Annotated in this window: 43 protein-coding genes and 1 pseudogene (2 of these 44 only partly in view); 14 read left to right on the top strand and 30 right to left on the bottom strand. The window is 61.7% G+C overall.

What is annotated here, in order from left to right:
- The 9 genes from PD282_RS05605 to PD282_RS05565 all read right to left on the bottom strand — a co-directional run.
- Nucleotides 1-1084: the 5' portion of an ArsA family ATPase gene (locus tag PD282_RS05605; RefSeq protein WP_274649354.1), read on the bottom strand. It extends 92 nt beyond the left edge of the window; the window shows 1084 of its 1176 coding nt (coding positions 1-1084); it begins with the start codon at nucleotides 1082-1084; the stop codon falls past the left edge of the window.
- A 67-nt stretch (nucleotides 1085-1151) separates the two neighbouring features.
- Nucleotides 1152-1637, bottom strand: a complete 486-nt coding sequence (locus PD282_RS05600) for a MarR family winged helix-turn-helix transcriptional regulator (protein ID WP_274649353.1) — start codon at nucleotides 1635-1637, stop codon at nucleotides 1152-1154.
- Between the two features lie 257 nt (nucleotides 1638-1894).
- Nucleotides 1895-4339 (bottom strand): cell division protein ZapA, encoded by a 2445-nt coding sequence (locus PD282_RS05595; protein WP_274649352.1) that lies wholly within the window; start codon nucleotides 4337-4339, stop codon nucleotides 1895-1897.
- Nucleotides 4340-4610: 271 nt separating this feature from the next.
- A complete protein-coding gene (pheT, locus tag PD282_RS05590; RefSeq protein ID WP_274649351.1) occupies nucleotides 4611-7052 on the bottom strand; it encodes a phenylalanine--tRNA ligase subunit beta in 2442 nt (813 codons plus the stop codon).
- A gap of 351 nt (nucleotides 7053-7403) precedes the next feature.
- The gene (pheS, locus tag PD282_RS05585) at nucleotides 7404-8441 is read right to left on the bottom strand and encodes a phenylalanine--tRNA ligase subunit alpha (protein ID WP_274649350.1); all 1038 of its coding nucleotides are present in this window, start codon (nucleotides 8439-8441) and stop codon (nucleotides 7404-7406) included.
- Between the two features lie 555 nt (nucleotides 8442-8996).
- On the bottom strand, nucleotides 8997-9614 hold the full coding sequence (locus PD282_RS05580; protein WP_274649349.1) for a YcnI family copper-binding membrane protein: 618 nt from the start codon (nucleotides 9612-9614) through the stop codon (nucleotides 8997-8999).
- A 115-nt stretch (nucleotides 9615-9729) separates the two neighbouring features.
- Nucleotides 9730-10470 carry a response regulator gene (locus PD282_RS05575; RefSeq protein WP_274655061.1) on the bottom strand — a complete coding sequence of 247 codons (741 nt, stop codon included), beginning with the start codon at nucleotides 10468-10470 and terminating at the stop codon, nucleotides 9730-9732.
- Between the two features lie 53 nt (nucleotides 10471-10523).
- Nucleotides 10524-11372 carry a sensor histidine kinase gene (locus PD282_RS05570; protein WP_274649348.1) on the bottom strand — a complete coding sequence of 283 codons (849 nt, stop codon included), beginning with the start codon at nucleotides 11370-11372 and terminating at the stop codon, nucleotides 10524-10526.
- A 44-nt stretch (nucleotides 11373-11416) separates the two neighbouring features.
- A complete protein-coding gene (locus PD282_RS05565; RefSeq protein WP_274649347.1) occupies nucleotides 11417-13072 on the bottom strand; it encodes a copper resistance CopC/CopD family protein in 1656 nt (551 codons plus the stop codon).
- A gap of 336 nt (nucleotides 13073-13408) precedes the next feature.
- On the opposite strand from PD282_RS05565, the gene PD282_RS05560 reads away from it, so the two are divergent.
- The 3 genes from PD282_RS05560 to PD282_RS05550 all read left to right on the top strand — a co-directional run bounded on the left by PD282_RS05560 (nucleotide 13409) and on the right by PD282_RS05550 (nucleotide 17749).
- Nucleotides 13409-15634 (top strand): ribonucleoside-diphosphate reductase subunit alpha, encoded by a 2226-nt coding sequence (locus PD282_RS05560; RefSeq protein ID WP_274649346.1) that lies wholly within the window; start codon nucleotides 13409-13411, stop codon nucleotides 15632-15634.
- 57 nt (nucleotides 15635-15691) lie between these two features.
- Nucleotides 15692-16729 carry a ribonucleotide-diphosphate reductase subunit beta gene (locus tag PD282_RS05555; protein WP_274649345.1) on the top strand — a complete coding sequence of 346 codons (1038 nt, stop codon included), beginning with the start codon at nucleotides 15692-15694 and terminating at the stop codon, nucleotides 16727-16729.
- 192 nt (nucleotides 16730-16921) lie between these two features.
- Nucleotides 16922-17749, top strand: coding sequence for a hypothetical protein (locus tag PD282_RS05550; protein WP_274649344.1), 828 nt, complete (start codon nucleotides 16922-16924; stop codon nucleotides 17747-17749).
- A 71-nt stretch (nucleotides 17750-17820) separates the two neighbouring features.
- Here PD282_RS05550 and PD282_RS05545 read toward each other — a convergent pair whose 3' ends face one another.
- The gene (locus PD282_RS05545; protein ID WP_274649343.1) at nucleotides 17821-18228 is read right to left on the bottom strand and encodes a gamma-glutamylcyclotransferase family protein; all 408 of its coding nucleotides are present in this window, start codon (nucleotides 18226-18228) and stop codon (nucleotides 17821-17823) included.
- Nucleotides 18229-18256: 28 nt separating this feature from the next.
- Nucleotides 18257-20380: a putative bifunctional diguanylate cyclase/phosphodiesterase gene (locus tag PD282_RS05540; protein WP_274649342.1), complete on the bottom strand. Its 2124-nt coding sequence runs from the start codon at nucleotides 20378-20380 to the stop codon at nucleotides 18257-18259.
- A 415-nt stretch (nucleotides 20381-20795) separates the two neighbouring features.
- Between PD282_RS05540 and PD282_RS05535 the strand changes: the two genes are divergently transcribed.
- The 6 genes from PD282_RS05535 to PD282_RS05510 all read left to right on the top strand — a co-directional run bounded on the left by PD282_RS05535 (nucleotide 20796) and on the right by PD282_RS05510 (nucleotide 26836).
- Nucleotides 20796-21680 (top strand): ATP-binding cassette domain-containing protein, encoded by an 885-nt coding sequence (locus tag PD282_RS05535; RefSeq protein ID WP_274649341.1) that lies wholly within the window; start codon nucleotides 20796-20798, stop codon nucleotides 21678-21680.
- Nucleotides 21677-23887: a hypothetical protein gene (locus PD282_RS05530; RefSeq protein WP_274649340.1), complete on the top strand. Its 2211-nt coding sequence runs from the start codon at nucleotides 21677-21679 to the stop codon at nucleotides 23885-23887. Before PD282_RS05535 ends, PD282_RS05530 begins: the two co-directional genes overlap by 4 nt.
- Nucleotides 23884-24492 (top strand): RNA polymerase sigma factor, encoded by a 609-nt coding sequence (locus PD282_RS05525; protein ID WP_274649339.1) that lies wholly within the window; start codon nucleotides 23884-23886, stop codon nucleotides 24490-24492. Before PD282_RS05530 ends, PD282_RS05525 begins: the two co-directional genes overlap by 4 nt.
- A complete protein-coding gene (locus PD282_RS05520) occupies nucleotides 24464-25291 on the top strand; it encodes a hypothetical protein (protein WP_274649338.1) in 828 nt (275 codons plus the stop codon). Before PD282_RS05525 ends, PD282_RS05520 begins: the two co-directional genes overlap by 29 nt.
- A gap of 32 nt (nucleotides 25292-25323) precedes the next feature.
- Nucleotides 25324-26205 (top strand): ATP-binding cassette domain-containing protein, encoded by an 882-nt coding sequence (locus tag PD282_RS05515; protein ID WP_274649337.1) that lies wholly within the window; start codon nucleotides 25324-25326, stop codon nucleotides 26203-26205.
- Nucleotides 26206-26527: 322 nt separating this feature from the next.
- Nucleotides 26528-26836, top strand: a complete 309-nt coding sequence (locus tag PD282_RS05510) for a hypothetical protein (RefSeq protein WP_274649336.1) — start codon at nucleotides 26528-26530, stop codon at nucleotides 26834-26836.
- Nucleotides 26837-27052: 216 nt separating this feature from the next.
- Here PD282_RS05510 and PD282_RS05505 read toward each other — a convergent pair whose 3' ends face one another.
- Nucleotides 27053-27637 carry a TetR/AcrR family transcriptional regulator gene (locus PD282_RS05505; protein WP_274649335.1) on the bottom strand — a complete coding sequence of 195 codons (585 nt, stop codon included), beginning with the start codon at nucleotides 27635-27637 and terminating at the stop codon, nucleotides 27053-27055.
- Between the two features lie 291 nt (nucleotides 27638-27928).
- On the opposite strand from PD282_RS05505, the gene PD282_RS05500 reads away from it, so the two are divergent.
- The 3 genes from PD282_RS05500 to PD282_RS05490 all read left to right on the top strand — a co-directional run bounded on the left by PD282_RS05500 (nucleotide 27929) and on the right by PD282_RS05490 (nucleotide 33280).
- Complete coding sequence (locus tag PD282_RS05500; protein ID WP_274649334.1) at nucleotides 27929-30862, top strand: MMPL family transporter; 2934 nt, start codon at nucleotides 27929-27931, stop codon at nucleotides 30860-30862.
- 416 nt (nucleotides 30863-31278) lie between these two features.
- Entirely contained in the window at nucleotides 31279-31590 is a 312-nt protein-coding gene (locus PD282_RS05495) for a phasin family protein (RefSeq protein WP_338045162.1), read from the top strand.
- A gap of 13 nt (nucleotides 31591-31603) precedes the next feature.
- Complete coding sequence (locus PD282_RS05490; RefSeq protein ID WP_274649333.1) at nucleotides 31604-33280, top strand: ABC1 kinase family protein; 1677 nt, start codon at nucleotides 31604-31606, stop codon at nucleotides 33278-33280.
- 279 nt (nucleotides 33281-33559) lie between these two features.
- Here the strand turns inward: PD282_RS05490 and PD282_RS05485 are convergent, their stop codons facing one another.
- The 4 genes from PD282_RS05485 to PD282_RS05470 are packed head-to-tail and all read right to left on the bottom strand — an operon-like array spanning nucleotide 33560 to nucleotide 37252.
- The gene (locus PD282_RS05485) at nucleotides 33560-34165 is read right to left on the bottom strand and encodes a hypothetical protein (protein ID WP_274649332.1); all 606 of its coding nucleotides are present in this window, start codon (nucleotides 34163-34165) and stop codon (nucleotides 33560-33562) included.
- A 25-nt stretch (nucleotides 34166-34190) separates the two neighbouring features.
- Nucleotides 34191-34973 (bottom strand): LutC/YkgG family protein, encoded by a 783-nt coding sequence (locus tag PD282_RS05480; protein WP_274649331.1) that lies wholly within the window; start codon nucleotides 34971-34973, stop codon nucleotides 34191-34193.
- Complete coding sequence (locus tag PD282_RS05475; RefSeq protein ID WP_274655057.1) at nucleotides 34970-36487, bottom strand: LutB/LldF family L-lactate oxidation iron-sulfur protein; 1518 nt, start codon at nucleotides 36485-36487, stop codon at nucleotides 34970-34972. Before PD282_RS05475 ends, PD282_RS05480 begins: the two co-directional genes overlap by 4 nt.
- A gap of 36 nt (nucleotides 36488-36523) precedes the next feature.
- Complete coding sequence (locus tag PD282_RS05470) at nucleotides 36524-37252, bottom strand: (Fe-S)-binding protein (protein ID WP_274649330.1); 729 nt, start codon at nucleotides 37250-37252, stop codon at nucleotides 36524-36526.
- 427 nt (nucleotides 37253-37679) lie between these two features.
- On the opposite strand from PD282_RS05470, the gene PD282_RS05465 reads away from it, so the two are divergent.
- Nucleotides 37680-38933, top strand: coding sequence for a cytochrome P450 (locus PD282_RS05465; RefSeq protein ID WP_274649329.1), 1254 nt, complete (start codon nucleotides 37680-37682; stop codon nucleotides 38931-38933).
- A gap of 84 nt (nucleotides 38934-39017) precedes the next feature.
- On the opposite strand, the gene PD282_RS05460 is transcribed toward PD282_RS05465, so the two are convergent.
- The 3 genes from PD282_RS05460 to fumC all read right to left on the bottom strand — a co-directional run bounded on the left by PD282_RS05460 (nucleotide 39018) and on the right by fumC (nucleotide 42422).
- A complete protein-coding gene (locus PD282_RS05460) occupies nucleotides 39018-39728 on the bottom strand; it encodes a FadR/GntR family transcriptional regulator (protein WP_274649328.1) in 711 nt (236 codons plus the stop codon).
- Between the two features lie 116 nt (nucleotides 39729-39844).
- Entirely contained in the window at nucleotides 39845-40807 is a 963-nt protein-coding gene (locus tag PD282_RS05455) for an aldolase catalytic domain-containing protein (RefSeq protein WP_274649327.1), read from the bottom strand.
- Nucleotides 40808-41027: 220 nt separating this feature from the next.
- Nucleotides 41028-42422, bottom strand: a complete 1395-nt coding sequence (gene fumC / locus PD282_RS05450) for a class II fumarate hydratase (protein ID WP_274649326.1) — start codon at nucleotides 42420-42422, stop codon at nucleotides 41028-41030.
- 174 nt (nucleotides 42423-42596) lie between these two features.
- Here fumC and PD282_RS05445 point away from each other — a divergent pair.
- Nucleotides 42597-42758, top strand: a pseudogene (locus PD282_RS05445) (DUF2188 domain-containing protein); the annotation flags it as partial.
- Between the two features lie 123 nt (nucleotides 42759-42881).
- Here PD282_RS05445 and PD282_RS05440 read toward each other — a convergent pair.
- The 11 genes from PD282_RS05440 to PD282_RS05390 all read right to left on the bottom strand — a co-directional run.
- A complete protein-coding gene (locus PD282_RS05440; protein WP_274649324.1) occupies nucleotides 42882-44714 on the bottom strand; it encodes a cache domain-containing sensor histidine kinase in 1833 nt (610 codons plus the stop codon).
- Nucleotides 44715-44721: 7 nt separating this feature from the next.
- Nucleotides 44722-46377 (bottom strand): response regulator, encoded by a 1656-nt coding sequence (locus tag PD282_RS05435; protein WP_274649323.1) that lies wholly within the window; start codon nucleotides 46375-46377, stop codon nucleotides 44722-44724.
- 100 nt (nucleotides 46378-46477) lie between these two features.
- Nucleotides 46478-48079, bottom strand: coding sequence for an FAD-dependent oxidoreductase (locus tag PD282_RS05430; protein ID WP_274649322.1), 1602 nt, complete (start codon nucleotides 48077-48079; stop codon nucleotides 46478-46480).
- Between the two features lie 16 nt (nucleotides 48080-48095).
- Nucleotides 48096-49637: an extracellular solute-binding protein gene (locus PD282_RS05425; RefSeq protein ID WP_274649321.1), complete on the bottom strand. Its 1542-nt coding sequence runs from the start codon at nucleotides 49635-49637 to the stop codon at nucleotides 48096-48098.
- Between the two features lie 56 nt (nucleotides 49638-49693).
- Nucleotides 49694-50572 (bottom strand): carbohydrate ABC transporter permease, encoded by an 879-nt coding sequence (locus PD282_RS05420; protein ID WP_274649320.1) that lies wholly within the window; start codon nucleotides 50570-50572, stop codon nucleotides 49694-49696.
- 12 nt (nucleotides 50573-50584) lie between these two features.
- Entirely contained in the window at nucleotides 50585-51508 is a 924-nt protein-coding gene (locus PD282_RS05415; protein ID WP_274655056.1) for an ABC transporter permease, read from the bottom strand.
- A gap of 148 nt (nucleotides 51509-51656) precedes the next feature.
- On the bottom strand, nucleotides 51657-53201 hold the full coding sequence (locus tag PD282_RS05410; protein ID WP_274649319.1) for an FAD-dependent oxidoreductase: 1545 nt from the start codon (nucleotides 53199-53201) through the stop codon (nucleotides 51657-51659).
- Nucleotides 53202-53561: 360 nt separating this feature from the next.
- Nucleotides 53562-53981, bottom strand: a complete 420-nt coding sequence (locus tag PD282_RS05405) for an acyl-CoA thioesterase (RefSeq protein WP_274649318.1) — start codon at nucleotides 53979-53981, stop codon at nucleotides 53562-53564.
- Nucleotides 53982-54033: 52 nt separating this feature from the next.
- The gene (locus tag PD282_RS05400) at nucleotides 54034-55377 is read right to left on the bottom strand and encodes an MFS transporter (RefSeq protein WP_274649317.1); all 1344 of its coding nucleotides are present in this window, start codon (nucleotides 55375-55377) and stop codon (nucleotides 54034-54036) included.
- A 174-nt stretch (nucleotides 55378-55551) separates the two neighbouring features.
- Nucleotides 55552-57099: an L-glutamate gamma-semialdehyde dehydrogenase gene (pruA, locus tag PD282_RS05395; RefSeq protein ID WP_274649316.1), complete on the bottom strand. Its 1548-nt coding sequence runs from the start codon at nucleotides 57097-57099 to the stop codon at nucleotides 55552-55554.
- A gap of 350 nt (nucleotides 57100-57449) precedes the next feature.
- Nucleotides 57450-57671, bottom strand: partial view of a Cof-type HAD-IIB family hydrolase gene (locus tag PD282_RS05390; RefSeq protein WP_274649315.1) — the final stretch only. Its footprint extends 552 nt past the window's final position; the window shows 222 of its 774 coding nt (coding positions 553-774); the start codon falls outside the window, past its right edge; it ends in the stop codon at nucleotides 57450-57452.

Below are 57671 nucleotides of genomic sequence, written 5' to 3'. Positions count from 1 at the left end.
GCACCTTGTTTTTATAAGGGCCCGCCTGGATCGTCAGCTCGTCGCCTTTTTCGCTCAGCTGGAGCTGATCCTTCCGGACAAAGGGCAATTCGAGATCCAGAAAATAATCGTCCCCCTCCTTGCGAACCTCCTGTATTCTTCCCCGGTACAGCACCGCGGAGGCGTCGCAATCGGAGAAAGCGGCCTGCCCGATTCTTTTCAGCATAGGCAGCCCGTGCACCTCCCGCTCCATCATCGGAACGCTGAGTATCGGCAGCGGGCTGAAGCAGCCGCGGATCTCCTCTTCATACTTGGCATGAATCTCCCGCCACGTCGACCAGTAACCGCTACCGGCCCCTTCGGGAAGCACCCGGTTGACGATAACCGCATCTGTGTTGAAGCCGAACAAATTCAGATACGTGAACGCCCGCCTCGCTTCAGCGATCACCATTTTCTCCGGATTGATGACCAGACGCATGGTCGCAACCGCATGATCCGCAATGATGGCCTGCAGATCCTCCAGCTCGCGCACGAATGCCTCGATGCTGTCCATGACTTGATCGTTCGGCAGCTCCAGGCCGCCGGTGACCGCCTTGGCGATCGGCCTCGCCCATTTGATCAGACGGCGTTCATGCGGAAAAATTTTCTCCATCCACCACTTAAGCAGATTCGGATAGCTGAGCAGCCTGAGCGTTTGCCCCGTGGGTGCACAGTCGACTATGATGACGTCATAGGTCCCGCTTGCAGCATGGCGCTTTATCTGCATCAGGTTGAACAGTTCCTCCATGCCGGGAAAAACAAGCGTCTCCTCGGTCGTGATATCGTTCAGCTTTGCCCAGCTCATCAAGCCGGACAGCCAGCTCTGCACCGCCCCCCAATGCTTCTCGGTCTCCCGCAGACTGTCTACCTCCTGGCCCCATAATCGCTCGGCGATCTTGACCGGTTCGCCCCCGAGAGTCAGCTGGAAGGAATCGGACAAGCTGTGCGCCGAATCCGTGCTCATGACCAAGGTGCGATGCCCCTCCGCAGCGAGCCGGACTGCGGTTGCCGCCGCAATGCTTGTTTTCCCGACCCCGCCTTTGCCCGTATAGATGATAATTCTCATCTGTGGCCCTCCTGAAATTATTACGATTTCGTACTAAGTGGGTAAAATCGAGCCTTCACGCCTGCCGCTAATCGTCAATCTCAATTCTGCGTAATGAAGCATTCGTTGACGTTCCCTTCGTCTCATCACTCCCCTTGCTCTGCACCGCCCTCAGAGCCTTTACGGCCAGGGACAGGAGCTGCTCCAGCTCCTCTTGGCTCAGCGCGCTCTGAATACGGGCGAGCATTCCGTCCATAACCGCCTTGACCTGCATGGCGAGCTCCAGGCCTTCTCCGGTAAGCTCGACAAGCATCACGCGCTGATCCTTTGCCGATTGCCTGCGGTCGACAAGCTCCTTGCGCACAAGCCTCTTAACCAGGCTGGTCGCCGTGCTTAGCGGAACACCGAGATGCGAGGCAAGCGCGGACATCGTCAGCTGTCCTCGAAAATGCAGAACCAGCAGCGCCGTAAGCTCGGAACGGTTCACTTTCCGGTCAAGCTCGGCCGTCTCCGACAAAAAGCTCAAAGGCCGAAGACCGTTTTGCAAGAAGAGCTCTCTCATCCGATCAAACATCGTCTACTCCCCTTACTGATTTTAAAAAATTTCCTTTTGTTCATAATACTACGATTTCGTAGTATTGGCAAGGATTGGATTGAAACGCACGCGACTAACCGGCGCTTGCTCCGGGCGCGGCCCGGAAGAAGCCCGCCATGTACGGTGAATTTCAAACAACAAGCACACGATAAAACGGCCTCTGTCCGCAACGAGGCCGTTTTTTCGTTTTATTCATTTAAGCAGAGGGATAAGTTCTGTTCAACATATTTTTTCGTTTAGATTTTGTCGATCAGCTCGATCCACTCGTTATATTCGGTCTGCAGCTTCGCGTACTCGGATTGCAGCTTCGCATGCTCCGTCCGCAGCTCCTCGTGCGCCCGGGTCAGCTCGACGGTCGTCAGCTGCGCCTTATTCAGCGCAGCTTCCGCGGCGCCCAGCCGGTCGAGCAGCTGCTGCGCCTTCGCCTGCGCTTCAGCCGCTTCGCCTTCGCTCTGCAGCAGCTGCTCGCGCATGCCGGCTTCGGCTTCGGCATAGGCGGCGGCCTGCCGGTGGGCAAGCTCGATTTCGGCCGATGCGTGCGCCTCCCGGGCGGCCATTTCCGCAGCGGCCTCCGCGATTTTCCGGTCCATTTCCTCGGCCAAACGCTCCGCTTCCCCGGCCGCTTCGGCCGCCCGCGCTTCCGCCGCCTCCAGCCTGCCGCGAAGCTCGCGCTCGCGCGCCACCCGCTGCTCCGCTTCCGCCTTCAGCCCGCTGAGCTGCTCCAGCGCTTGATGCAGCTGCCGGCCGGACTGGTCGGCCGCTTTCTGGGCCTCGGCAAGCTGGTTCCGCAGCTTGCCGAGCTGCTCCTCCTGCTGCTGCAGCTGCCCGCTGCGTCGAGTATCCCGCTGCCTCAGCTCGTGCAGCGTGTTCTGCAGCTCGTCGGCCTGCCGGCTGCGCTCCCGCAGCTCCTCCTCGAGCCGGGCCAGCGACGAGCGAAGCGCTTCCTCCTGCTCGGCCGCCTCCATCGCCAGCAGCTCGGCGTCGTCCTGCGCCGCCGCGGCGGCTTCCTGCACGGCCGCGAGCTCCCGCCGCGTCTCCTCCAGCCGGAGCGCCAGCTGCGTCCGCTCCTGCTCCCACGCATCGCGCTCCCGCTCGCGTTCCTCGCTCAGCCGCTTCGTTTCGCTGCGCGCCGCAGCCTCAAGCGCCGCCCGCTCGGCGGCGAATTCGGCCTTCAGCGCGGCCGCTTCCTCTTCGGCCTCGCGCAGCGCCTGGCCCAGCATCGCCTGCGCCGTCTCCCGCTCCGCGCCGAGCGTCGCCGCATGGCGTTCGCGCTCGCGTTCGAGCGCCTCGGCGGCTTCCGACGCCGCCTGCTCCAGCGCGTTGGCCGCCTCCGAGCGGACGCGCTCCAGCTCCGTCTGCGCCGCTTCGCGCACCTCGGCGAGCTGCCTTGCGGCCTCCGCCCCCGCCTGGGCCGCAGCCTGCGCGGCTTCCGACCGGACGCGCTCCATCCGCTCGCGCGCCGCCTGCCGCACGCGCTCGAGCTCCGTCTGCGCCTGCTCGCGCGCCTCGGCAAGCTGCTGCTGCAGCTCGGCGCGGGTCCGCTCCAGCTCCTCGCGCGCCGCGTCGCGCTCCAGCTCCAGCTCCAGCTGCGCTTCTTCCTGCACCTCCGCCAGCCGGCTGTCCGCCTCGGCGCGCAGGGCGGAGAGCGCCGCCTCCGCGTCAGCTTTCGCCTGCGCCAGCTCGGCCTCCGCCTTCTCGCGCAGCTGCGACATCGCCGCCTCCGCTTCCTGCCGCGCACCGGCGAGCTTTGCCTCCGCCTCCGCGCGGACCTGCGCGTGCCGGGCCTCCGAGCGCTCGCGCAGCTGCACCTTCTCCGCTTCGGCGGCCGCAGCCGCCTGCTTCAGCTGCGCTTCCGCCTCCGCGTGCGCCTGCCGCAGCCCGCTTTCCGCCTCGGCGCGCACGCGCTCCAGCTCCGCCGTCAGCGAATCGCGCGTTTCGGCGAGCTCCGCCTGCGCTTTGGCTTCCTCCGCCGCATGCCGCTCCCGTTCTTCGTCAAGACGGCCGGCCGCGTCGGCCGCTTCCGCCTCGCGCCGCTCCCGCTCCTGCTCGTAGCGGCCCGTCAGCTCCATGCTGACGCGCTCCAGCTCCTCGCGCGCGATTTCGCGCTCGAGCTCCAGCTCTTCGAGCGCCTCGGCCCGCGTACGCTCGAGCTCCTCCGCAGCCTGCCGCAGCGCTTCTTGAAGCTCGGCCTGCGCCGCCTCCAGCTTCGCTTCGGCCTCCAGCTGAGCCGTCTCCAGCTTCTCCTGCGCCTCTGTCTTCGCCGCACGAAGCTCGTCCGCAGCTTCCGCACGCGCCTGCGCCAGCTCCGCGCGCGCCGTTTCGCGCGACTGCTTCAGTTCCTCCTGCAAGGCGGCTTCCAGCGACAAATACGTCTCGTTCAGCTCCTCAACCTGCCGCTGCGCCTGCTCCAGCTTCGCCGACGCTTCGCGGAGGCGCCGTTCCGTCTCGTGCATCCGCTCGTTTTCGGCGGTCAGCCGGAAAACGTCCTCCGCCATATGGACGGCCGCCAGCATGGAAATTCGCGGCACGTCGAGTTGGGGATACCCTTTGGCGAGCTTATGCATGTTCTCGTCCACCAAAGCGGCGATCCGCCGAATATATTCGGGATTCGAGCTCCCCGTCATTGTAAACTGATTGCCATATATATCGACCGTCACCCGTGTCCGACCGGCACCATCCATGTAAAGCACTTCCTCCTTAGCGTTATACAAAACCAAACGATTCAAGCCGCCTTTTTGTTTGCGGCTTCTGCAGCCGGCTGATGCCGTTTATTGCGGCAGAACGTGCAGCTGTACAGTACATCGTCTATATCGTTCATTTATAGGATTCGAATCAACACGATGCCGTAACCATGCGTACGCGGCAATCCAAATACGGACCCGAAAAACGCAAAACAGCCGCATCGATCGGTTCGCTAGGAACTAATTCGATGCGGCGCGGGACATCTCCTGCCTATTTGCGCAATTCCGCTCCAAAAGATTGTTCTAATTTTTGCACCACGCGGCCGTGCAGCTCCGCCGCCTCCTCGTCGGTCAGCGTCCGCTCCGGATGCCGGTAGACGAGCGACAGCGCCACGCTTTTCTTGTCCGTGCCCAGCCGCTCGCCCGTGAACACGTCGAACACCCGGACCGACTCCAGCAGGCCGCCTGCCGCGCTTCCTGCCGCTTCCAGCAGCTTGCCCGCTTCCGCCTGCCGGTCGACGACGACGGCAATATCCCGCTGGATGGCCGGATAACGCGGCAGCGGCCGGTACGCGATGCTGAAATCGGCGGCGTCGTACAGCGGCTCGAGCTCAACCTCCAGCACGAACACGTCCCCGAGATCGTGCGCCAGCTGCACGTCCGGATGCAGCTGACCCAAATACCCGATCGTCTCCCGGCCTCGCTCGGTTTCCAGCACGACCGCAGCCGTCCGCCCGGGATGCATATCCGCCGGCTGTGCCGCCTCATAAGAGATGAGCCGCTCGACGCCCAGCTTCTCGGCGAGCGATTCGAACATGCCTTTTACAACGTAAAAATCGGCGGCCTCCGCTTTCCGGTTCCACGCCGCGGAGATCCGGTTCCCCGTCAGCAGGACGGCCAGCCGGTGCTTCTCGTGCGGCAGCCGGGTCAGCTTCTCCTCGTCGGTATGGAAGACGCTGCCGATTTCGAAAATCGCCGCGTCGTCGTTTTTGCGGTTGCGGTTATACGCCGCCGTTTCGAGCAGCTGCGGCAGCAGGCTCGTGCGCAGCACGCTGCGGTCCTCGCTCATCGGCATCGCCAGCCGCACCGGCTGCGAGCCGCCGGACAGCGCCGGGAACAGCACGGTCCGGCCCGGATGCGTGAACGAATAGGATACCACTTCGTTCAATCCTGCCGACGTCAGCTGCCGGCGCAGCTCGCGGCGAACGGCCTGCGGCTTCGTCAGCGCGCCGGGCGTCGTTTCCCCTTCGATCGGCGTCGTCGGAATTTCATCGTAGCCATGAAGCCGCGCGACCTCCTCGATCAAATCGACGTCGCGCGTAATATCGCCGCGGCGGGACGGCACCTGCACCGTAAACACCCCGTCCGGCGAAAGTTCGAACGAGAACTGGAGCCGGCCGAAAATCGTTTCCGTCTCCAGCTTTGACAAATCGGTCCCGAGATAGCGGTTGATTTTTTGCAGCGAGACCTGCACGGCCGTCTGATGCGGAAGCGGCGCGCCCGCTTGAACGATGCCGTCCAGCACGTGGCCGTCCGCGTATTGCGCCATCAGCGCGGCCGCGCGGTCCAGCGCCGGTATGACGCGCGCCGGATCGACGCCCTTCTCGAAGCGCAGGCTCGATTCCGAGCGAAGGCCGAGCCGGCGCGACGTTTTGCGGACGGTGCCGCCTTCGAAGCGGGCCGATTCGAGCAAAATATCCACCGTATCCGCCGTCACCTCCGAATTGGCCCCTCCCATCACGCCGGCGAGCGCGATCGGCTGCTGGCCGTCGGTAATGACGAGCATGTTCGGCTCGAGCTTGCGCTCCTGGCCGTCCAGCGTCAGCATCGTTTCCCCTTCGCGGGCGAGCCGGACGACAATGCGGCCGCCGCTTACTTTGCCGGCGTCGAACGCATGCAGCGGCTGGCCGTATTCGAGCATGACGAAGTTCGTAATATCGACGACGTTGCTGATCGGCCGCACGCCGGCGGCGATAAGCCGGTTCTGTATCCATTGCGGCGACGGGCCGATTTTCACGCCCTTGATATAGCGCGCCGCATAGTGGGAACACAGCTCCGGCGCCTCGATCTCGATGGACAGGCGGCCCTCCGCATGCTCGGCGGCACCGTTAATGCGCGTCTCCGGCAGCTTGACGGGACGTCCGGTCAGGGCGCCGACCTCGTAAGCGGCCCCAAGCATGCTGAGGCAATCCGAGCGGTTCGGCGTCAAATCGAGCTCGAGCACCTCGTCGTCCAGTGCCAGCACATCCTGGATCGGCTTGCCGACCGGCGTTCCTTCCGGCAGCACGAGGATACCCTCCTGCTGCTCCTTCGGCAGCAGCTTGTCGTTCAGGCCGAGTTCTTTGGCCGAGCAGATCATGCCCTGCGATTCGACGCCGCGCAGCTTTGCCTTCTTGATCGCGAAGTCGCCCGGCAGCTTAGCGCCGACGGTGGCGACCGGTACGAGCTGGCCCGCCGCGACGTTTTTCGCCCCGCAGACGATCTGCAGCGGCTGGCCGCCGCCGACATCCACCGTGCAGACGCTCAGCTTGTCGGCGTCCGGATGCTTCTCGCGCGTCAGCACATGGCCGGTCACGACGCCGGATACGCCCTTGTTCCGATTCTCGACGACGTCGATTTCGATACCGCCGGCCGTCATCAGCTCCGCAAGCCGCTGCCCGTCATAGCCGTCCAAATCGATATATTCGTTAAGCCATTTATAGGAAACCTTCATCGTTTGCACCCTCCTAAAAGTTTTCTGCGGAGCAGAAAACTTGCATCGCAAGCATAGGCTAAAAGTTTTCTGCGGAGCAGAAAACTAACTTCGTAAGCATAAGCTAAAGTTTTCTGCAGAGAAGAAACTAACTTCGTAAGCATAAGCTAAAGTTTTCTGCGGAGCAGAAAACTTGCATCGCAAGCATAGGCTAAAAGTTTTCTGCGGAGCAGAAAACTCGCCTCGCAAGCTTTTACTTTAAGTTTTCTGCAAAGCAGAAAGCCCGCTTCTATACGCTTTAAATTTTCTGCGTTCGCTCCTTGAGCCACTGCAAGCCGAAAATTCGCTTCGCAAGCATAAGTTTTCCGCGCGTCAGGACATTCGGACAAACTGGCCCAGAAAACGCAGATCGTTCGTGTAAAAATGGCGAATATCATCGATGCCGTACTTCAGCAGCGCGATTCGCTCCACGCCCATGCCGAAGGCGAAGCCGCTCACTTTCTCCGGATCGTAGCCGCCGTATTCCAGCACCCGCGGATGGACCATGCCGCAGCCGAGTATTTCCAGCCAGCCGGTATGCTTGCACATCCGGCAGCCGTGACCGCCGCACTGCACGCAGGTGACGTCAACCTCGGCGCTCGGCTCGGTGAACGGGAAGAAGCTCGGCCGCAGCCGGATTTGCGCCTGCCTGCCGAACATCAGCTGCACGAACTGGAGCAGCGTTCCCTTCAGATCGCTCATGCGGATGTTCGGTCCGACGACCAGCCCTTCGATCTGGTTGAACTGGAAGGAATGCGTCGCGTCGTCGTCGTCGCGTCGGTATACTTTGCCCGGGCAAATAACTTTGACCGGCGTCTTGCCGTCCATCGCCCTCATCGTCCGGATCTGCACCGGCGACGTATGGGTGCGCATCAGGATTTCGTCCGTAATATAAAACGAATCCTGCATGTCGCGCGCCGGATGATCCTTCGGCAGATTGAGCGCCTCAAAGTTGTAGAAGTCCGTCTCCACCTCGGGGCCTTCCGCGATCGTATAGCCGAGGCCGATGAAAATGTCTTCGATCTCCTGCGCCACCTTGTTCAGCGGATGCACCGCACCCGAAGGCGGCCGCTTTCCCGGGAGCGTCACGTCGATCGTCTCGGCGCGCAGCCGGTTTTCCGTCTCGGCCTGCTGGAACGCCGCCTGCTTCGCTTCGATCACCTGCTCGATCGCCGCCCGGACGTCGTTGGCGACTTGGCCGATTACCGGCCGCTCCTCGGCGCTTAAGGCTCCCATGCCGCGCAAAATCTCGGTCAGCGCGCCCTTTTTGCCCAAATACTTGACCCGCAGGTCGCTCAAGCGCTGCGGGCTGTCGACGCGCTCCAGCTCCTGCAGCGCTTCCGTCCGCAATGCTTCCAATCGTTCCTTCATCGTTCCCATCCTTTCCGCCATAAAAAATAAAAAAAGGCTCCTTCTCCCCAAAAGGGACGAAAGAACCGTGGTACCACCCTAATTCGGACTTGCGCGCCGATCGAATCTCCGTCTCATCCGGACGGCCCATGCGAGGCTGCGAAAATCCCTTCTGCCGGCTGTAACGGGCCGAACCCGGACTTCCCTACTGCGGCGCCGTCCGAACCGGACGAAGAACGCCGTTCAAGAGTCTGCTCGGGAGCGAACTTCAGCTGCGGCCGTATCCGCAAAGACGCTCTCAATCTCCGGCGTCTTCTCCCTGTGCGCGAACCGCTGCCTACTTTTCTCCGTCATCGCATGTCAAGCTATCAAACATAAGCTAATTCACTATTATAAACAATGACAGGCGCTTATGCAACTGCCGCGGCTTAGGCCCATGCACCGTCCTCTCCGCGACCCCAAATTCCGGGGCAGCCAGACCGGGCGGACCGGCGTGTTCCCGCCCTTTGCGTTCCCGCGCCGCGTCTAGGCGTCATTGCCGCAAACCCGTATCGGCGCGGAGGTCCGCCGGTCCGCTCACGCCCGGCGCCGTTTGACGGCGGCCAGGACGAGCGCGGCGGCGCCCAGCACGACGCCGGCAATCGCCAGGACGAGCGCAGCATTCTCCTTCGCGTCGCTCCCGCCGGCCGCTTCTCCCGCCGCTTGCGCAGGATCGCCGCCCACGGCCGCTTCGACCGTCGTCACCGACGCGGGATGATCGGCATCCGGCGCGCCGGTCCATTCGACGACCTTGCCGTCGCTGTACGTCTGGTACGCTTTCCAGACGAGCTGCGTCGCGTTGTCCGCCACCCGGCCCTGCATCCGGAAATCGGTAAACTCCGTCTGCGCCAGGCCTGCGCCTTCCGCGGTCCACGTAATCGTCTTGAACGAGCCGTCCTCATTTTGATCCAGCTGAACCTTCCAGCCGTCATGCGGCTCCACGCGGGTGACGCTGACCCCGGACGGCACCGTTACCTTCACGCTTTTGGTCGTCACGTTCTCTTCCTCGCTCGGCACGCGCACCGAGAAGACTTCGTACGCGCCCTGCGTCGTCTGCGCCGGCTGAACCGACACGTGCGCGCTGGCAATCCCCGCGAACAGGACCAGCGACAGCAGCGCGGCGGCCGGCACGGTCCATTTTTTAAAAAGAATCATGTTCTCTTGCCCCTCCATCCGGTTATCTGTTCGATCGGTTTTATTATAGAAGAGCGGAAACGCGCAAACATGACTCGAAAGAGCTACCGTCCTGTGTCGGTTCGGTGACGCCCGGTTACCGGTCCATCCAGCCGCGCTCGAACGCATAACGGGTGAGCTGGACGCGGTTGTCCAGATGCAGCTTTTGCAAAATGCTCTTGAGATGGTTTTTCACCGTATGCTCGGAGATGCCGAGCGTTTCGGCAATTTGCCGGTTCGATTCGCCCTGCGCGACCCGTTCCAATATTTCACGTTCGCGCGGGGTTAACGGCGTCCGGCCGGACGCGTCGATTTCCTGCGCTTTGGCGGACGCGTCGATTCCGCCCGGACGCTGCGCTCCCGCAGCCGGGCCGCTTCCCCGCCGCAGCGGCGCCCCGGCTTCGTCGCTCCGCCGCTTCGTCTCGGTGCGGCCGGCGGTAAATTCCTGCAGCAGCCGGAAGGCGAGCTCCTTCGGCATCGGCGTCTCATCGACGGCTACCGCGCGCAAATATTCGAGCCAGGCGGAAGGCGACACGTTTTTCGGCAGATAGCCCTGCGCGCCGTGCTTGATCGCCTCGAACAGATCGGCGATGTCGTCGGACACCGTCACCATGACGATTTTCACCTGCGGATCGGCCGCTTTAATGCGGGCGGTCGCCGCCATCCCGTTCACGTTCGGCATTCGGATGTCCATCAGGATCAAATCGGGCGCCAGCGCGGCGGCCAGCCGTACCGCCTGCTCGCCGTCCTCCGCTTCGCCGACGATCTCGAAGGACGCGTCCCTCTCCAAAATGTCGCGTATCCCCTCCCGGCCATGGGGATGGTCGTCCGCGATCATGACGCGGACGCGCCCGCTCCGTTCCTCCACCGCTCCACCTCCGTTCCCGCTTGTTAACGCCCGTCCGTCTTGGCGACCTCGACGACGGTCCCGGCAGCCTCCTGGCCCGCCGGCCGGATCTCAAAGCGCCAGCCCATCGCCGCCGCCCGGTCCCGCATCATGCGGACGCCGTACCGGCCTCTCGCGTTCAGCTCGCGCTCGTCGGCGCCGACGCCGTCGTCCTCCACCGTGACGCGGAAACCTCCGCCGTCCACGGGCTCCGCGGCGGCGTGCACGGCGAGCCGCGAGGCGCGGGCATGCTTCTCCACGTTCATCATCGCTTCGCGGACGATGGCCAGCAGCTCGACCTTCTCCTTGTCGGTCAGCTGCGTATCCGGAAGCCGCCAATCCAGCTCGGTCCGCAGACCGCCCTGGCCAAGCTGTTCGGCCATCTGCCGCACGGCGTCCATCCACTGCATTTCCTCGCCCGTAGGCTCGCCGCGAAGACTCGCGATCGACTGCCGGACGTCGTCGTACATATGCTTCGCCGTTTTGCGGATTTGCTCCGCCGTCTCGCGCACCTGCTCCCCGTCCTCGGCGTGCTCCAGCTTGTCAAGCTTGACCGCCAGCAGAAAAAGCGACTGCGAAATGCCGTCGTGAAGCTCGCGGGCCAGCCGCTCGCGCTCGAGCAGCGCCGCCTTGGCCGACCGTTCCCGCTGCAGCGACTCGCTCGTCGCCTCCAGCATTCGAAACAGGCGCCGCATGACGGTCAGCGTCAGTAGCAGCGCCAGCACCGGCGTAAGCAAATTGCCGAGCCCCATCGAGATGTACGGCAGCAGAAAAGCGTGCCGCATGTATTCCCACAGCGCGATCGCCAGCGGGGGGATCCACAGAATGAGCCGCTTGATTCTTTTATACGGCATGCTCCGCTTCGCCGCCTTTCACCCGGCCGCGCGGAACGCGCCGGTTAATAGTTGCGGAAATCGTACCGCTCCACATGCACGTTGTCGTCCTTATCCATGACGCTGACCTCCGCTTCCCACTTCCCGGCAAACGGGATATACGGGCCCTCCGCCTTGTAGGCCGTTCTGACGTAACCTTCGAAGGTCGTGATTTCCGTATCCTTGAACGGCTTGACCGGCACGTCGATCGGCCCTACCTCCGCCCTGTCCTTGGAAATCAGGCGGAGCGACGCCGACTTCGGCGTTCCCAGTTTGTCCGGCAGCCAGATTTTGACGATAAATTCATTGTTGCCCGGCTTGTTCGGAGAAATGCTCAGCGTCATATGCATGTCGGTCCCCATCTGGTGATAGTAGACCGGTTCGTTCGCCGGCAGCGGGCTGGTATAGGTGAAAATCGCGGCGACGGCGATAATGAGCGCCATCAGCCCGGCATCGGCGCGCAGCAGCGCGAAGGCCGGCAGGTCCCCCCGCCGCACCCGCAGGTGCAGGAACGCGCCCGTTGCGATGACCAGCACGACAAGGCCGGTCTTGATCAGCAGCAGCGTACCCCAGGCGGTGTAGAACAAATAGCGCAGCGACGGTAGGAACAGCAGCGTCATGCCGGCGCCCGTCAGCACAAGCGCCGCGATCGACAGCAGCGCCACCCGCGAGAAGCGCGCCGCAAACCTACCCGCCTCCTTCCGGTCGGCGGCCCAAAGGGCGAGCAGCAGCGCCAGTCCCCCGGTCCACAGGGCGGCGGCCGTCAAATGGACGAAGTCCATCAGCACCGTGCCCCATTTCGGGTTGAAGACGGACGCGTGGCCGACCCAGCTCTCCAGGCCGAGCACGGCGGCCGCCCACACCGCCTTCGAGGCGGCATGCAGCCGCAGCGTCGCAAAGCCGGCGGCGGCGAGCGCGATCAGGGCGATCCACTCCCGGCCGACGGCCGTTTCCAGAAACAGCTGCTTATACTGGCTGGACGGGTAGCCGCTCAAGAGATCGTTGGCGTGGATAAAAACGAACAGCAGCACCGCCACAATGAGCGCGCGCATCGACAGCTTTTCCCATTTTTTGAACGTTTCGGCGAGCGTTTCGCTTTTCTTGCGCATAAACAGCGACCAGATCGCAAGCCCCGCGGCAAGCAGCAGGGCGGCATAGTAAGCGATGCGCACCGCGTACAGGATAAACTGTTTGGACGATACCTGGGTTTCCGCTTCGTGGCCTTCGTGGCCGAGCTGCGCGTGCGGATTGAAATCCGATGCGTCGAAGCCCGGAGGAGGCGTCCCGACGACGAAAACGTAGGAGCCGCTAACCGGGTGCGAATCCGCCGAAATGATCTGGAACGATACGGTATACACGCCGTCGCCGAGCTTCGGCAGGGCGAGCGTCAATGTTTTATGGTCCTTGCTGATCGCCGGCTTGGCCGACGTGACGGACCGGGATTTGGAGTCGAGCACCTCAAGGCCGAGCGCTTCCGGGTCGATCCCTTCGCTAAAACTCAAGCTGACCTCCTGCGGACCGGCTTTCAGCTGGCTGTTCGGCAGCGGAACCGCCTGCTCGAGCTCCGCATGCGCGGACACGGCGGACGGAAACACGACGAGCAGCGCGGCCAGCACCAGCAGCGCCCAGGCGGCGCGGCGGCGCATGGCGGAAATGACGGCTTGTTTCATAGACTTAGGCATGGGGGAAAAGAGCACATCCTCTCCGTTCGATTCGTTCTGCATATAAGCATACGAACGTTAGACGATTTCAGTTTACTAAACCGCCGAGCGGAACTCCAACCCGAGAATATGAACGTTTTATGAGCGGAATAAATATTTTTTTTGACGTCTTGACAAAAAGGGCGGTTTTTTAACTCCCAGTTTCCGCAAGTTTTCATCCGTTTTTCAGGCTCTCCGGTGTCGAACGGCATGCCTTGACTCCCACTATATATTGGTGTAATTTAGATTTTGCTAATCTATATATTGTGTGTTTGCCTGTTTTGAACGACGTTATTCGACAAGGAGTGACACGCTCTCGTGGATATTATCAAGCGCAACGGCCAGAAAGAGGAACTCATCTTTTCGAAGCTGAAGAAGGTTATCGATTTCTCGTGCGCCGGCTATGCCGACTGCGACCCGCTCGAGCTCGAGACCGCTCTGCTGCCTTATTTCCGCAACAACATTACGACGAAAGAAATTCAGCGCACGCTCATTCAGGTCGCCGTCGAGAAGACGAGCATCGAGGAACCGAACTGGCAGTACGTCGCCGCCAAGCTGCTCGTATACGACCTGTACAAGGAGTCGGCCATTAACCGCAAATACGGGTATTTCGGCTACGGGGACTTTTATTCGCTCATCACCTACTTGACCGAGAAGGGCTTTTACGGCAAATACATACTCGAGCATTACTCCCGGGACGAAATCCGCGAGCTCGGCAACTACATCCAGCCCGAACGCGATTATTTATTCAATTATATCGGACTCAAAACGCTGGCCGACCGCTACCTGATCAAAGGCTTCAACGGCGAAGTGCTGGAGCTGCCGCAGGAGCTGTTCATGGGCGTGGCGATGCATCTGGCGATGAAGGAAAAGGACAAGCTGGCCTGGGCGCGCAAATTTTACGACGTGCTGAGCCGCCTGCAGATGACGGTCGCGACGCCGACGCTCGCAAACGCGCGCAAGCCGTTCCACCAGCTGTCGAGCTGCTTTATCGACACGGTGCCGGACAACCTGTGGGGTATCTATAATGTCGACTCCAGCTTCGCGCAGGTTTCGAAATTCGGCGGCGGCATGGGCATCTACGTCGGCAAGGTGCGCAGCCGCGGCTCCAACATCCGCGGATACAAGGGCGTCGCCGGCGGCGTCGTGCCGTGGATCAAGAACTACAACAACACCGCGGTCGCGGTCGACCAGCTCGGCGTCCGTTCCGGCGCCGTCGCGGTCTACCTCGATGTGTGGCATAAAGACGTTCTCGACTTCCTGAACCTGAAGACGAACAACGGCGACGACCGGATGAAGGCGCACGATATTTTCCCCGGCGTCTGCATTCCGGACCTGTTCATGAAGAAGGTGCAGGAACGCGAATCATGGTACCTGTTCGATCCGCATGAGGTGCGCACCTACATGGGCTGGTCGCTGGAGGATTCCTGGGGCGAGGAGTGGGAGCGCCGCTACGAGGAGTGCGTCGCCCATCCGAGCCTGTCCCACGACGAAATTCCGGCGATCGAAATCATGAAGCGCATCCTGACCAGCTCGTTCGAGACGGGGACGCCGTTCGTCTTCTTCCGCGACACGGTCAACCGCGCGAACCCGAACAAGCATAAAGGCATCATCTACTGCTCCAACCTGTGCACGGAGATTTGCCAGAATATGAGCCCGACCGAATACGTCTCGACGACGCACGAGGACGGCATTATTACGACGCAGATCAAAAGCGGCGACTACGTCGTCTGCAACCTGTCCTCCCTCAACCTCGGCCGGACCCGGACGAAGGAGGAAATCGAGGAGGTCGTCTCCTGCCAGATGCGGATGATGGACAACGTCATCGACTTGAACCATTATCCGATTCCGCAGGCGGAAATCACGAACCGCAAATACCGCGCCGTCGGCCTCGGCACGAGCGGCTATCATCAGTGGCTCGCCTTGAACGGGATTGCCTGGGAGTCGGACGAGCATCTCGAGAAAGCGGACGAGCTGTACGAATGGATCAACTACTGCGCGGTCAAGGCGTCGATGAATATCGCCCGCGAGAAAGGAACGTACCAGGCGTTCGAGGGCAGCGAATGGCAGACGGGCGAATATTTTGCCCGGCGCGGCTACGACAGCCCGATGTGGCAGCAGCTGAAGGCGGACGTGGCCGAGCACGGCGTGCGCAACGCCTGGATGTTCGCGATCGCGCCGACGGCTTCGACCTCGCTGATCTCCGGCTCGACGGCCGGCATCGACCCGATTTTCAACAAATTTTTCGTCGAAGAGAAGAAAAATGCGGTTATCCCGCAGACGGCGCCGAATTTGAGCGAGGAAACGTTCTGGCTGTATAAGGAAGCCCACCATATCGACCAGCACTGGAGCATCAAGGCCGCCGGCCGGCGCCAGCGCCATATTGACCAGGCCCAGTCGTTCAACCTCTACATCACGCCGGAGTATACGGCGAAGGCGTTCCTCGACCTGTACGTCGCCGCCTGGGAGAATGGGCTCAAAACCGTGTACTACTGCCGCAACAAAAGCCTCGAGGTCGAAGATTGCGTAAGCTGCAGCGCGTAACGCGCTGCAGTTTTTCTGCCCGATTCGGCAACCATTGATTAGGAGGGCCAGACAAGCATGGAACTGCAAAAGAAAAAGCTGTTCAACGAGGACGGGGACCGCGACTGGGGCAAGCGCCGCATGATCGGCGGCAACACGACGAACCTGATCGAGCTGAACAACGTGAAATACGACTGGGCGACCCGAATGTACCGGACGATGATGAACAATTTCTGGATTCCGGAGGAAATTCCGCTGGCGCAGGATGCGAAGGATTACCGCAATCTCACCCTTTCCGAGCGCAACAGCTACGATAAAATCATCAGCTTCCTCATCTTCCTCGATTCGCTGCAGACGGCCAATCTGCCGAACGTGAACGAATACATCACCGCGCCGGAGGTCAACCTGTGCCTGACGGTGCACACCTTCCAGGAAGCGGTGCACAGCCAGTCGTATTCGTACATTCTCGACAGCGTCTGCTCGGCCGAGGTGCGCGACCAGATTTACAACCTGTGGCGCGAGGACAAAAACCTGCTGAAGCGCAACCGCTTCATCACCGACTTGTATGAGAACTTCATCGCCAATCCGTCGTCGCAAAATTTGGTGAAGACGATCATGGCCAACTATATTCTCGAGGGCATCTATTTCTACAGCGGCTTCAGCTTCTTCTACGCGCTCGGGCGCCAGGGCAAAATGCTCGGCACCGTCTCCGAGATCAAATACATTCAGCGCGACGAGCTTACGCATTTGGCGCTGTTCCAGGGCATTTTCCGCGAAATCCGCAAGGAGAACCCGGAGCTGTTCACGCCGGTATTCGTCGAGGAGCTGCGGCAGATGATGCGCACGGCGGTCGAGAACGAAATCGAGTGGGGTCAGTATATTACGAACAATCAGATCGCCGGCATCACCAACGAGATCATCGACCAATACATCAAATTCCTGTCCAACGAACGGCTGAGCAAGCTCGGACTCGACATTCTCTACCCGGAAATCAGCGAGCATCCGATGAGATGGGTTGAAAGCTTCAGCAACATGAACGGCATGAAAACCGATTTCTTCGAACAAAAGGTGACGAACTACAGCAAATCGTCCAACCTGAACTGGGGCGATCTGTAGAATCGTTTCAAATATCCCGGGCGCCGGAACGAACCGGCCCGCCCGGGATTTTTTTGCAATTTGCGCATCGTACGGCGGGCCGAGCGGCAGCCGGACTTAAGTCGGGCGGCAATCCCCGCCTCCGGCTGATTTCATCCTCCTTCAAAAAGAGGTATGATAGTACCAGATAAGCGAAAACGGGGGATGGAAGCCATGTCTCAAGCGATGCTTGGCCTGAACGCCGCGGTAACGGTCGCCTTCGTGCTCGTGTCGCTGCTGGCCGGCCATTCAACCGGCGGTCTGGCCTATCGGAAAACGGTCGGCGCCTTGCGGACCGCAGCAAAAGTCAATCTCGCTCTGATCGCGGTGCTCGGCGCGCTGTCGGCATTCAAAATCGCGTTCACCTTCTATAACGACTCCATCAGCCGGTTCTCGAACTGGGAAAGCTCGGCGCTCATCGTGCTGCTGACCGTGCTGCCCTGCACCGTCATCGCTTTCCTGTCGGTGCCGCGGCTGCTTCGGGTCAGCCGGATCCCGGAGAACGATCCGGGCGAGCCTTCCAACCGGACGAAACGCCGCATGGCGGCGCAGCCGGCGCTCGTCGTGCCCGTCCAGACGCTGGCGGCCGGCTCGCTCCTGTTCACCTTCAAGGAGGCTTTGCCGCTGCCGGAGAGCGGCGGGAAGCAGCTGGCCGATATCGCGGCGCTGTTTCTGGCCGTATCCTCCGCCCTGCTGTGGCGGCAATCGGTCAGGCGCAGACGGATTCACCGGGACGACGGATCGTCCGTACTGCACCGGGTCCGGCGTCTCGGCGTGTACTCCACGGCGTGCGCCCTGCTCTTGTACGGCATGTTCTATACGGTCGTATCGGCCCGGTCCGTCACCGAACCGAACAACCGGTACGAATTGGAGCTCGGCATGAGCAGCGGAAAGGCCGTCATCCAAATCGGCAAAGCCGGCCTCCGAATCGAGAAGGTGCCGCTTCCCGGCGGCGCGGGTGATTCAAGCGGCCTCATCTGCCAGGTGCGCTGCGCCCAATAAACGGCTTTGAACAAGAAAGGCTTTTAAACGCTCCGTTAAGCCGGGGGTTTAAAAGCCTTCTTTAGCAGCTGTCATGCCATTCTCCGGATCATATAATCGGGCCAATAATCTTCCGGGATTTCCGGGCAGCCGCGGGGCGAATCCCAGACATAGACCCAGCCGCGGCGCTCCGGCACATCCGTATCGGTCGCCCATACGCGTTCATAATCGTTGTTTTCCCCGATTCCGCGGAAATCCTCCAGCTTGTCCATGCTTCGCAGTCCTTCCGGGCTGACGGCAATCCACAGCCCCCGTATGAGAGAGCCGCGCCGGTACGCTTCCCTATCGCGCAGCAGCGCCGGATATGGGCCGAAGTCGACAAGCCGGCCGATCACCCTCCCGTCTCGGGGAGCTCCCAGCAGATAGGGGGCGACAACCCGATGATTGGCGAAGCCCGGTATCAGCGAGCCGTAAATAAAGACGCTTATCCTGTCAAGCATGTGCAAACAGCTGCTCCTTTCCTCCGCGTCAAGCCGTTTGGCCGCGGTGCCGGTACCAGTTTTCGAACAAGCCCGCCGGGATCGGCTTCGTATAATAGTATCCCTGCGCTTCCTCGCAGTGGCGTTCGCGCAAAAACCGGATTTGCTCGTCGTTTTCGACGCCTTCGGCCGTCACCTTCAGCTTCAGGTGCTTCGCGATCGAGGTAATGGTCGTCACGATTGCGGCGTCGCTGCTGTCCTCGGTCAGCTCGCGGAGGAAAGAGCGGTCGATTTTCAGCTTGTCGATCGGGAACCGCTTCAGATAAAGGAGCGAGCTGTAGCCGGTACCGAAGTCGTCGATGCTGATTTTGACGCCGAGCGCCTTCAGGCCGGCCAGCGTTTCGGCGGCGAATTCCACGTCGCTCGTCATGCTCTCCGTAATTTCCAGCTCCAAATATTCGGGCGGCATGCCGGTCTGCTCGAGAATCGCGCGGATGCGCTCCGCAAGCCGATGCTGCCTGAACTGGCGCATCGACAGATTGACCGCCATGATCATCGGCGGCAGCCCCGCTTCCCGCCACGCTTTGTTTTGCAGGCACGCCGCCTTGAGCACCCATTCGCCGAGCGGCAGGATGAGCCCGTTCTCCTCCGTGAGCGGAATGAAGTCGCCCGGAGGAAGCAGGCCGCGCTGAGGGTGATGCCAGCGAACAAGCGCTTCGACGCCGACGACGCGGCCCGTGGCCAAATTGACAAGCGGCTGGTAGGCGAGCGTGAACTGCTCCTGCTCGAGCGCCCGGTGCAGATCGCTTTCGAGCCGCAGCCGTTCGTGAGCTTCCGCATTCATCTCGGATGCGTAGGTCGAATATTCGTTGCGGTTCTCTTTGGCGCGGTACATGGCGATGTCGGCGTTGCGAAGCAGCTCGTCGGCGCTTTCGCCGTCCTGCGGAAAGAAGGAAAGACCGACGCTGACCGTCAGATGATATTCCGCCTCGCCGAACACGAACGGGGCGTCGAACAGGCTCATGAGCGCCTGCGCCTTCCGCTCCGCCGTTTCCCGCTCCGTCAAATCCGGCAGGAGGAGGACGAACTCGTCGCCGCCCATGCGGAACACACGGCCTGGCATTTCCGCCGCGTGCTTCAACCGCTGCGAAACCGCGCGCAGCATGTCGTCCCCGAACGGATGGCCGAGCGCGTCGTTGAACGTCTTGAACCGGTCGAGATCGAGCAGCATGACCGCGACCTTCCGGCGGTGGTGCCGCGCCCGCTGCAGCTCTGCCTTCAGCCGCTCATGGAGCAGCCGCCTATTTGGCAGGCCGGTCAATTCGTCGTGATAAGCCAGGTAGCTGATTTTCGATTCGGACCGTTTCTGCTGCCGGAAAGGCTCTTCGATCGTGACGAAATAAATGCCTTTCATCAAGAAATAAAAGCCGGCCAGCCGGTAGCAATGGGCAAGCAGCAGGTCGGTGTCGGCGGCGTGTGACGAGAAATGCAGCTGCAGCGTGGCGGTCAAAAAAAAGACGAGCGACTGTACGATCGTCAGCAGCGCCTCGGGCCGCTCCTTCCGGTTGCGGTACAGCAGGATGCCGATCGTGAGCAAATAAGCGGCGGCGGCAATGACCGTCGTGACCAACCCGCCGTAGTCCGCTAGCGAGCCGCCCTCCGTTCCCGCGAATGCCGGCCATTCGATCAGCGACAGGAAGAACGAAACGGTGAGCGCGCCGATGCCGATCGCAATGCTGACCGCGGGCAGCCGGCGGCCGGCAGATACCGGATGGTCGCCAATGCGGAAAATAACGAACAGGCCGACGGCCGCGATCAGCTGCGCGGAGGCGGCAAGCAGCGCCGCCAGCGGCATGCCGCCGACCGTACGCTCGAACGGCATGCCTTTCGTTGTCAAAGCATGGAAGAGATCGAGCAGGCCGACGGCGCTGAACAAGGCGGCGGTATAAAGCCGATGACGGGACAGCGATTTGACGAAAAACAGCCAGCCGAGCACCAGAATGGCAAAGCTGACCGCGAAGCTCAGCAGCTCGATCGCCGTATGGATGAACAAATACGCGCGTTCCGGAACGGTGTGGTACAATACCCGATGAAGCAGACGCACCAGCATAAAGCTTAAGAAGGCGCTCATGACCGCAAGTACGGTCTTTTTTTCCGCCCGGTTGATTGACATGTTATCCCCCTTCGAAATGGAAGCCCATGATGTGCTGTAATGCCTAATGCCTGATCTCGCGCGTATCCCGGGGCGCTTCCCGCTTCCGATCGGACGTTCCCGGGCGTTAGGGCCTCTGTGAGGGGGCCGGCAAGCCGCAAGAAGCCCGGTCCGCTTCGCGGCGCCATGTCCGCCGTTAGCCCTGCTTCGCATCCGATTTGCTATTCCGCCGTTAACCCTGCATCGCAATCGATTTGCTATAATGATAAAGATAATAATCCGATTTTTCGGCGAATAGCTCTAGTTTGTATCATGAGGTTCAACTTGTCCAGCCACTTTCTGCCTATTGGGAAGCGGGTCCGCGATCCGGCAAAAGGGTCCGTTAAAACTATTATCGGCTCCGTCTCGTCAAAGCAACAGGAGGAGAATTCGACGCATGCTCACCGCCGAACGGCTTGGCAAAACCTATCGAAACGTCTGGGCGCTGCAGCCCCTTACCCTGCAGCTCGACCGCGGCATGCACGGGCTGCTCGGACCGAACGGCGCCGGCAAATCGACGCTGATGCGGCTGCTCGCCGGCCTGCTCGCCCCGACGGCCGGGGACGCCTATATCAGCGGCATTCCGGTGCGGTCCGGCCGCGCGCGGCTGCGAATCGGCTATGTGCCGCAGTCGTTCCAGCTGTACCAGCCGCTGACAGCCGGAGAATGGCTCCGCCATGTCGCCCGGCTGAAGCGTGCCGGCACCGGCCGCGAGCAGGAGCACGAGGTACGCCGGCTGCTGCATGCGGTTCATCTGGAGGAGCAGGCGGACCGGCCGGTCCGGACCTACTCCAGAGGCATGATCAAGCGGCTCGGCATCGCACAGGCGCTGATCGGCCAGCCGGAGGCGATCATCGTGGACGAGCCGACGACCGGCCTCGATCCCGAGGAGCGCGTCCGGCTGCGCAACGTGCTCGCGGAAACCGCGCACGCCAGCGTCGTGCTGCTGTCCACCCACACGCTGACCGATGTGGAGGCGAGCTGCCGGGACGTGATCGTGCTGGACGGCGGCGCGCTGCGGTATTCGGGGACAGCGGCGGGACTGGCCCGTTTCGCCGAAGGAAAGCTGTGGCAGTGGGAGGCGTCCGAACGGGAGGGCCGCAGCCTCGCGCTTGAAGGGCTGCTCTCCGCACGGAAAACGGCCGACGGCGTCCTGTGCAGGGCGCTGTCCGAACGGCCGCCGGCGCCGTACGCCGAGCCGGCTGTCCCCGCCATGGAGGACGGGTACATGGCGCTGATCGGCGGCTTCGCGGACGGGAGCCGGAAACGGGCGGCAAAATGAGAACGCTGGCGCTGCAAACCGTTCTCGAGCTGCGGCTGCTGGCGAAGCTTCGCTGGACGCTGCTGTTTCCGCCCGCGGCCGGCGCGTGGATGCTGTTTCAATGTCTGGTCTTCCGCGGCTCGCTGAGCGACAATTTGAACCGCTACGCGGCGGCCGCCCACGGCCAGATCATGATCTTCATCACGCTCGTCCCGATTCTGCTCGGGGTGCTCTTGATTAGGCGCGACACGCTGAACGCCGCGTACGAATGGACCCTTGGGCTTCCCGTTCCGAACCGGACGATCGTCGCAGCCAAATGGGCGGCCGGCTTCCTGTACGTCAGCACGTTCACGCTGTCCATTCAGGCGGTGTATGCGGCCGCGGCGCTGCATTACCGGATGCCCTGGGCGTCCATCCGTTCGTTTCTCGTTTATTATTCGCTCGTATACGAAAGCTCGCTCGCCGTTTCCGTCGCCCTCGGGCTCGTGCTCGGCGCGTTGATGCCGCTGCGCTTCTCGCTTCCGATTGCGTTCTGCGGGTGGGTGTTCGGAACGCTGTTCGTGCCGATTTTTATGATCAAGGGCTACGGCTGGTTCCCGGCGCAGGCTTTCAGTCTCGATCAGCTGCTTATGATGCCGGAAGGCGGCATCGGCGCAATCTGGCAGCCCGACCCGCTGATCCGCGAATATGCGCTCATCTTCGCTTTCGCCGCGGCATTCGGCCTGTTTATGCTGACGGCGGCAGCCGCGCTGCTCGGCCGGACCCGGCCGGTCCGCCGTCCGAAGCTGCCGGCGGCCGCGATGAGCCTGGCGCTGCTGCTTGCGGCGGCCGTGTTCTACCCGTACGGCAAGCTGTGGGCGGACAGGTTCGCCCAGTTTCGGCAGCTGGCCGCTACCGCGCAGGGCGACTCGCGCCCGCAGTCGCCGTACCGGTTCCGCATCGATGCTCTGAAGCTGGACGCGACGCGCCTCCCGGGCGATACCGTCGCCTTCAAGGCGTCGATCCGGCTGCCGACGGCAGAAGGCCGGCTCATCCCGGCCGATGTACAGCAAGCCCAGGTGCAGCCCTTTACCGACGGACGCGTCTCCTTCCTGCTCGATCCGCTGCTGCGCGTCCGTTCGCTGGATGTCGACGGCCGCGCCGCCGATTGGCGGCGGTCGGGCGCAGCGGTTTCGTTCGATGCCTCGCTGCTCGCAGCGGGAAATACCGTTCACACGGTAAATATCCGCTACGATGGCAGAATCGACGAATGGATCCGGAATTACGGCTCCCCGGAATACCGTGCATTCGTGAAGGGGAAAAGCGTATTTCTGCCCGCTTATGCAGGCTGGTATCCGCTGCCGGGAGGCTCCGGCCTCGGGTATACGAAGTACGGCAACTATATCGTCGATACGAACGCGGCCGAGGGCATTCGCGCCGACTTCGACATCACGCTGCGCGGCTTCGAAGGGCCGCTGCTGGCGACGATCGACACCGCGCCGGACGACCGGCCGGACACGCGCCATTTCGCGCAGCGGGGGGCCGAAGCCCCGTACGTACTGGGCGGCGACCTTGTGCGGGTGACGGTCCCGGGCGAACCGATTTCGGTCGTGACGACGGCGGATAACGCGGCGGAAAGCCGCAAAGCTCTGGCCGCGCTCCATCACATGCGCGTATCCGCGGAATCATGGCTCGGCAAGACTGCGGCGCCCGCCCCGGTCCGCCAAATCTTTTACCTGCCGGCGTCGCCGCAGCTCGGGTATTTGGACGGCGCGGTGGGCAATGCGGTATTTTTTCAGGCGGCCGCCTACTCCCCGCCGCTCGAAAGCCAGATGCCGCTTGTCATGAGCGAGCTTCTGTTCGGGGATACCGTCGGTATCGACGAATCCGTCAATCACTGGGAGGATTTCCGCGATCCGGAGAACGGCTATTCAATCGTGCAGTCGGTGCGGGCGATGATCGTGCTGAGCGGATTGCCGAGGAAGTGGAGCGATCCCGCGCAGGTGCCGGTCGAAGATTTCCCTTACCGGGAAGCCATGCGGCAGATGATCGCGGTCAGCGAAGCTCGCGGCGACGATGCCTTGATCAAGCGGGTGCTGAAACGGTTTTACGACCGGGGGCTTACCATCGAGCGGACGGCGGCAAGCGCGCGGTCCGGCGCGGCGGAGACGGAAGAAACCCGCTTTACGTTTCCGAAAATTACATGGCACGACTGGCTGACGGCCTGGAAGGAGGAAGAAGGCAGGTGAACGGCGTAACCGACGAAGATTTGCTTACCGGCATGGCCCGGGGCGACCAGGCGTCCTTCGAAGCGCTGGTGCACCGGTATCATGCGCCGCTGTCCGGTTTTTTGCAGCGGCAGCTGCGGGATCCGGAGCGGGCGGAGGATTACGTTCAGGAGACGTTCCTGAAGCTGATCCGGCAGCTCAATGAGAAAAGACAGCCGGACAACGTGCAGGCCTGGCTGTACCGGGTCGCGCTGAACCTGTGCCGGGACTATTGGAAAAGCGCGCAGTTCCGGACCGACCGGTTTCCTTTCGCGGAGCCGCCCGAGCAGCGGGACCCGGGGACATCCGTCGTGGAGCTGGCCGAGCGCCAGGAGACGCGCAAGGAGGTGCAGCAGTCGCTCGAGTCGCTGCCCGATGTGCAGCGGGATATCATCATGCTCCGGTTTTATCAGGATTTGAAGCTGCAGGATATCGCGGATATCGTTCGCCTGCCGCTCGGTTCGGTCAAAACCCATCTGTACAGCGGCCTGCGCAAGCTGAAAGCGAGGCTGCTGCAGGAGCCGAAGAATCAAGAAAACGTCGAAGGAGGCGGACGGCATGACCGTGCAAAAAGACAACGAACTTAAGCGGCTGGAAAACGAGCTCCGCCGGCCGCTCGAGCAGCTGATGGCGAAGCCCGTCTCGTCCGGCGACACCATCCGCCTGCTGCAGGCGCTGCAGCCGGCGTTCGACGAGCTGCAGGAGTCGACCGACCGGGAGCGCTTCTTTCACGCCCGTGCCTCGGCCGTCAAACGGCCGTCGGTGCTTCGGCTCGTCCGGTCCCAGTTATCCTCGTATTCGCGCGTGTATTGGGTCGCAAGCCTGATCGTCTTCGGCATGCTGCTGCTCCTGACGCAGCCGGACGGGAGCCGGGACGAAACGTCGTTCGCCGAAATCGGCAACAATTTCGCGCTTGTCCTGCCGGCCCTGCTGCTCGCTTCGCTGGCATACAGCTTCCGGTCGTGGAACCGGGAAATGCGGATGATCGAAAGCATTACGCCCTACCCGCCCGCGCTGCTCCTGATCGTGCGCACGATGATCGTCATCGGGCTCGACGTGCTGCTGGGCATCGCCGGCTCGGTCTATATGTACGCAAAAGTCGAATCGTTCCCTCTGCTGCCGTTCGTGCTGCAGTGGATGTCGCTGCTGCTGCTGGTCAGCGGCGTCACCGCCTACGTGCTCCTGTGGAAAGGCTTCAAGGCCGCTTTCGCCTGCGCGCTTGTTTTCTGGGTCGGCTGGAACGGGCTGGCGCAGCGTGTCGGCATGCTGCGCGATCTCGCGGCCGGCGCCGCCCGGATGGAAATCCAAACGGCCGCGGCTGCCGCAGGACTGCTGCTGCTCGCGCTCGCCTGCCGCCGCAGCTTCGGCCGCAAGCTGCTGCCGTAGAGCGCGGCGGCGCAAAGGAGTGAACGAAAGCGATGCTGGAGCTTCATCAGGTCATATGGCGGCACAGCAGCTCCGATTTCCGGATCGATATTCCCCGTCTGACGTTCAAAACCGGCATCACGCTTCTGGTCGGCCGAAACGGCGCGGGGAAATCGTCGCTGCTGCGGCTGCTGGCGACCGCGCAGTTTCCCGGCGAAGGCGAAATCCGTTATAACGGCTTGACCGCGGAACGGGATTTGCCGGTCATCCGCTCGCAGATCGGCTTCGTGCCGACAGGGCTGGAGCTGTACGAGGAGATGAAGCCGCCGAGGCTGCTGCGCTATTTGGCCGAGCTGAAGGGCGGCGCCGCTGCGGGCGAGCTGGAGGAGCTTGCGGACGCATTCGGACTGTCCGGCTATGCGGGGCGGAAAATCAAAACGCTGCCGCAGGGCGTCCGGCAGCGGATCGCGCTCTCGCAGGCGTGGATCGGCTCGCCGGCGTTTCTGTTTCTGGATGAGCCGCTGAATGCGCTCGATGCGCTGGAGCGGCTGCGCTTCATCCGGTTCGTCGCCGCCCGTTCGTCCGGCAGAACCGTGATCGTGTCGGCCCACGAGCTGAACGAGTGGGAAACGTGGGCCGACCGGGTGCTGTGGCTGGACGGCGGCCGGGTCCGGTTTTACGGCACCCTCCCGGAATGGTCCGAAGGGCTGCCGCTGTCGATCTGGGAAGGGACGGTCGGCGCGGCCGAATATGCCGCGCTCGATCGCTTGTCGGTGCTGCACATCGTATCCCAGGTAAACCGTACCTTCCGCGTGCGGCTGATGAGCGCCGTCTGCCCGGGGCCGCAGTTCGTCCCACGCGAAACGTCGCTGGAGGACGCTTATTTTATCCGCTGCCGGCTGCAGCGCCTAACGGCCGCCACCAGTACCGATTAATGACCGCCGCAAGCGGGCCGTTGATCGGTTTCGCTTTTTCGTCCCCTCTCACCGCGCACGCCCGTTATTTCGGGTCATGACCATATGATCTCCCCCTTTCCGTTTACGCCGTCCGCTGTCCGAGCGACTTCTTCGCTCCGCTGGTGGGAGGCGTCCCGCCGGCCGAACGCTGAGGGCCGGTACCTCTTAACGGAAGCCTCTACATTCGGTTGCGAAAACGGAAAAGCGCCTTTACAATCGAAGCTGTCCCTTATAGATAGTGAACGTGTTAAAGGAACGTATAAGGTCCCGTGCAACGGGACGAAAGGAGGAATGAGTCGCTTTGGACAGCTATGCCATCGCGGAGCTCGAAATCGTCTATTGCGGCGCGGCGACCCGGTTGGTCTTCGCCGCGGCGAAGCTGTTCGTCGTGACCGAAGCCGGCTACCGGCTTTGGTATATCGACGTGGACGGCATGACGCAGTCGGCACTGCTCCACCGATTTAATGAAAGCGAGGACATTCGCGTCGAGCTGTCCGGCATTACCGCTGGCGGCCGTCGTTTCAGCGGCATCGGCTACGTCCATCCCAACGTGGCGCATGCCGCCGCGGCAATTCGGGGAGACGGCACGCTCGCCGGCTTCGAAGCTTGACAGCAGGATTGCGGCTCCCGCCGCCCCTGGCAGAAATGCTTGCCACACGGATGTCGCCGCCTTTGGACGGCGAAGAAAGTGGATTCTCTTGGAAATGAAAGCCCCACGGACAGGCAAGCTTGAACGAATTCACTTAATGGTTGAAAAAAGCGGCTCCCGGCCGAGTGCGCGCAAAGCGCATCGGGCCGAAAGCCGCTTTTTGCCGCCCGCCTGTCGTCAGGACGAAGCCGCGATACCTTTGAAAAACAAATCGAACGTAATCGCAATCTGTTCGGACAGCTCCTCCTCCCGGCCCCCCATCGACCAGACGAACAACGCGCCGTAATACGTCTGCAGCGCAAGCCGGGCAATCATCTCCGCCGGCATATCCCTGCGCAGCTCTCCGTTTTGCTGGCCGAGCGCGACGACCGGCACGATCGCCTCCATCAGCCCGCCGATCATCCGGTTGTGGGCGTCCAGCGCCTTCGGGCTGCCGAGAATAGCCTGAAACAACGCGCGCGCCAGCGGCTTGCCGAGCGGAAAATCGTGCACGAGCTGAAACAGAAGCAGCCGCATTCTCGGAATGAGCAGTCCCGGATTGTCCGTCAGCTTCGAGATCTGATCGATGACGAACAGCCCCTGCAGATCGCAAATCAGCTCTTCCTTGGAAGAGAAATAGTTGAAAAAAGTTCCCTTCGCAACGCCTGCCTGCTTCGCGATCTGCTCGATCGACGCATTCTCGTAGCCGAGCTCGGCGAACAGCGAGAGCGCAGCCTCCTTGATGCGCAGCCGAGTCTCTGCCTTCTTCTGCTCGCGCTTCATCCGCCTTCCATCCTTCCCTTTTGCAAGTCAACACCCGTACCGACATTGTAACATAGCCGGTTTGCGCCCGTAAACGTAGGTGACCGCAAGTCCAATTTTTCTGTCCTAAATCCCCCTCCTCTCCATTAAATTCCCGATATATCCCATTGTGTTCAATAAATTATCACAAAATAATTATGACCACTAGTACAAAATTATTGATTTCGGCGGATCTTTCGGCTATAAATAAGAATAGAAAAAAAGCGGCGCGTGACAATTCCGCCGTCCGCGATGTCAGGGGAGGAACTCAATATGCCGGAACGGTTTATACGCGGTCTCGCCCGCATGAAATGGATCGTTCTCATTCTGTGGGTCGTCTTTGCGGCCCTGTCGGCCGCCCTGCTGCCCGATTTGCAGGGTATCGTCCGGAACACGGAACAGAAATTCATTCCGTCCGATTCCGAATCCGTCGTGGCCAAGCAGCTTCTGGAACGGATCAATCCGGAAGCGACGACCAAATCGAGCGCCATCGTCGTCTATTCCCGCAAAGGCGGCCTGACCGGCCAGGACCGGCAGTGGCTGCAGCAGAAAGCCGCACAGCTCGCGGAGCTGAAAGGACACGACGGCTTCCAGTCCGTCCAGTCGGCCTACGATTCGCCCGAGCTGGCGTCGAAATTCCGCAGCGCGGACGGCACGACCGAGCTGATCCTCGTCGGCTTCGACCATCCCGACATGGATACGATCACGCAGGAGGCGGTCGACAAGCTGGCGGACGAAGTGAAGGGCTCGCCTGCGGGCAGCCATGTCGAGCTGACGGGCAGCGCGCCGATCAACAAGGATTTTCAATCGAGCTCGGAGGACGGGCTGAAGAAAACGGAGCTGCTCACGGTCGTGCTCGTGCTCGCCATTTTGCTGATCGTGTTCCGTTCGCCAGTCGCTCCGTTCGTGCCGCTCGTGACGATCGGCATCTCGCTCGTCATTTCGCGCGGCCTCGTGGCGCTGGCGACCCATTTCGGGATGCCCGTCTCCTCGTTCACGGAGTCGTTCCTGATCGCCGTCCTGTTCGGCGCCGGAACGGATTACTGCATCCTGCTCATCCAGCGCTTCCGCGAAGAGTTGGCCCGCGGCGGCGACAAGGTGGACGCGCTCGTACGGACGATGCGGACGGTCGGACGGACGGTCGCCTTCTCGGCCAGCACCGTATTCGTCGCGTTCTTCCTGATCGGCTTCGCGAAATTCGGCTTGTACCAGTCAGCCGTCGGCGTTTCGGTCGGCGTGGCGGTGACGCTGCTCGCCGGTCTCACGCTGACGCCGGCGCTGCTGCTTATTTTCGGCCGGGCGACGTTCTGGCCTACGAAGGTGAAGACGGGCCAAGGGCACGGCGAATCGAAGTTTTGGGGCGGCATGGCCGGCTTTGCCGCGCGGCGGCCGATCGCGGTGCTGCTCGTCGTCGTGATCGTGCTAGCGCCGGTGACGCTGCTGTTCCATGGCAAGCGCTCCTTTGACGATCTCGCCGAAATCGATCCGTCCCACGGCTCGGTGCAGGGCTTCCGCCAGGTCGAGCGGACATTCGGCTCAGGCGAAGTGTTCCCAGTCTCGGTCGCCCTCACCTCGAGCGGCTCGATGCGCACGCCGGAAGCGCTGGCCGCGCTTGAATCGGCCAGCTCCGCCGTGGCGAAGCTCGGTGGCGTCAAAGAGGTGCGCAGCGCCGTCCGGCCGCTCGGCGAGCAGCTGACCGAGCTGACGGTGCCGGACCAGTTGACGAAGACGTCGGATGCGCTGCAGCAGCTGAAGGACGGCGTCGACAAGGTCGCCGGCGGTCTCGGCTCGGCCGGCGGGCAAATCGCCGCAGGACAGGGCGATATCGGCCGGCTGGAGAGCGGCCTGCGCACGATGTCGTCGCAGACGGTGCAGGCGCAGCGGGGGCTGCAGCGCATCCAGGACGGCCTGCAGCAGGCGTCGAAAGGTACGGAGCAGCTCGCAGGCGGCCTGAAGCAAAGCGCGGGAGCCGCCGCTTCCATGGGCGACAGCCTGCAGGCGCTGCTGAAGGCTCATCCCGAGCTGAAGGACGACCCGAGCGTCCGGATGCTGCTCGGCGAGCAGCAGGGGCTGAGCGGCGCGCTGAACAAGCTCGGCCAAAGCGCCGCAGCGGCTTCGCAGAGCTTCGGCCAAATGAGCCCGGCCGTCTCGCAAATCGCTTCCGGACTCGGCCGGCTGGCCGACGGCCAGCGGCAGGCGGCGGACGGTACGGCGAAGCTGGGCGGCGGCATAAGCGCACTGAGCGAAGGATTGAACGACGGCGTCAAAGGCCTTGGCGGCATCTCCGAAGGGCTCGCGAAGGTGAAGGACGCCCAGCAGGGCATCGCGCAGCACGGGGAAGCCCAAATTCCGGGCTGGTATTTGCCGCAGGAAGCGCTTAGCAGCAAGGAGCTGCAGCAGGCGCTGGACGCCTACATGTCGAAGGACGGCAAAACGGCAAAGATCGACGTCATTTTGTCGGTCAATCCGTATTCCGCGAATGCGCTCGTCACGGTAGACGATATCCGCAGCACGCTGGAGCGCAGCCTCGCCGGAACGGCGATCAATCACCCGGCCGTGAAGCTGACCGGCACGACGCCGCAAATCGAAGAGCTGAAGGACATCTCCTACAGCGATTTCACCCGCACCGGCACGTTCGTGCTGATCGGCATTTTCATCGTGCTGATGCTGCTCCTGCGTTCGTTCCTGGCGCCGCTGTACGTGCTTCTCTCGCTCGGCTTCAACTATCTGGTTACGATGGGCATCATCGAGTTCATTTTCGTCCGGCTGCTCGGCAAGCCCGGGCTGTCCTGGAACGCATCCTTCTTCATCTTCCTGATCATCGTCGCGCTCGGGGTCGACTACAGCATCTTCCTGATGGCCCGCTTCAAGGAGGAATACCGCCCGGGCGGCATCGCTTACGCGATGAGACGGGCGATGTCGACGACCGGCGGCGTCATCGTCTCCGCGGCCGTCATTATGGGCGGCACCTTCGCGGCGCTGATGATGTCCGGCGTCAACACGCTGCTGCAGATCGGCGCCGGTATCGTCATCGGGCTCGCGCTGTACTCGACCGTCTTTATGGGTCTGGTCGTGCCGGCCTTGGCGAACCTGGTCGGCGAAGCGAACTGGTGGCCTTTCCGCAAAAGCGGCCCCGAACGGGAAGATAACCCGCTCGGCGCCGTCCCGGCCGTGCGCGGCGATCAGCCGACGACGCCGACGGCTTAAGGCGGAATCCGGCATGCAGGTGTCCGCTCCGAAACGATTCGTATAAACAGTCTCCGGTCGGCTTTACGCCGGCACCGGGAACCGTTCCGCAGCCGATGCCGGCTCCGCTTGATGGCGGGGCCGGTATTTTTCTTTCGGCAGGAAACGATAACTTTTTTGTGTTCTCGATCGATCTAAGGAAAGGGGCCTGCTCCACCGCCAAAGAACGGCGTCCGCCGTTTCTTCTGGCTGCCCGGCTTAACACGCAGGCCGTGTATCGCGCCGCGGTCGTTGCGACGCCCGCTTCCCTGAAACGCGGCGTACGCCTGCTCCACGCGGGGCGACCGGACGTCGGCCGGCTTTTTGCTCCCGTACTAATAATTTCCGTCGTTTAGTGTTATATTGAGGAAAGAATATGGAATCGGAGGGCGAATAAGATGAACGATTTGTTCAAAAAGGCGGTATCGCTCGGCGTCGGCCTGACGATCGCCAGCAAGGAGAAAGTGGAGAAGCTGGTCGAGGAGCTTGTGCAGAAGGGCGAGGTGGCGCCGGCGGAGTCGAAGGAGCTGGTCGCCGATCTGATCGCCAAAGGCCAGGAAGGGCAGAACGAACTGAAAAAAATGGTGCGCGAGCAGCTGCAAAAGCTGCTGGCCGAGCTGAACGTGGCGTCAAAGGACGAGGTCGCGCGGCTGGAATCGCGAATCGCCGAGCTGGAGCAGCAGCAATCCAAACCTGAAGAAACCGAGTGAAGGGATGATCGCCATGTTCGGGAAACGGATTCGCCACATGAATCGTTACCGCGAGATCGCCTTATCGCTCATCCGGCACGGATTCGGCTACATCGTGGAAGAAATGGACGTGTTCCACATGCTGTCCGTGCCGAGGCGGCTGTTCCCGGAATCCGGGAGATTCGAGCGGAAAACGGTCGGGGAACGGATCCGCAGCGTCACTCAGGATTTAGGCCCCGCATTCGTCAAGCTGGGGCAAATCGCCAGCACGCGTCCCGATCTCATCCCGGAGGACATCATCAAGGAGCTGGAGAAGCTTCAGGACCAGGTCGACCCGTTCCCTTTCGACGAGGTGCGGCAAATTATCGAATCCGAATTAAAAGCTCCGATGGATACCCTGTTCGCCGCGTTCGAAGAAACGCCGCTCGCCGCCGCGTCGATCGGGCAGGTCCATTTCGCCATCCTGGACTCCGGCGAGCGGGTCGCCGTTAAAATCCAGCGTCCGTCCATTGCCGAGACGATTCGGACCGATTTGGAAATTCTAGAAAATTTGGCGTCGATCGCCGAACGGCGCTTCGATTGGGCAAGCCGGTACCAGGCGCAGAGCATGATCGCGGAATTCGCCAAGGCGCTGCTGGCCGAGCTGGATTATACGATCGAGGGCAAAAATGCGGAACGCATCGCCCGGCAGTTCGAAGGCGATCCTCATCTGTTCATTCCGAAGGTATACTGGCGCCATTCCTCGCGCAAAGTGCTGGTCATGGAATTTATAACCGGCATCAAGCTGAGCCGGCTGGACGATCTCGAGAGCGGCGGCTACGACCGGAAGCTGCTCGCCGAGCGGTTCATCAACTCGGTTTTTCATCAAATCTTCGTCGAAGGCTTCTTTCACGCGGACCCGCATCCGGGCAACTTGCTGGCGCTGCCGGGCGAAACCGTCGCTTTTCTGGACTTCGGCATGGTCGGCCGCCTGACGCCGGAGATGAAAACCGACCTGTCCGCTCTCGTCATCGCGCTGATGCGGCAGCGGACGGAAGGGATCATGCAGGCGGTGCTCCAGCTGGGACTGGTCGACGACGACGCGAACGTCGCCGAGCTTCGGCGCGACATCGAGTTTCTGCGCGAAAAATATTACGACGTCCCGCTGCACGACATCAGCCTGGGCGAAGCCGTCACCGATTTGTTCGACGCCGCATATCGCCACCGGGTGCGGATTCCGGCCGATTTTATTTTGCTGGGCAAAACGCTGCTCATCGCCGAAGGGGTCGTCGAACGGCTGGACCCGGAATTAAGCATCGTGCAGATGGCGGAGCCCTTCGGCCGGCGGCTGCTGATCGAGCGCTTCCACCCGAAGCAGGTGAAGGACAGCCTGTGGAAGGATGTGCTCGAATACGGGGATTTGCTCGTCACGTTTCCCCGGCAGATGAAAGAGCTGCTTGCGATGGTCAAAAAAGGGCGGCTGCGGCTCGAGATCGGCGTTCCCGAGCTGGAGCGGTTTCTCCGCAACATGGACCGCATCGGCAACCGGCTGTCGTTCAGCATCGTGCTGCTGTCGTTCAGCATCATTATGACGGGGCTTATCATCGGCTCATCTCTGGAACGGCAGCCGAGCTTCGTTTGGAATATTCCCGCGATCGAGATCGGATTTTTTGTCGCGACCGCCATGTTTGTTTGGCTGCTCTATTCGATTTTTAAATCCGGACGGTTCTGACGGCTCCTTGCCGCCGAGCAGCAAGCAGAGTCTCACGCCGGCCTTGGCGGAGGAGCGGGCTGCATCCCGTCGCCCTCTCAGTGAACAAAAGTGGCGAACCCAATCGTTCGCATGAAGGAGAGCATTCCCGTCGTAAAGCAAAGAACCTTCACATCCACCGGTAAAAAAGTGGAAATGAAGGTTCTTTTTATGCGGCTTTCCTAGCTTTGCTTATGCCCCGGAGCCGCAAAGGGGCTTGTCGGGCAGCCTTTGCTTGTCCACCGGCAGCCGCCGCCGGTGCTACTCGGACGCTTTGCCCAGCGTGTAAGCATACAGCTCGGACAGTTCGATGCGCTGAATCTCCTCAAGCACGGAACGGGCCGCTTCGGGCGCGCGGCCCTGCACCTGCTGCTCGACAAGGTCGACGAACAGGGCCGCGTCCCAGGAGCGCGCCTGCGCAAGGCTGCCGAGCTTATCCCGGACAGCCCCTGCCGGGAGCGCATCCAGATTCGCTTCGCCGCGCAGGTAACCGGCCGTCCGTTCGCAGACGTTCTTCATCGCCGCATGACTGCCGACGCGGCGAAACCAGTACTTCGAGTTCCAGTAGTCGCCTTCCATCCGGTGCATCAGCCCGTGCCAGTAGGCACCGGTGACGTCGTCCTCGATCTCCTGCGCGTACGAATGGGAGCGGCTTAAGCTGTCGTTCCGCAAATAAAGCCCCGCAATCAGCGCGATGCCCGCTTTGGTGCCGCCGGCCGCACCGAGCTCCTTCTCCAGCGCGCCGATTTCGCTCTCCAGCCCGGCGTCCCACACGCGCTGCGGCGCAAGCGGCTGCAGCGGGCTGCGCGAATCGAGCCGCTCCGCAATCTTCTTCAGCCGTTCCTGCGCGGAAGCTGTTAACGCCATTTTCAAACACCGCCTTCATGAAATGTTATTGAATGATGACCGCGTACACTTTGCCCGGACCGTGCACGCCGATCGTCAGGTCGTTCTCGATGTCGGCGCTTCGGCTCGGACCCGTAATCAGGTTGAGCGACGACGGCATGACCGAAGCGTGCGGATAAAGCGACTTGAACTTCGCGAACGCTTCGCCCATCCGCGTCACGAGCTGATCGGCGCGGAACACGGCAAACAGCACCTCGGGCAGCAGGCTGACCGAACGGCCTTTGCTGCCTTCACTGAACAGCGCGAGCGTACCGGTGTTCGCGATGACGCTGTCCGGCCAGACGATGCCGAGCTTCGACTGCTCCGCCGCCTGCAGCAGCCCTTCCCGGCGCGCCCAATTGCCGTCCTGTCCCGTCGGCAGCTCCCGTTTCCGCAGCCCGCGCTCGCCGCCCTCGCGCCAGACGAGCGATTCGATGCCCGCGCCGCGCAGCGTCTCGTCAAGTCCGAGCGCTTCGAGCTCGGCATGGTCCCATCTGGCCGTACGCGTGACGCCGAGTTCGGCGCAAACCTGCAGCAGGTACGCGCCGATCGTTTCGGGCGCGTTGTCTTCGTTCACGATCAGCACCTGGCCCGTAAGCGCCGTCCAGCTGCGGATGAACGTCTCGACCAGCTCGCCGCCGGAGAGCCGCTTCTCCTTGTAAAAGTCCGGCACGCCGCGAAACGCCCGCTCCGGCGCCGCCTGAAGCGGAGCCGGGCGGCCGAGCCGGGACGCGATGCGCTGCATGAACGCTTCCTTGCCGTCCATCAAGCCTTTGTCCTGCGCAGTCATTTCGCGCCGCCCCCTTTCGCTTCGTCGGCGCCGCCGGACGCAGCCGGCTTCTTGGCCGCCAGCTCCGCCTGCAGCTTCGCCCACTTGTCGCGGAACGACTGCTTCGGCAGCATCGGCATGAACCGCGACTGCGTCCAGCCGGAGAGCGGCGGCGGTCCCGCCTTGATGAACCCGTTTCGGACAAGCGGCTTCTGCAAATAATACGCCGATTTCGTCGCCAGCTTATAGAGCGTCACATTGCCGAACATCGTTTGGTACATTTTGAACGCCACCCGCTCCGGGAGCGCCGTCAGCTTCATTTTCACCTTGCGGTGCCGCAGCTGAACGAGCATGTCGTGCAGCGGAATTTTCACCGGACACGCCTCGTAGCAGGCGCCGCACAGGCTCGACGCGTAAGCGAGCGTCCCCGCCTCCTTCATGTCCTGCTGCAGCAGCGGCGTCAGCACCGCTCCGATCGGCCCGCTGTAGACGGAGCCGTACGTATGGCCGCCGACCTGACGGTACACCGGGCAGACGTTCAGGCAGGCCGCGCAGCGGATGCAGTTCAATACGTCCTGGAAAATCGGATCGCCGAGCTGCGCCGAACGGCCGTTATCCAAAATAATAACATGCAGCTCCTCCGGCCCGTCAAGGTCGCCTTCGCGCCGCGGTCCCGTGACGATCGACGTGTACGTCGTCAGCTTTTGTCCCGTTGCGCTGCGCGCCAGCAGGTTAAGCACCACCTCGAGATCCTCGAACGTCGGCACGAGGCGCTCCATGCCCATGACCACGACGTGCGTCTTCGGCAGCGTCGACACCATCCGCCCGTTGCCCTCGTTGGAGACGAGCGTAATCGAGCCGGACTCCGCCACGCCGAAATTGCAGCCGGTCAGCCCGATATCCGCCTCGAGAAAATAGTTCCGCAGCTTCTGCTTCGCATATGCGGCCAGCGTCTTCGTATCCGGCTCGAACGGCCGTCCCGCGTCCTCCTCGAACAGGTCGGCGATCTGCCGCTTGTTTTTATGGATCGCGGGAATGATGAGATGGGAAGGCGTCTCCTTCGCCAGCTGCAAAATATATTCGCCGAGATCGGTCTCGATCGCCTCGATCCCGTCCTCCTCCAGATGATGGTTTAGATGGATTTCCTCCGATACCATCGACTTGCCCTTCGCCACCAGCTTCGCCTGCTTGCGCCTTGCGATCTCCATAAAGACGCGCACCGCGTCGTCCGCGCCTTCGCAGAAGTAGACGCTGCCGCCGTTTGCCGCCACGTTATCGGCGAACTGGCCGAGATAATAATCGAGATGGGAGACCGTATGCTGCCGGATCGCCCGGCCGCGCTCGCGCCACGCCTCCCAATCGCCGAATTCGTCCGTCGCGTTCAGCTTGCCGCTGCGCAGCTTGTCGGTCGTAAAGGCGACCGCCTTGCGCAGAAAATCGTTGGCGAGCGCTTCCTTCGTCCGCTTCTTCAGCCCCGAGCCGATTGCGGCGGCCGCCGGATCGTGCGCTGCGCCCGCGACCGCCCCTTCCGCCATCAGCTTCGGCTGGTTAGCCGATTGCCTCCTATCCATCTATGCTCTTCTCCCTTCCTCGAGCAGCTGCGCCAAATGCATGACTTTGACGGGCCGGCCTTCCTTGTTCAGCCGTCCGCCGATGTTCATCAGGCAGCCCATATCGGTGCCGACAAGCACCTCCGCGCCCGTCTCGCAGACGCACGCCGCTTTCTCGCACACCATCGCCTCCGACATGTCGGCCATTTTGACCGCAAACGTGCCGCCGAAGCCGCAGCAGTCCTGCTTGCGCGGCAGCTCGACGAATTCCATTCCCTTAACGGCGCCCAGCAGCTCCGCCGGCTCCTCGGTGACGCCGAGCAGGCGCGACGCGTGGCACGAAGGATGATAGGTCACTTTATGGGGAAACGCCGCGCCGACGTCCGTCACGCCGAGCACCCGAACGATAAACTGCGAAAACTCGTACATTTTATCGATAAGCGCTTCCGCTTTCGACTTCCATTCCGGCTCGTTCTCGAAAAGATAAGGATAATAATGGTGCACCATTCCGGTGCAGGAGCCCGAGGGCGACACGACGTAATCGCTGTGCTCGAACGCGCGGATCAGATTTCGCGCCACTTCCCGCGCCTCGTCCTGGTATCCGCTGTTGAAGGCGGGCTGTCCGCAGCACGTCTGCAGCTCGGGAAAATCGACCTCGCAGCCGTAATCGTGCAGCAGCCGGACAACGCTTTCACCGACCTCCGGATAAAGCTGGTCCGCAAGGCAGGTGATAAATAGCGAAACTTTCATGAAATCTTCTTCCCTTCCTTCGTTTATATTATCAGCTTATCAGACAAGTAGTGCATTGAAAAGTGAATTTTGCGATCTCGGCACGTTCGGTTTAGCCTAGCGGAAGCGGAAGCGGCGGCAAAAGCCAGCAGAATAAGAGCAGACGGTTTACGGAATGGAAAGCGGGAGTCAGCAGCTTAGGAACGGAGGGTCCAGTTGAAAGCGGGACTCAGCGGTATCGGAACGAGGGGATATAGATGGAGGCGGGAATTAGCTGGTTGATACCCGGTGATGGCGGGAGAGCAGCAGGATGGAAGCAGGAAAAAGGCGGTTTGAAAGCGGTACGGCGGCGACAATAAGACAAGATGTAAATAAAGGGAAATTCAGGAAGGGTGGCGAATCCATAACGTGCAGCTTCGGCTGATTATGCAACTGAAGGAGTGTGTGGATGTTGGACGCTGACACAAAGATTTGGGACGATCGTGCCAAAGCCGAATGGTTCCGGGAATACAACGGCGAGCTGCATGCCGATCCGTATCCGTTCTATGCGTATTTGGTGCAAAACGAGCCGCTGTTCTATATGGAGGACCGGTATATTTGGGTCGCCGCCAGACATGAGGATGTGCAAACGATTTTGAAAAGCCCGTCGTTCGTCCGCGAGGCGGCCAATGCGGTTCCGGACATGCAGGTGCAGACGCCGCTGCCCGATTGGAAGCCGTTCGTCGATCTGACGGCCAACTGGATGCTGTTCCGCGATCCGCCGACCCATACCCGGCTTCGCGGGCTCGTCTCGCACGCTTTCACGCCGCGGACAATGGAACGACTGCGCCCCCGCATCCGCTCCATTGCGGACGATCTCGCCGCCGGGCTGACGGCGGAATCGGGCACGCCCGATCTCATCGAAGCCTTCGCCTTTCCGCTGCCCGTCATCGTGATTGCGGAAATGCTCGGCGTACCGCCGGAGGACCGCGAGCTGTTCAAGGGCTGGTCGAACACGGTCGCGAAGCTGCTTGATGTTACGGATCAGCCGCCCGGATTTATGACGCACGCCGGGCAGGTGATCGGCGACATGACGGCCTATTTTCGCCAGCTTGCCGCCGAACGGCGCAAGCAGCCTCGGGAGGACATGCTTTCCGATCTGCTGGCCATCCAGCAAAATGAAGACCGGCTGACCGAGGACGAGCTGATCTCGAACTGCATTCTGCTGCTCGTCGCGGGGCATGAAACGACCGTCAACCTGATCGGCAACGGCGCGCTTGCGCTGCTTCGGCATCCGGAACAGCAGGAAAGGCTGCGGCTTCAGCCGGAGCTTATCGGCTCCGCGGTCGAGGAAATGCTGCGCTTCGAGAGTCCGGTGCAGATGACGGGGCGGATCGCCGCCGAAGACGTTCAAATCGGCGGACGGACGATCCGCCGCGGGCAGTTCGTCAACGTGATGCTCGGCGCCGCCAACCGGGACCCCGCCGAATTCGGCGGCGATTCGGACCGGTTCGACATCGCCCGCACGCCGAACCGCCATCTGGCGTTTGCGACGGGCGCCCATTACTGCCTCGGAGCGCCGCTCGCCCGGATGGAGGGCGAAATTGCGCTGACCGCGTTATTCCGGAGTCTGCCGGGTATGAAGGCAGCGGACGAAGCGCCGTCCTGGCGGCCGAATCTTGTGTTCCGCGGCCTTCAGCAGCTGCGCGTGCACGCGGAATAAACGAACCGCTTCATCGGTTCATTGCCTCGGGACTCGATCAAGCCCGGCAATCCGCGAGAGGCTGCGTGCAGGTTATGCCGGGCATTACTGCACGTACTCGCGAAGCACCCGCTCGACATGCGCCAAATGCGAGCGCATCTCCGATTCGGCGCGGGCGGGATTTTCCGCTTCGACCGCTTGGAAGATCGCTTCATGCTCTTCCCACAGCCGGACGGATACCTTCTTGCTGCCGTATAGCTGGATGCGGCGGGCGTCGCGGATCGCGGCTTCCATCTGCGACGAGATCGTTTCGAGCAGGCGCACCATGATGGAATTGTGCGTCGCTTTGGACATCAGCCGGTGAAATTCGATATCGGCCGCTTCGCCGTACGCCTCGTCGCCGAGCCGCTCCTGCATCGAATGGAGAAGCGCGCGAAAAGCGGCGAGGTCCTCTTCCGTCCGGCGCGTCGCGGCAATCGAAGCGTTGGCCGCCTCGAGCGCCATCCTCGCCTCCATCAGCTCGAAGATCGCGTCTTTGCCAAGCAGCAGCGGAGCGAAGCTCGGCATCTCCAGCTCGGACGGGTCGGCCGAGCGGACGAAGCAGCCTTCGCCCTGGCGGATCTCGATCAATCCCATCGCTTTCAGCGCACTGAGCGCTTCCCGCATCGTGGAGCGGCCGACCTGGAACTGCTCGGACAGTTCCTTCGTCGAAGGCAGCTTGTCTCCCCGCTTCCAGCCTCCTTCGAGAATATGCTGCTTCAGCCGGTCGGCGATTTGCTCGTATATTTTCCGGGACGAAATTTTCTCGAACGTCAAGCCGCTCCCCTCCCTCCGGCGTCCTCAGGCGCGAAAAGAGCCGTTCCGCGCGGCCGCGAAGCCGTCTTCCGGCTGTTGGTCGCTTGTCGGAACGGCCCTTAACGGCCGGTGCCGGTCTATTTGCTGTGCAGCACTTCAGGCGTCGTCAGCTTGTCGTAAAAATCGACGCATTTGTCCTTGTCGGCCGAATCGCGCAGCGTCATCGCCGACCGCGGATGCTCGTCCAGCATGCCGGTAATCATGTACGGAATGATATAGCCCCACTCTTCCTTCTCGCGGAGCGGAATCATATACTTCTCGATCATGTCCAGCACCGGACGGACGTTGTACTTCGTATTCTTCAAGTGTGCCACAAGCAGCTCCGTCGGGCAGTTGCCCGCCGCGCGGCCCATGCCGTATACCGATGCGTCCAGCAGCTCGACGCCTTTCTCGGCGGAGATGAGCGTGTTGGCGAAAGCCAGCTGCATGTTGTTGTGCGTATGCACGCCGAGCCGTTTGTTCGGCAGATGCTTCCGGAACTTATCGACAAGATAGGTGTAGTCGTTCGGGTCGAGGCTGCCGTACGAATCGACGACGTAGACGACGTCGACGACGCTTGCCGCGATGTGCTCGAACGCTTCCTCCAGCTGATTTTCCATGACGTTCGACAGCGCCATAATATTCAGCGTCGTCTCGTAGCCGCGGTCGTGGAACAGCTGGACCAGCTCAAGCGCCTTGTCCACATCCTGGATATAACAGGCGACGCGGATCAGGTCGAGCAGGCTCTGTTCGCGCGGCAAAATGTCGTTCTCGTCCACGCGGCCCACATCGACGAGCGCGGACAGCTTCGTGTTCAGCTTCTGCGGAATGACCTTGCGCAGAAACTCGTCGTCGAGGAACCGCCACGGGCCCGCGGATTCGGCGCCCTTCAGCAGCTTCGGCGAATTTTTGTAGCCGACCTCCATGTAGTCGACGCCCGCATCGTTCAGGCAGGCATACAGATGCTGCACGAACTCGACGCTGAAATCCCAATTGTTGACGAGTCCGCCGTCGCGAATCGTGCAGTCGACGATCTTGCAATGACCGGTTTTCGAATTCATGTGCGAAAATGCTCCTTTGACAGCCAGTACCTGACTTTTCTTTTCTATTCATCATACTTGAAAAGAGCGGTTTACGCAAAGCCATTTTGCGCCGGACCGCGAGCATTGCCGCCTTTTTCCGCCATCCCGTGCGGCTGGGGCGAATGCCGCGCCGGCGGCCGGAGACAATCACCGCCGGAGCGCATGCGAAGCGGGAGCCCGTCCTCGCCGCCCCGCTTCTTTACGCCTTCGGCCGGATCATCTCCTCGGGGCGGACGACCTCGTCGAACTTGTCCGCCGAGATCAGCCCGGATCGGATCGCCGCCTCGCGCAGCGTGAGCCCTTCCTTATGGGCGGCCTTGGCGATCGCCGCCGCGTTCTCGTAGCCGATATGCGGGTTCAGCGCCGTTACGAGCATGAGCGAACGCTCCACATGCCGGGCGATCGTCTCCCGGTTCGGCTCGATGCCGGCGGCGCAGTGCTCGTCGAAGGAAACGATCGCATCCGCGAGCAGCCGGGCCGACTGCAGGAAATTGTGGATGATGACTGGCTTGAACACGTTCAGCTCGAAATTGCCCTGGCTGGCGGCGAAGCCGATCGCCGCGTCGTTGCCCATCACCTGGCAGACGACCATCGTGAGCGCCTCGCTCTGCGTCGGATTCACCTTGCCCGGCATGATCGAGCTGCCCGGCTCGTTTTCCGGGATGCGGATTTCGCCGATGCCGCTGCGCGGTCCGCTCGCCAGCCAGCGGACGTCGTTGGCGATCTTCATCAGATCCGCGGCAAGCGCCTTGAATGCGCCATGGACGAACACGAGCTCGTCGTGGCTTGTCAGCGCCTGAAATTTGTTCGATGCGCTGACGAACGTTTGCCCCGTCAACCGGCCGATCGCCGCCGCCGCCCGGTCCCCGAATTCGGGATGCGCGTTCAGCCCCGTGCCGACGGCCGTCCCGCCGATCGCCAGCTCGCGCAGCTCCTCGCTGCTGGCGCGGATGTTCCGCTCGCCCTTGTCCAGCATGCGCACCCAGCCGCTGATTTCCTGGCCCAGCGTCAGCGGGGTCGCATCCTGCAGATGGGTGCGGCCGATTTTGACCACGTCCGCGAACGCTTCACTTTTGGCCTGCAGCGTCGCCTTCAGCCGCCCGATCGCCGGCAGGAGCTCGTCGTGAACGGCAAGCAGCGCGGCGATATGCATGGCGGTCGGAAACGTGTCGTTGGAGCTCTGCGACCGGTTCACGTCGTCGTTGGGGTGCACGCGCGCGCCGGCGGCGCCTTTCTCCGCCAGCAGCTGCTGCGCGCGCCGGGCGAGCACCTCGTTGACGTTCATGTTCGTCTGCGTGCCGCTCCCCGTCTGCCAGACCGCCAGCGGAAACTCGTCCGGCCAGCGGCCGCCGAGCACCTCGTCGGCCGCGGCGGCGATGGCGTCCGCCTTGTCCGCTTCCAGCTTCCCGAGCTGCTTGTTGGCCAGCGCCGCGCCTTTCTTCAAGTAAGCGAATGCGCGAATGAGCGCCGGGGGCATTTTTTCCGTGCCGATTTTGAAGTTCTGCAGGCTGCGCTGCGTCTGCGCGCCCCACATCCGCTCGGCCGGCACCTCGATCGTGCCCATCGAATCTTTTTCCGTACGGGTATTCGTCATGTCAGCCGCTCCTTTTTCCGGTGTATGATCCAAGCCTTGAAACGATTCCTCGGGTGCGTACAGGCGCATCCGGCCGCCTCCGGCAGCTTCCTAAGGGGCCAGGCCCTGTTTGGCCCGGAGGCAAAACGTCTAATAATGACTATATCACCACTATTTGCGAAGGAGGCGCGCTTTATGCCATGGACGAAGGACGATTATCCCGATTCGCTCAAAAATTTCACCGCTCCCGTTCGCGCCAAAGCGGTCGAAATCGCCAACGCGCTGCTGGAGGACGGCTGCGAGGAAGGGCGGGCGATCGCCATCGCCACCTCGCAGGCCAAAGAATGGGCGGAAAACCGACATAAGCAGGTGCGAAAAAAGGAACGCTGACAGACGTTTTTCCGGTCGAACGGCTTTTGCGAAAATATCAGCACCGTCTCGTCTTGACTTACGCCTGCGGCGTCCCCCGCGTTTCGGCTCTTACGCAGGCGTTCTCCCGCCCGCCGTCCGCTGCGGCGGCGGATCGCCGCAGAGCACGATCACGGCCCGGGTACCCTTCCCCGGAACGGAATGCAGCGTAATGCCGCAGTCCGGCCCGCAGAACAGCCGGATCCGTTCGTTCACGTTGTACAGCCCGTAGCCGCCGGTTGCCCCGTCCGCTCCCGTCAGCCGGTCAAGCTGCCCGGCGGTCATTCCGATCCCGTCGTCCTCGACGCAGAGCATGTATTTCCGGTCCGCCAGCAGCTCTCCCGTAATGCGGATGACGCCTTTCTTGCCGTCCTTCTCGCGGATGCCGTGCAAAATCGAGTTCTCGATCAGCGGCTGCAGCGTTATTTTCGGAATCTTCAGCGGCAGCAGTTCGTCGGAGACGTCGACCTCGAACCGGAAGCAGCCCGGAAAACGGTTCATCTGGATGTTCATATAGGCCTGGGCCAGCGTCAGCTCGTCCCGCAACGTCAGGACGTCCCTGCCGCGGCTTAAGCTCAACCGGAAATATTGGGCAAGCGCATTCAGCATCGAGCTGATTTCGCCGGCGCCCCTGCGGATCGCCATCCAATTGATCGTCTCGAGCGTGTTATAGAGAAAATGCGGATTGATTTGCGCCTGCAGCGCCCGCAGCTCGGCTTCCCTTTCTTTTGCCTTCGAGCTATAGTATTCCTCCATGTAGTGCTTCATCGTGTCGATCATGCCCTGTACGCTTTTTTCCAGCCGGAGAAAAGCGCCTCCCTGCAGCGGGACCTGACCCTCCAGCAGCTCGATCCCTTCCTCCTTCACCATCGAGGCAATCTGCCTGACGCGGCGTACCATGCTTTCCGTTACGGTGGCGAAGATGGCAAAAGCCGCGAACAGAAACAGCAGCAAGCCGCCCGTCACCAGGATGAGCGCGGTCGTGGAGGTGGAGGTCAAATTGCCCTTCGTAATCGCTTTTCGCGGAATTTCCGCAACGATTTTCCAATTGGCAGCCGGTATGCTTTCGTAAATGTCGTACACGCCGCCGCGTCCGTCGCCGGTCCGTTCGACGCCCTCTTTGGAAGTGCGAATGCGTCCAAGCTCTCCTGCCGGAAGCAGCGGCTTCCCGATCATGCCTTTATCGTCGTAGGATACCGCCCGTCCCCCGTCATCCAGGATGAAGGCGCTTCGCGACGAATGGAAAAAATCGACCTGGTTCAGGATGCCATGCAGCAGATTTTCCGGCACGTCCAGCACGAGCACGCCGAGAATGTGGTGAAAATTGTCCGGGTCTTTGACGATCCGGGCGCACGAGAGCACGTATTTCCCTTCGTCGTCACCCAAATAATGCTGCCTGCGGGTCGGCAGCCAGACGATACCGCCCTGCTTCGCCGCAACCTCCCGGTACCAGCTCTCCCCTTCGATCTCCTCGAGACTGAAAAAATTGACATGCTCCGAGGCATACATTTTCGTATCGTTCACAAAGAGGCGCACCCGATAAATTTCGTCGTTGCTCTGGATCGAATTGATCAGCTGCGACAGCTTCTTCTGCTCCTGCAGCTGGCGAAGCACGGTTTCGTGCGGGGATCCGGCCAGATTTTGCAAAAAATCCTGGTTCATGATCAAAATGTCGGACAGCTCCCCGATTTTGGAAAGCCGGTACGAAATGTTGATCTCCACCTGCCGGATCGCCTGGAGCATGGAGTTCGTCACCTCTTTCTCGAGCAGACCGGACGTCCGTTCGTAATACAAATACGTCAGCAGGCAGGTCGGCAAAAAAACAAGCAGCACATAAGCCGCCGCGATTTTGCGGCTGATGCGGACGATGGCGCCCGTGCGCTTCAAGGCTTGCAGTCCGTTCATCCGCGCGTCACCTTCCGTCCAGCCCCGATCGCAGCGAAGCGAGAGCCCGCTCGCGGTATTCGCTCGGACTGAGCCCGCAGTATTTCTTAAACTGCTTGCTGAAGTAGCCCGGCTCCGCATAGCCGATGGCGAAGCAGATATCGTACAGCTTCGTGCCGGCGATCTCCAGCAGCTCTTTGGCTTTCTCCATGCGGACTCGCGTCAGGTATTCGTTAATCGTTTCGCCGGTTTCCTGTTTGAACAGCAGGCAGATATACGTGGACGTCAGATAGACCTCCGCCGCAATTTCCTTAATGGTCAGGTTTGTCGAATAACGTTCGTGAATCAGGCGCTTCACCGTTTCGATCAGGCGGCTAGACTTTTGCAGCTTCATCCGGGCGACAAGGCGGCATGCGCGGAGCAAATAAGCCTCGATTCGCGCCTGCATATCCTGCAGCGTCTCGAGCTCGAAGAGCGTTGCGCGCAGTTCCCTCTCTTCCCGCTCCAATGCTTCGTCCTGCAAATTAAGGTCGATGAGCAGCTTGGAGGCGCTTAACAAAGTTTCCAGGCAAATCGTTTGGCACGATTTCAGGCGAACGGAACGGCAGCGCGACAGCTCGGCAAACAGTTCGCCGGCGTACTGCGAAACCTTGTCCGCGTCCCCCGCCTTCAGCACCGGCCCCGTCTGCGCCGCCAGCTCGGACAGCCGGCGGTGGCCCGGGCTGCCGCCGTTTCCCAGCTGGTCCACCGTGATAATATGGTTTTTGCCGAGAAACAGCTTCAGAGAAGCGGCCTCGCTCGCCATGCGGTACGATTCGTGAAGCTCCGTCAGCGGGCTCACGACTTCGCCCAAGCCGATGGTGAGGCTGATTTCGGCGAATCGGCCCAGAAAAGCGCACAGCTGTTTCTTGACTGTTTTGAGCAGCGCGTACAACGTGTCCCGGTCCTCCTCGGACCGCAGGGACACAACGGCCACGAACTCGCCCCGGTTGTATTCCAGGACGCAGCCCGCAAGTCCGGGCCCAAGCAGCTCCAGGCAGATGTTTTGAACGGCGAAGGAGCAGAGTTCGATGTCCCGTTCGGGCATATCCTTGAGCACGACGGCCTGGTCGTCGATGCGGATGATGACCGCGCAGCAGTCCCCGCCGATCGGAAAGTCGAGGCCGAGAAACGACATCTGCTTCGACAGCTCGTTCGCGCTGCGCTCCGTCCCCCGGATCAGACGGGTCCAGAACTTTTCCCGCAAAAGCGGAATGCTCATCAGCAGCTTGTTTTCCATCTCCTGCATCTGCCGCTGCACGGTCCGGTCCTTCTCCGCCCGGTCGACGACCTTCCCGATGACGTCTTCAAGCTCCGCCAGGTCGATCGGTTTCAGAATATAATCGGCCGCATCCGTTTTCAGCGCGGATTTCAAGTAATCGACGTCGTCGTATCCGCTGACGAAGATCAGGTGGGTTTTCCTGCCGCTTGACGCGATCCGGCGGGCCAGCTCGATCCCGTCCATGCCCGGCATTTTCACGTCGGTAACCACGATGTCCGGCTGCAGCGCCTCGAACAGCTCCCAGCCCCTGCCGCCGTCATCGGCCTCGCCGGCCACCCGGATGCCGTAGCGGCTCCAGTCGACGCATTCCGAAAGCCCAAGACGAGTCGAAGGCTCGTCGTCCACGATAATCATGCTGTACATCTGCCGTTCACCTCACCGTTTTTTGCGTCCTTGTACCGAAAAACAAAGAGCGTCCAGGCCATGTCGAAACGACATGGCCTGGACGAACCGAACCCGCCGTTTATTGCGGGTTCACCGGTCCTTTCGCGTGTTTCGCCGCTTCGGGATTCAATACCTGACGGTCTTGGAGCAGCCGTTTGCGCAGCTCCGGGTACGGCACGTCTTGAACGGCGCAGCCGGACTCGGCGGCCAAGACGGCGACCGTCGCGGCGGACTGGCCCAAAATCATGAATACCGGCTCCATGCGAATCGAGCCGAAGGCGATATGGGATGCCGACAGACAAACGGGTACGAGAAGGTTTGTGCATTCCTCGCCTTTCGGCACGATCGCCCGGTACGAAATCGGATACGGCGAGGACGGCGGGACCTCCACATTGCCTTCGTTGATGCAGCGGCCGTCAAGCGCGATCCGGCGGCAGTTGTGGGAATCCATCGTATACGCCGCCAGCCCGACCGAATCGTCCGCCGTCTCGAAAAACCGGCAGTGGCGTTCGGTCATCACCAGCCCGGAAACCATCCGGCGGGCTTCCCGGACATACAGCTGGCGCGACCAGTGGCCGGTCTGCGGGTATTCGTCCGCGGGCAGCCCCCACTGCGCGGCTTCCGTCCGGATCGGCGCGGGAATACGTTCGTCGTTCGCGAGAAAATACAGGAGGCCGGCCGTATAGTTCACATGATCCTGGAAAATCCGCTCCCGCTCCTCGTAGCTCCCTTCCGGCCATCGGTAATTCATCCCGATATAGTCCGTGCTGACGGCACCGTAATTGTTGAGATCCGTCTTGCCTCCGGGCATATGCCCGAGCAGCTTCAGGGCGTCCCAGACGCCGGCACGGATATAACGCTCGAGCAGGACATAGCGGTCCGGGTTGTAACCGGCCGGCATCGGAACCGGCAGCCGGTTGTCCGGCCGGTTCGTCAGGCAGATGCGGAAGTTGTAAGCCTGGATGGAAGCGTCGCCTTCTCCCTGTACGCCCGGGCGATCCGCCGTCACGCCGAAGGCAAGGCCGCTGTCCGGCTTTCCCTCCACCCGGTAAGGATCGACCCACGCTTTGAAATTGTGGTTCGGGTGACCGAAATGAATGCCGTTCAACGTTTCCTTATAGACGGCGTTGGATTCCCTTCCGACATGGAAGCTTACGCCCGCGCGGGCCATCAGATCGCCTTCGTACGTAGCGTCGATGAACATCTGCGCTTCGAAGACGTTTCCATTTTCCATGCGGATCGCCTTGATCCGGCCGCCTTCGGTTATCGCGGCATCCAGGTGCTGCCCGTAATAGACCGGAATTTCCGCTTCGGCAATCCAGTCCCGGAACACCCGTTCCGCGGCGCCAGGCTCGAACTGCCAGATCGCGCCGTCGCCGTCAATCCTCCGGTCACCGGCGTACCGCCTGCCGAGCTCCGTGTAAAATTCGCGGGCGATGCCCCCGATGGCGGCTTTATTGCCGATGTCGGTATGGCCGAGACCGCCCGCGGACAAACCGCCGAGATGCTCGCCGAATCCGGCGATGACCGCGCGCAGCCCCATGCGCCGCACCTGCAGGGCGGCGGCGACTCCCGCCGAGCTGCCGCCGTAAATGCACACGTCCGCGCGGACGGTTTCGGGGTTGCTTTCCGCCTGCCGGGGACGATAATATCGCAGCGTTTCGAATGTCAATCCGGACACGTTCCCTCGCTCCTTCCTATTGCTGCTCGTTCGATTTCGCGTGCCAGTCGTTCACTTCTTTGTCCGTCGCTTCGCCGCCCGCCTGCAGCCACTCGTTCTGAAAATTCTTCAGCCCGCCGTCCGTCACGCCGCCGACAATCGCATTGACGCTGTAATCCCGCACGAGGTTGTCGAGCTTCTGCGAGTCCTGGGCCAGGTTCGGAAGGAAGGTGGAGAAGCCGAGCACGTCCGGTTGCTTCATCTCGTCCGGGATATCATTGATTTGCTTGAACGCGTCGAACATCGGCTCGCTTTTGCGCAGACGAGCCTGCCAGTAATCGAGAAAATGCGCCTCGTCCCGGCCCATCGTATAATCGCTGGAATAGCCGCGGTCGTCGAAGAAGGCGGGCTGAATCGGCAAATATTGGCCGTTCTCCACTTTATAGTCGACCCCTTCTTTTCCGATGTACATTTCCTTGAACGTTTCCGGGTCGAGCGTGGCGTTGATGTATTTGATCGCGTCTTCCGGATGCTTGGCTGTCGTAGGCACGACCATGTACCAGTCGAAGCCTTGGCCTACGCCGTAGCCCTTCTGCCCGTCCGGTCCGGCAAGCGACGGAATATAAGCGTATTTGGCGCCCGGGACGTTCTTCTTCAGCGCCTCGTCGAGCGTCGGGATTTTATACCACGGTACGAATTCCGCGCCGGCGCGGCCGCTCGTAAACTTCTCGTCCGCGGTTTCCTCCTTGTTCGTGGCGAATTCCGGGTCCAGCAGCCCTTGATCGTACAGCGATTTCATATAGGCTAAATAATCGCGCAGCTTCGGGTCGAATGCGCGGCTCACCAGCTTCCCGTCCTCGGGATTCCAGGAATTGTACAGTCCGAAAGCGCCGAGAATGCCGTCGACCATCGGCAGCGTGCCGGCGATCGTGAACGAAATGTTCTGCTTGCCGTTGCCCGCAGGGTCCTTCTCTTTAAACGCTTTCAACATAGCCGTGAATTCGTCCAGCGTCGCCGGCATTTTCAGGTTCAGCTTCTCCAGCCAGTCCGTCCGCACCATGACGCCGCCGCCGACATAGCTCGTATTCAGGTCCGGAATGGCGTAAATTTTGCCGTCCACCTTGACGGCGTCGAAGCTTTTCGCGGAAATTGCGGCTTTGATATTCGGCCCGTACTTGTCAATGAGCGGGGTCAGATCGGTGAGCGCCCCGTTCAGCGCGAAGCGGAAATAGTCCTGCTTGCCGGCCTTCACCAGGTCGTAATCCGCGCCGGAGGACATGATCAGGTTCAGCTTGTCGGAGGCGTTGTCCTGCGGCAGCTTGTCGTACTGCACCTTATACCCCGTCGCCTGCTCGAGGAAATCGGATACCGGCGTATCGTAATTATGCTTGGCGTAGCCCTGCAGCATTTTTAAGACCGGCTTTCCGGCAGCCGGCTGCGAGCCTTCCGCCTTCGCTCCGTTCGCGGAGCCGTCCCCGTCCGCCGCGTTCGAGCCGGAGCCCCCGCAGCCTGCGAGCAGCGAGGTCAAGATCAGCATCGCCGCCAGGAGAGCGGATGCCGCTTTGTTCGTTTTACGCATTGAAACTCCTCCTTCAACCGTATACATATTTGTACTTTTCGCCCGGCCGAGGGCCGTCAGCCCTTGACCGACCCGACGAGTATCCCGCGGATAAAATAGCGCTGCAGAAACGGATAAACGAGCAAAATCGGCACGGTCGACACAATGACCGTAGCGTTGCGGATCCCTTCCGGCGAAATGTTCATCAGCTGGTCGATATTGAGATCCAGATTTTGTCCGCTCGTGTCCGATTCCAGCACGATATCGCGCAGGTACAGCTGCAGCGGCTTCAGCGACGGATCGCTTAAGTACAGCATGGGATGGAACCAGTCGCTCCAGAACGCGACGGCATAGAACAGGCTGACCGTCGCGAATACCGGCGCCGAAATCGGCACGATGATGCGCAGCACGATCGTCAGGTTCGACGCCCCATCGAGCTTCGCCGATTCCTCCAGGCTTTCCGGCAGGCTTTCGAAGTAGTTTTTGACCAGGAGCATGTTGAACACGTTGATCAGCCCGGGAAGCACGAGCGAGCTGAGGTGGTTCATCATGCCCAGCTGCTTGATCAGCAGGTAGCTCGGAATCATGCCGCCGTTGAACAGCATCGTGAAGACGTACATAATGAGGACGAATTTCACGCCGGGCAAATGCTTCTTGGACAGCGGGTAAGCGCTCACGGCCGTGAACAGCACGGCACCGAGCGTCCCCGCTGCGGTAACGAGTACGGAAATTCCCAGCGCGTGCAGGAAAATGCGGTCCGTCACGACGTAGAACAGATTTTCCAGGTTGAAGCCGACGGGCCATAGGCCGACCCGGCCGGATGTGACCGCCCAGTTCGCGCTCAGCGATTTGGACAGCACGTTCAGGAACGGAAACAGGCAGGCCGATGCCGCAAGGAGCAGCAGTCCGTAGACGGCGGCGTCCAGCGCCCGGTCGGATGCAGGTTTGGTTTTCAAGCGGCGTCCCTCCTACCAGATGCTTTTGCCGGTCATTTTCCGGCTGAAATAATTGCCCGCCAGGACGAGCGCAAAGCCGACCGCCGATTCGAACAGGCCGACCGCCGTCGAATAGCTGTATTCCATCGAGCCGAGCCCGACCCGGTAAATGTAGGTGCCGAGCACGTCGCCGGACGGGTAGACGGTCGGATTATAGAGCAGCAGGATCTGCTCCGTCCCGGCTTCCAGCACGCCGCCGATGCGCAAAATCAGCATCAGCACGATTGTCGACGCGATGCCGGGAAGCGTGATCATGAAGATTTGCTGCACCCGGCCTGCTCCGTCCAGCTTGGCCGCTTCGTACAGCTCGGGGTCAAGCCCCGCAATCGCCGCGATGAAGATAATCGCGTTCCAGCCCGCTTCCTTCCAGCCCGCCGTAACGACGACGACGCTGCGGAAGAAATGATTGTCCATCAGAAACGGAACCGGTCCGCCGCCGAAAAACTGGATGACGTGATTAACGATCCCGGTCGACGGAGACAAAATATTGACGAACAAGCCGGCTACCACGACCCAGGACAGAAAATGCGGCAAATAAATGATCGTCTGCACGGCGCGTTTGAACCACATGCGTGCAACCTCGTTCAGCAGTACGGCGATTGCGATCGGCACCGGAAACAGCAGCACGATTTTGTAGAGGCTGATCAGCAGCGTGTTGCGCATGACAACGAGAAAGTCGTGCGATGTAAACAGCCGATGAAACTGCTGCAGGCCGATCCATTCGCTGCCGCCGATGCCTTTGAAAATGTTAAAGTCTTGAAACGCGATGACCAGGCCGTAAATCGGGGCGTATTTAAACAGCAGGAGAAACGCAAGCCCCGGTACCATCAGCAAATAAAGGTCGTAATTGCGCTTGATCGCGGACAGCCGCGGATGCCGGGACGGGCGTGACTGCATCCTGCTCCGGCCCGCCGCGTTCGTTTCGTTCACCTTACCGCCTCCTTTTTCGATGAATAGAACGCCCGCGTGACCACGGGATTCCTTGTCCGCCAGCCGGCGTCATGCCGGGCTGGCCCTTTGCCGGACGAAAGGCGGTTTGCAGCCGTCAGCACGGCGCGGTTAAAACCTGCCCGTCCGCCAGCAGGCGCCTGCGGAGCCTGCCGTAATCGACGCGCTGAACGGGGATATTCGCTTCCAGCGCCATTGCTGCCGCCGTCGCGGCCGATTGGGCAAGCGCCATAAAGACGGGCTCCATTCGGATCGAACCGTACGCGATGTGCGAGGAAGCGAGACAGACCGGCACGATCAGGTTGGCGCATTCCCGCTCCCGCGGCACGATCGAGCGGTAGCTGACCGGATACGGGCACGGGGTGCGGATTTGAATGTCTCCCTCGTTCCGGACGAAGCCGTTCACATCGACGTACCGCTGCACATTATGCGAATCCATCGTATACGAGCCCATGCCGACCGGGTCGTCCGCCGTCTCGCGGCTCATGACATGATGCTCGGTCATGACGAGCTCGCCGATCATCCGCCGGGATTCCCGGACATACAGCTGCGGCGTCCAGTGGCCGTTATCCGCAAATTCGTCGAGCGGCAGCCCCCAAGGCTCGTAAAACGCCCGAAGCATCTCCGGTACCCGAGGATGATGCTGGAGCGTCCATACGAGGCCGCGCTGGTACCTCTCGTGGGCCTGCGCGATCGCTTCGCGCTCCTTATAGCCGGCCTCGGGATAACGATCGCTCATGCCGAGGAAGTCGGTCGAGAAGCCGTCGTCGTTGTTGGAGTCGGTCTTCCGGTTCGGCAGCATGCGCAGCTTGAAAAACTTGCTTTGCCCCCGCTCGATGGCCCGGAACAGCAGCTCGAAATCGCGTTCGTCATAGCCGTCCGGCCGCTCGATCGGCATTCGGTTGCCCGGGGCGTCGGTCAGGCACATCCGATAGCAGTAGGCCTGGATGCGGCTGTCGCCGTCGCCGTCGTTGCCGCCCGCATCCGGATTGACGCCCGGGAGCAGTCCGCTTGAGGGCCGGCCGGGCACGACATACGGGTCGATACCGGCCGGCAGCTGGTTTTTCACCGCTGCGGCGGTCTGGATGCCGTTATAACGCTCGCCGTAGACCGCGTTCGCTTCGCGGCCCAGCGAATAGCTGACGCCGGCCCCCGCCATGAGGTCTCCCTCGTAGCTCGTATCGAGGAAAACGCCGGCTTTAAACGTCATCCCCGACTCCATCCGGATCGAATCGATGCGATTGCCCGTCTTCGTCACGCTTCCGGCCAAATCCAGCCGTTCCCCGTAAAAGACCGGGATTTCGTATTCCTTCACGAAATCGCCGAAAACGTCCAGCGCGGCTTTCGGCTCGAACATCCAGACCGGCTCCTCCTGACCGTACTTCCTCCCGAGCCGCGCGTAAAATTCCCGCGAAAGCCCGCCGATCGCCGACTTGTCGCCGAAATCCGTATCGCCGAGCCCGCCGCTGGTTAAGCCCCCGAGCCGGGCGGACGGCTCGATAATGGCGACGCGTTTACCCATTTTGACGGCCTGCACGGCGCCGATGACGCCGGCGGACGTTCCCCCGTAGACGACGACGTCAAATGCATGAGCCGCGCCGTTCTCCCCGCCTATGCTGTCCCCTCTGATTTCATTCGCCACCTTCGTTTCCTCCCGTCTGACGGTCCAGATTCGTTTTCCAGTATACCGCTTCGCCAAAAGCCCCGGCCCGGTACATCTTTATCATGTTCTGGCACATATGTATAGAAAGCGGCGGTCTCTACCGGAGCGCCCGGGCCGGATAAGGATCGGCGCCGGGCCGCATCAAACGCCGGCTCTGCGCCTTATCCGGATGATGGGGAAGTCTTTATTCGAAATTCGAAGCCCGTTTCCGGCCTGGTGCCGGCAGTCTTGGACAACACACCGAAACGGCAAAAAACGCCCGCCATCCTTCACGGACAGCGGGCGTCTTTCCCCGATGGGCTTCTTTTGTAAGGATTGGCCGTTTCCCGGCCGGACGCTTCACGCCTGCGCTCCGGTCTCCGGCGCAGCCGGAAACAGTCTGCGCAGCTGCGGCGGTATCCCCCTGCTCGTGCGGGCTGCTACGTCCATCGTCACGCTGGTGACCAGCGCGTCGGCGCGCAGCTCGCCGGCTTCGTCCACGATCTCCTGCTTCAGCGCATAGCTTGTCCGGCCCGCCCGCGCGGGAGCGGTGCGGATCGTGAGCTTGTCGCCCTGCCGGCACTCCCTGCGGTAATTGATATTGATATTGACCGTGACCGTCTGAATGCCCATCTCCAGGAAAACGCCGTAGTGCAGCCCGGCCTTCTCGTACCATTCCTCGCGGCCCCACTCCAGATACTCCAAATATTTCGCGTTGTTCACATGTCCGTTCACGTCGATTTCGGTGGAACGGACGACGATATCGATTGCGGCTTCCAAGCGGGTCTTCATCTCCTTCAATTGGCGGTGGCGGAACGGGGGCCGGTTTCCGTTATTCGGCAGCGGCCGGTGCCGACGCCCGCTCCCGCGCCTTCCCGGAACCGATCATAAACGAGCTGAGCAGCGAGACGACGCTGATCACGAAGCCGTAGAGGAACATATGACCGTAGCCTTCCATCGAGCTTTGCGTTTTCGCCAAAAACGCGCCCATAATCGTGACGCCGACCGCCGTTCCGATATTGCGCGAAAACATTTGCACCGACGTGGACACGCCTTTCTGGTGCGAATCGACCAGCTGCTGCGAGCCGATGACGGCCACCGTCGACAGCAGCCCGAACGCCAGTCCGAGCAGCAGCGAGCCGGCGAAAACGAACCAGAAGCCTGAGCCGGACGTCAGCAGAAGGAACCACGCGCCGGATACCACCAGCACCGCGCTGGCAACCATCATCAGCGGACGGTAGCCGAAGCGAAGAATCCATTTTCCCGCCGGGACGGCCGCCGCCATCCAGCCCGCCGACATCCCGAGCATCGCGACCCCGCTCATGAACAGCGTAAGGCCGTGCTCCTGCAAAAACAGCGGCAGGTAGCTGGTCGCGCCGAACAACGACGCATAAGCGAGAAACGTGTTGAAATTCATCCAGGCGACCGGCCGATTGCGGAACAGGGCGAGCGGCACGATCGGCGACGCATGCCGTTTCTCGTACGCCACGAACAGGGCGAGCAGCAGCAGGCCGCCCGCCGCGTAGATCAGGTAGCCGCCGTCCACGACGGTCAGCAGGAGCAGCAAGCTGATCGCCCCGGTAAAAATGACGGCCCCGAGGTAATCGATTTTCGACCGCTTCGGTTCGTATTCCTCGCGGTAAGGAAGCAGCAGCAAGATCGACAGCAGACAGATCGGGATGTTGACGTAGAACACCCAGCGCCAGGACGCATAGGTGACGAACGCGGAGCCGAGCAGCGGCGCGATAATCGCCGATATGCCCCACATCGCCGTGAACAGCGCTTGGATGCGCCCGCGCTTCTCAATGGAGAACAGGTCCCCCGCGATAATCGCCGGGAACGGGTTCATGACGCCCGCGCCGATGCCCTGCAGCGCCCGGTACAGGACGAGCTGAACCATCGACTGCGCGCTGCCGCACAAGATCGAGCCGAGCAGGAACAGCACGATGCCGACCGCGAACACGCGCTTGCGGCCGTACAGATCGGAGATGCGTCCGGCGATCGGCGCCAGCACGGTGGAAAAAATCATATAGCTGGCGAACGTCCACGCATACAGCTCGAAGTGACCGAGCTCCTTCGCGATGACCGGCATTGTCGTATTCGTAATCGTCGCATCCATGGATGCGACCAGCATCGCCATGACGATGCTGGCCAGCACCACGATTCGGTTGTTCATTGGATTGACCTCCCGGTAACATCAAAATCTTTCCGTCGCTGACGAAAGAGGGGCTGCAGCAGGAGGAGGACGCCAAAGCGCACGCGGGAAGCGCCGTCCGCCGAACGCGGCAGCGGCAAAAGACACCGCACGGGGCAGGCGCAACGCCTGCCCCGGGAGGCCGCGCGCTTCGTACTAAAGCCGTTCGGATACGACCTTCGCCTGGGTGAACAGCAGCAAATAATCGCGGCCGCCCGCCTTCGAATCGGTTCCCGACATGTTGAACCCGCCGAACGGATGGGCGCCGACGAGCGCGCCCGTGCATTTGCGGTTCACGTACAGATTGCCGACGTGAAAGTTTTCCCTGGCGTATTCGATCCGCTCGCGGCTGCGCGAGACGACCGCGCCGGTCAGGCCGTATTCCGTATGGTTGGCGATGTCGATCGCGGATTCGAACGACTCCGCCTTCATGAAAGCGACGACCGGGCCGAAAATTTCCTCCTGCGCGATTCGCGCTCCCGGGTCGACGTCCGCAAAAATCGTCGGTTCGATGAAATAGCCGCCCGGGTCCCCGCTGCCGCCGCCGTGAACGAGCCGTCCTTCGCCGCGCCCGATGCCGATATATTCCATAATTTTGGCGTGCGCCTTGTCGTCGATGACCGGCCCCATGTAGACGCCGCGCTGCGCCGGACGGCCGACGGAAATGCGCCCTGCGCGCTCGATCGTTTTGGCCAGGACGGCGTCGTAAACGTCCGCGTGCACGATCGCCCGCGAGCAGGCCGAGCATTTCTGCCCGGCGAAGCCGAAGGCCGACGCCGCGATGATATCCGCCGCCTCGTCCGGGTCGCAGTCGCGGTCGACGACGACCGCATCCTTGCCGCCCATCTCCAGCGTGACGCGCTTGATCCACAGCTGCCCCGGGTGCCGGGCGGCCGCCCTGAGGTTGATGCGGAGGCCGACGTCCCGCGAGCCGGTGAAGCTGATGAAGCGGACGAGCGGGTGGTCGACCAGACAGTCGCCGACTTCGCCGCCCGGGCCGGGCAAAAAATTGACGACGCCGTCCGGAACGCCCGCTTCCGTCAGCAGCTCGACCAGCTTGGCGGCGATGACCGGCGTTGTGCTGGCCGGCTTCAATACGACCGTATTGCCGCAGACGAAGGCGGCGGCCGTCATGCCCGTCGTTATCGCCAGCGGAAAATTCCACGGCGGGATGACGACGCCCGCCCCGAGCGGGAGGTACGTCAGCTCGTTGTCCTCTCCGGCAATGCGCGTCAGCGGCTGCGGCCCGGCCAGCCGCTCCGCCTCGCGCCCGTAAAATTCGAGAAAATCGATCGCCTCCGCCGTCTCGGCGTCGGCTTCCGCCCAACTTTTGCCCGCCTCGTACACCATCCAGGCGGAGAACTCGTGCTTGCGCCGGCGCATCAAGGCGGCCGCTTTGTACAGGCAGCGGGCGCGCGCCGCGGCGGGCGTCCGCCGCCAGCCTTCGAACGCGGCGGCGGCCGCCTGCACGGCCCGCTCCGCGAGCGCCTTGTCGGCCTGGCGGACGAACCCGACCGCCTGCGCGAAATCGGCCGGGTTGACGGACGGGACGAGCCGTCCCTCCGCCACCCGCCGGCCGCCGACGACCGGGCCGTACTCCCGGCCAAGCTCCGCGGCTACCTTGGACAGCGCCGCCTGAAACGCCTGCGCATGGCGCTCGTCGCCGAAATCGGTAAACGGTTCGTTGCGAAACGATTCCATCATGATGGTTTCCCTCCCATCGGAGCCCGAAGCCCCGCGAGTGTTCTTAACAACACTGTAAGCGGGGAAACCGGGAATCATGACCGTTCGCGGCAAAAGTTTATCGGGCGGATAAGCTCGGAGCGGAAAACGGCGAGTTGAAAAGCGATTGTGCGAAGCGCCTTCATTCCGGGCTATCGGCCCGCCGGAGACTCCTCCGATCCGAATGCATCGGCGATGAAATGGTGTAACACGCCTGCCGAAAATGTGCAAGTTTAGACTTGCACATTATGGATCGCATTTGAAAAACAAACCTTTACAAGAAATTTGAGAGGTAACCGGATCGCCCGGGATCGTTATCCGCAACGCCGGCTTTACAGCAAACCGACCTGCTTCAGTCCGTTCAATATTCCGTCTTCCGTAACGTCCGTCGTTACGTACTTGGCGGCGCGCTTCACCTCGTCGGGGGCGCCCCCCATCGCGATGCCGTGGCCGACGAACTGGAGCATTTCGAGGTCGTTGTAATAATCGCCGAACGCGTACACGTCGTCAATTCCGATGCCGAGCCTCTCCATAAAGCGGGCGATGCCGGCCGC

Origin of the sequence: Paenibacillus humicola, assembly GCF_028826105.1 — a bacterium.
Taxonomy (GTDB): domain Bacteria; phylum Bacillota; class Bacilli; order Paenibacillales; family Paenibacillaceae; genus Paenibacillus_Z; species Paenibacillus_Z humicola.
Note: the sequence above shows the minus strand (reverse complement) of the source record. Positions and strands in the feature narration are given on the sequence as shown.

Bases quoted from the DNA above. Each gene is read 5' to 3' on its own strand.
- PD282_RS05600 (WP_274649353.1), bottom strand. From the start codon at position 1,637: ATGTTTGATCGGATGAGAGAGCTCTTCTTGCAAAACGGTCTTCGGCCT.
- PD282_RS05595 (WP_274649352.1), bottom strand. From the start codon at position 4,339: ATGGATGGTGCCGGTCGGACACGGGTGACGGTCGATATATATGGCAAT.
- pheT (WP_274649351.1), bottom strand. From the start codon at position 7,052: ATGAAGGTTTCCTATAAATGGCTTAACGAATATATCGATTTGGACGGC.
- pheS (WP_274649350.1), bottom strand. From the start codon at position 8,441: ATGAAGGAACGATTGGAAGCATTGCGGACGGAAGCGCTGCAGGAGCTG.
- PD282_RS05580 (WP_274649349.1), bottom strand. From the start codon at position 9,614: ATGATTCTTTTTAAAAAATGGACCGTGCCGGCCGCCGCGCTGCTGTCG.
- PD282_RS05575 (WP_274655061.1), bottom strand. From the start codon at position 10,470: ATGATCGCGGACGACCATCCCCATGGCCGGGAGGGGATACGCGACATT.
- PD282_RS05570 (WP_274649348.1), bottom strand. From the start codon at position 11,372: ATGCCGTATAAAAGAATCAAGCGGCTCATTCTGTGGATCCCCCCGCTG.
- PD282_RS05565 (WP_274649347.1), bottom strand. From the start codon at position 13,072: ATGCCTAAGTCTATGAAACAAGCCGTCATTTCCGCCATGCGCCGCCGC.
- PD282_RS05555 (WP_274649345.1), top strand. From the start codon at position 15,692: ATGGAACTGCAAAAGAAAAAGCTGTTCAACGAGGACGGGGACCGCGAC.
- PD282_RS05550 (WP_274649344.1), top strand. From the start codon at position 16,922: ATGTCTCAAGCGATGCTTGGCCTGAACGCCGCGGTAACGGTCGCCTTC.
- PD282_RS05545 (WP_274649343.1), bottom strand. From the start codon at position 18,228: ATGCTTGACAGGATAAGCGTCTTTATTTACGGCTCGCTGATACCGGGC.
- PD282_RS05540 (WP_274649342.1), bottom strand. From the start codon at position 20,380: ATGTCAATCAACCGGGCGGAAAAAAAGACCGTACTTGCGGTCATGAGC.
- PD282_RS05535 (WP_274649341.1), top strand. From the start codon at position 20,796: ATGCTCACCGCCGAACGGCTTGGCAAAACCTATCGAAACGTCTGGGCG.
- PD282_RS05530 (WP_274649340.1), top strand. From the start codon at position 21,677: ATGAGAACGCTGGCGCTGCAAACCGTTCTCGAGCTGCGGCTGCTGGCG.
- PD282_RS05520 (WP_274649338.1), top strand. From the start codon at position 24,464: ATGACCGTGCAAAAAGACAACGAACTTAAGCGGCTGGAAAACGAGCTC.
- PD282_RS05515 (WP_274649337.1), top strand. From the start codon at position 25,324: ATGCTGGAGCTTCATCAGGTCATATGGCGGCACAGCAGCTCCGATTTC.
- PD282_RS05505 (WP_274649335.1), bottom strand. From the start codon at position 27,637: ATGAAGCGCGAGCAGAAGAAGGCAGAGACTCGGCTGCGCATCAAGGAG.
- PD282_RS05500 (WP_274649334.1), top strand. From the start codon at position 27,929: ATGCCGGAACGGTTTATACGCGGTCTCGCCCGCATGAAATGGATCGTT.
- PD282_RS05495 (WP_338045162.1), top strand. From the start codon at position 31,279: ATGAACGATTTGTTCAAAAAGGCGGTATCGCTCGGCGTCGGCCTGACG.
- PD282_RS05490 (WP_274649333.1), top strand. From the start codon at position 31,604: ATGTTCGGGAAACGGATTCGCCACATGAATCGTTACCGCGAGATCGCC.
- PD282_RS05485 (WP_274649332.1), bottom strand. From the start codon at position 34,165: ATGGCGTTAACAGCTTCCGCGCAGGAACGGCTGAAGAAGATTGCGGAG.
- PD282_RS05480 (WP_274649331.1), bottom strand. From the start codon at position 34,973: ATGACTGCGCAGGACAAAGGCTTGATGGACGGCAAGGAAGCGTTCATG.
- PD282_RS05475 (WP_274655057.1), bottom strand. From the start codon at position 36,487: ATGGCGGAAGGGGCGGTCGCGGGCGCAGCGCACGATCCGGCGGCCGCC.
- PD282_RS05470 (WP_274649330.1), bottom strand. From the start codon at position 37,252: ATGAAAGTTTCGCTATTTATCACCTGCCTTGCGGACCAGCTTTATCCG.
- PD282_RS05465 (WP_274649329.1), top strand. From the start codon at position 37,680: ATGTTGGACGCTGACACAAAGATTTGGGACGATCGTGCCAAAGCCGAA.
- PD282_RS05455 (WP_274649327.1), bottom strand. From the start codon at position 40,807: ATGAATTCGAAAACCGGTCATTGCAAGATCGTCGACTGCACGATTCGC.
- fumC (WP_274649326.1), bottom strand. From the start codon at position 42,422: ATGACGAATACCCGTACGGAAAAAGATTCGATGGGCACGATCGAGGTG.
- PD282_RS05440 (WP_274649324.1), bottom strand. From the start codon at position 44,714: ATGAACGGACTGCAAGCCTTGAAGCGCACGGGCGCCATCGTCCGCATC.
- PD282_RS05435 (WP_274649323.1), bottom strand. From the start codon at position 46,377: ATGTACAGCATGATTATCGTGGACGACGAGCCTTCGACTCGTCTTGGG.
- PD282_RS05425 (WP_274649321.1), bottom strand. From the start codon at position 49,637: ATGCGTAAAACGAACAAAGCGGCATCCGCTCTCCTGGCGGCGATGCTG.
- PD282_RS05415 (WP_274655056.1), bottom strand. From the start codon at position 51,508: ATGCAGTCACGCCCGTCCCGGCATCCGCGGCTGTCCGCGATCAAGCGC.
- PD282_RS05400 (WP_274649317.1), bottom strand. From the start codon at position 55,377: ATGAACAACCGAATCGTGGTGCTGGCCAGCATCGTCATGGCGATGCTG.
- pruA (WP_274649316.1), bottom strand. From the start codon at position 57,099: ATGATGGAATCGTTTCGCAACGAACCGTTTACCGATTTCGGCGACGAG.